The 57,671-nt window shown below is 61.3% G+C and carries 51 protein-coding genes and 1 pseudogene (1 of these 52 running past the window's edge); 28 read left to right on the forward strand and 24 right to left on the reverse strand.

Translation table 11 applies throughout. From position 1 onward, the window contains the following. From catE (MUO32_RS27835) to MUO32_RS27850, 4 genes are all read right to left on the reverse strand, one after another. Positions 1-1,617: catalase C (catE, locus tag MUO32_RS27835; protein ID WP_257951634.1), on the reverse strand; the 1,617-nt coding region annotated here is incomplete at its 3' end. 91 nt (positions 1,618-1,708) lie between these two features. Continuing rightward, the gene (locus MUO32_RS27840; RefSeq protein ID WP_257951635.1) at positions 1,709-2,215 is read right to left on the reverse strand and encodes a ferritin-like domain-containing protein; all 507 of its coding nucleotides are present in this window, start codon (positions 2,213-2,215) and stop codon (positions 1,709-1,711) included. Positions 2,216-2,320: 105 nt separating this feature from the next. Next, entirely contained in the window at positions 2,321-3,406 is a 1,086-nt protein-coding gene (locus MUO32_RS27845; protein WP_257951636.1) for a PHB depolymerase family esterase, read from the reverse strand. A 138-nt stretch (positions 3,407-3,544) separates the two neighbouring features. Further along, positions 3,545-4,447 carry a hypothetical protein gene (locus MUO32_RS27850; protein ID WP_257951637.1) on the reverse strand — a complete coding sequence of 301 codons (903 nt, stop codon included), beginning with the start codon at positions 4,445-4,447 and terminating at the stop codon, positions 3,545-3,547. 262 nt (positions 4,448-4,709) lie between these two features. On the opposite strand from MUO32_RS27850, the gene MUO32_RS27855 reads away from it, so the two are divergent. Further along, positions 4,710-5,027: a PepSY domain-containing protein gene (locus MUO32_RS27855; protein ID WP_257951638.1), complete on the forward strand. Its 318-nt coding sequence runs from the start codon at positions 4,710-4,712 to the stop codon at positions 5,025-5,027. A gap of 22 nt (positions 5,028-5,049) precedes the next feature. Next, positions 5,050-5,643: a general stress protein gene (locus MUO32_RS27860; RefSeq protein WP_257951639.1), complete on the forward strand. Its 594-nt coding sequence runs from the start codon at positions 5,050-5,052 to the stop codon at positions 5,641-5,643. Here MUO32_RS27860 and MUO32_RS27865 read toward each other — a convergent pair. After that, on the reverse strand, positions 5,631-5,870 hold the full coding sequence (locus MUO32_RS27865) for a hypothetical protein (RefSeq protein WP_257951640.1): 240 nt from the start codon (positions 5,868-5,870) through the stop codon (positions 5,631-5,633). The two genes, MUO32_RS27860 and MUO32_RS27865, sit on opposite strands and share 13 nt — an antisense overlap. Positions 5,871-5,938: 68 nt before the next feature. Beyond that, on the reverse strand, positions 5,939-6,280 hold the full coding sequence (locus MUO32_RS27870) for a hypothetical protein (protein WP_257951641.1): 342 nt from the start codon (positions 6,278-6,280) through the stop codon (positions 5,939-5,941). 410 nt (positions 6,281-6,690) lie between these two features. Here MUO32_RS27870 and MUO32_RS27875 point away from each other — a divergent pair, with 410 nt between their 5' ends. Together MUO32_RS27875 and MUO32_RS27880 are read left to right on the forward strand one after the other, a co-directional pair. Beyond that, positions 6,691-6,942 carry a DUF1488 domain-containing protein gene (locus MUO32_RS27875; protein WP_257951689.1) on the forward strand — a complete coding sequence of 84 codons (252 nt, stop codon included), beginning with the start codon at positions 6,691-6,693 and terminating at the stop codon, positions 6,940-6,942. A gap of 277 nt (positions 6,943-7,219) precedes the next feature. Further along, a complete protein-coding gene (locus tag MUO32_RS27880; RefSeq protein ID WP_257951642.1) occupies positions 7,220-15,619 on the forward strand; it encodes a GH36-type glycosyl hydrolase domain-containing protein in 8,400 nt (2,799 codons plus the stop codon). A 910-nt stretch (positions 15,620-16,529) separates the two neighbouring features. Here MUO32_RS27880 and MUO32_RS27885 read toward each other — a convergent pair. After that, the gene (locus MUO32_RS27885) at positions 16,530-17,249 is read right to left on the reverse strand and encodes a YafY family protein (RefSeq protein WP_257951643.1); all 720 of its coding nucleotides are present in this window, start codon (positions 17,247-17,249) and stop codon (positions 16,530-16,532) included. A 94-nt stretch (positions 17,250-17,343) separates the two neighbouring features. On the opposite strand from MUO32_RS27885, the gene MUO32_RS27890 reads away from it, so the two are divergent. Continuing rightward, positions 17,344-17,955 (forward strand): glutathione S-transferase family protein, encoded by a 612-nt coding sequence (locus MUO32_RS27890; RefSeq protein WP_257951644.1) that lies wholly within the window; start codon positions 17,344-17,346, stop codon positions 17,953-17,955. A gap of 320 nt (positions 17,956-18,275) precedes the next feature. Here MUO32_RS27890 and MUO32_RS27895 read toward each other — a convergent pair whose 3' ends face one another. Continuing rightward, positions 18,276-18,878 (reverse strand): amino acid synthesis family protein, encoded by a 603-nt coding sequence (locus MUO32_RS27895; protein ID WP_257951645.1) that lies wholly within the window; start codon positions 18,876-18,878, stop codon positions 18,276-18,278. A gap of 164 nt (positions 18,879-19,042) precedes the next feature. On the opposite strand from MUO32_RS27895, the gene MUO32_RS27900 reads away from it, so the two are divergent. The 9 genes from MUO32_RS27900 (at position 19,043) to MUO32_RS27940 (ending at position 28,563) form a co-directional block, all read left to right on the forward strand. Further along, on the forward strand, positions 19,043-20,848 hold the full coding sequence (locus MUO32_RS27900) for a helix-turn-helix domain-containing protein (RefSeq protein WP_257951646.1): 1,806 nt from the start codon (positions 19,043-19,045) through the stop codon (positions 20,846-20,848). 140 nt (positions 20,849-20,988) lie between these two features. Beyond that, positions 20,989-21,981 carry a flavin reductase gene (locus tag MUO32_RS27905; RefSeq protein ID WP_257951647.1) on the forward strand — a complete coding sequence of 331 codons (993 nt, stop codon included), beginning with the start codon at positions 20,989-20,991 and terminating at the stop codon, positions 21,979-21,981. A 1-nt stretch (position 21,982) separates the two neighbouring features. Further along, a complete protein-coding gene (locus MUO32_RS27910) occupies positions 21,983-23,497 on the forward strand; it encodes an aldehyde dehydrogenase (protein WP_257951648.1) in 1,515 nt (504 codons plus the stop codon). Positions 23,498-23,518: 21 nt separating this feature from the next. Continuing rightward, complete coding sequence (locus MUO32_RS27915; RefSeq protein WP_257951649.1) at positions 23,519-24,595, forward strand: LLM class flavin-dependent oxidoreductase; 1,077 nt, start codon at positions 23,519-23,521, stop codon at positions 24,593-24,595. Between the two features lie 2 nt (positions 24,596-24,597). Continuing rightward, positions 24,598-25,410 carry an alpha/beta fold hydrolase gene (locus MUO32_RS27920; protein WP_257951650.1) on the forward strand — a complete coding sequence of 271 codons (813 nt, stop codon included), beginning with the start codon at positions 24,598-24,600 and terminating at the stop codon, positions 25,408-25,410. Then, on the forward strand, positions 25,403-25,792 hold the full coding sequence (locus tag MUO32_RS27925; protein ID WP_257951651.1) for a carboxymuconolactone decarboxylase family protein: 390 nt from the start codon (positions 25,403-25,405) through the stop codon (positions 25,790-25,792). Before MUO32_RS27920 ends, MUO32_RS27925 begins: the two co-directional genes overlap by 8 nt. Positions 25,793-25,939: 147 nt before the next feature. Continuing rightward, positions 25,940-26,773: a transporter substrate-binding domain-containing protein gene (locus tag MUO32_RS27930; RefSeq protein ID WP_257951652.1), complete on the forward strand. Its 834-nt coding sequence runs from the start codon at positions 25,940-25,942 to the stop codon at positions 26,771-26,773. Positions 26,774-26,851: 78 nt separating this feature from the next. Next, a complete protein-coding gene (locus MUO32_RS27935) occupies positions 26,852-27,826 on the forward strand; it encodes an amino acid ABC transporter permease (protein WP_257951653.1) in 975 nt (324 codons plus the stop codon). Beyond that, a complete protein-coding gene (locus MUO32_RS27940) occupies positions 27,823-28,563 on the forward strand; it encodes an amino acid ABC transporter ATP-binding protein (protein WP_308311341.1) in 741 nt (246 codons plus the stop codon). The genes MUO32_RS27935 and MUO32_RS27940 overlap by 4 nt, the downstream gene beginning before the upstream one ends. A 257-nt stretch (positions 28,564-28,820) precedes the next feature. On the opposite strand, the gene MUO32_RS27945 is transcribed toward MUO32_RS27940, so the two are convergent. Further along, positions 28,821-28,940, reverse strand: a complete 120-nt coding sequence (locus MUO32_RS27945; RefSeq protein ID WP_257951654.1) for a spore coat protein U domain-containing protein — start codon at positions 28,938-28,940, stop codon at positions 28,821-28,823. 210 nt (positions 28,941-29,150) lie between these two features. Between MUO32_RS27945 and MUO32_RS27950 the strand changes: the two genes are divergently transcribed. After that, positions 29,151-29,354 (forward strand): hypothetical protein, encoded by a 204-nt coding sequence (locus MUO32_RS27950; protein ID WP_374708733.1) that lies wholly within the window; start codon positions 29,151-29,153, stop codon positions 29,352-29,354. Here MUO32_RS27950 and MUO32_RS27955 read toward each other — a convergent pair. From MUO32_RS27955 to MUO32_RS27985, 7 genes are all read right to left on the reverse strand, one after another. Beyond that, positions 29,338-30,264: a hypothetical protein gene (locus MUO32_RS27955; RefSeq protein WP_257951655.1), complete on the reverse strand. Its 927-nt coding sequence runs from the start codon at positions 30,262-30,264 to the stop codon at positions 29,338-29,340. The genes MUO32_RS27950 and MUO32_RS27955 overlap by 17 nt on opposite strands. Before the next feature lie 20 nt (positions 30,265-30,284). Continuing rightward, positions 30,285-31,091: an ABC transporter permease gene (locus MUO32_RS27960; protein ID WP_257951656.1), complete on the reverse strand. Its 807-nt coding sequence runs from the start codon at positions 31,089-31,091 to the stop codon at positions 30,285-30,287. After that, a complete protein-coding gene (locus MUO32_RS27965) occupies positions 31,084-31,797 on the reverse strand; it encodes an ABC transporter permease (RefSeq protein WP_257951657.1) in 714 nt (237 codons plus the stop codon). Before MUO32_RS27965 ends, MUO32_RS27960 begins: the two co-directional genes overlap by 8 nt. Before the next feature lie 120 nt (positions 31,798-31,917). Further along, positions 31,918-32,697, reverse strand: coding sequence for a transporter substrate-binding domain-containing protein (locus MUO32_RS27970; protein ID WP_374708732.1), 780 nt, complete (start codon positions 32,695-32,697; stop codon positions 31,918-31,920). Between the two features lie 28 nt (positions 32,698-32,725). Then, positions 32,726-33,493 (reverse strand): ABC transporter ATP-binding protein, encoded by a 768-nt coding sequence (locus MUO32_RS27975; protein WP_257951658.1) that lies wholly within the window; start codon positions 33,491-33,493, stop codon positions 32,726-32,728. A gap of 22 nt (positions 33,494-33,515) precedes the next feature. Further along, a complete protein-coding gene (locus tag MUO32_RS27980; protein ID WP_257951659.1) occupies positions 33,516-34,691 on the reverse strand; it encodes a M20 family metallopeptidase in 1,176 nt (391 codons plus the stop codon). Continuing rightward, positions 34,691-35,650, reverse strand: a complete 960-nt coding sequence (locus tag MUO32_RS27985) for a threonine/serine dehydratase (RefSeq protein WP_257951660.1) — start codon at positions 35,648-35,650, stop codon at positions 34,691-34,693. The genes MUO32_RS27980 and MUO32_RS27985 overlap by 1 nt, the downstream gene beginning before the upstream one ends. 164 nt (positions 35,651-35,814) lie before the next feature. Between MUO32_RS27985 and MUO32_RS27990 the strand changes: the two genes are divergently transcribed. From MUO32_RS27990 to MUO32_RS28030, 9 genes and pseudogenes are all read left to right on the forward strand, one after another. Then, positions 35,815-36,423, forward strand: a complete 609-nt coding sequence (locus MUO32_RS27990) for a transcriptional regulator (protein ID WP_257951661.1) — start codon at positions 35,815-35,817, stop codon at positions 36,421-36,423. After that, positions 36,420-37,403 carry an ornithine cyclodeaminase family protein gene (locus tag MUO32_RS27995; RefSeq protein WP_257951662.1) on the forward strand — a complete coding sequence of 328 codons (984 nt, stop codon included), beginning with the start codon at positions 36,420-36,422 and terminating at the stop codon, positions 37,401-37,403. Before MUO32_RS27990 ends, MUO32_RS27995 begins: the two co-directional genes overlap by 4 nt. Positions 37,404-38,008: 605 nt before the next feature. Then, positions 38,009-38,938, forward strand: coding sequence for an NAD(P)/FAD-dependent oxidoreductase (locus MUO32_RS28000; protein WP_257951663.1), 930 nt, complete (start codon positions 38,009-38,011; stop codon positions 38,936-38,938). 47 nt (positions 38,939-38,985) lie between these two features. Then, on the forward strand, positions 38,986-40,095 hold the full coding sequence (locus MUO32_RS28005) for a DUF72 domain-containing protein (RefSeq protein ID WP_308311342.1): 1,110 nt from the start codon (positions 38,986-38,988) through the stop codon (positions 40,093-40,095). Continuing rightward, positions 40,092-41,252, forward strand: a complete 1,161-nt coding sequence (locus MUO32_RS28010) for a glycosyltransferase (RefSeq protein WP_257951664.1) — start codon at positions 40,092-40,094, stop codon at positions 41,250-41,252. Before MUO32_RS28005 ends, MUO32_RS28010 begins: the two co-directional genes overlap by 4 nt. A gap of 189 nt (positions 41,253-41,441) precedes the next feature. Next, a pseudogene (locus MUO32_RS28015) lies at positions 41,442-42,527 on the forward strand (glycosyltransferase); the annotation flags it as partial. A 23-nt stretch (positions 42,528-42,550) separates the two neighbouring features. Then, a complete protein-coding gene (locus MUO32_RS28020) occupies positions 42,551-45,787 on the forward strand; it encodes a glycosyltransferase (RefSeq protein ID WP_257951665.1) in 3,237 nt (1,078 codons plus the stop codon). Continuing rightward, positions 45,784-48,033: a glycosyltransferase family 4 protein gene (locus tag MUO32_RS28025; protein WP_257951666.1), complete on the forward strand. Its 2,250-nt coding sequence runs from the start codon at positions 45,784-45,786 to the stop codon at positions 48,031-48,033. The genes MUO32_RS28020 and MUO32_RS28025 overlap by 4 nt, the downstream gene beginning before the upstream one ends. A 435-nt stretch (positions 48,034-48,468) precedes the next feature. Beyond that, entirely contained in the window at positions 48,469-48,933 is a 465-nt protein-coding gene (locus MUO32_RS28030; RefSeq protein WP_257951667.1) for an MgtC/SapB family protein, read from the forward strand. A gap of 720 nt (positions 48,934-49,653) precedes the next feature. Here MUO32_RS28030 and MUO32_RS28035 read toward each other — a convergent pair. From MUO32_RS28035 to MUO32_RS28060, 6 genes are all read right to left on the reverse strand, one after another. Beyond that, the gene (locus MUO32_RS28035) at positions 49,654-50,124 is read right to left on the reverse strand and encodes a hypothetical protein (protein ID WP_257951668.1); all 471 of its coding nucleotides are present in this window, start codon (positions 50,122-50,124) and stop codon (positions 49,654-49,656) included. 59 nt (positions 50,125-50,183) lie between these two features. Next, a complete protein-coding gene (locus MUO32_RS28040) occupies positions 50,184-51,086 on the reverse strand; it encodes a PhnA-like protein (protein WP_257951669.1) in 903 nt (300 codons plus the stop codon). Positions 51,087-51,163: 77 nt separating this feature from the next. Beyond that, complete coding sequence (gene catE / locus MUO32_RS28045) at positions 51,164-53,302, reverse strand: catalase C (RefSeq protein WP_257951670.1); 2,139 nt, start codon at positions 53,300-53,302, stop codon at positions 51,164-51,166. A gap of 96 nt (positions 53,303-53,398) precedes the next feature. After that, positions 53,399-53,908 (reverse strand): ferritin-like domain-containing protein, encoded by a 510-nt coding sequence (locus MUO32_RS28050; RefSeq protein WP_257951671.1) that lies wholly within the window; start codon positions 53,906-53,908, stop codon positions 53,399-53,401. Positions 53,909-54,111: 203 nt separating this feature from the next. Then, complete coding sequence (locus tag MUO32_RS28055; protein WP_257951672.1) at positions 54,112-54,543, reverse strand: hypothetical protein; 432 nt, start codon at positions 54,541-54,543, stop codon at positions 54,112-54,114. An 838-nt stretch (positions 54,544-55,381) separates the two neighbouring features. After that, positions 55,382-55,510, reverse strand: a complete 129-nt coding sequence (locus MUO32_RS28060) for a hypothetical protein (protein ID WP_257951673.1) — start codon at positions 55,508-55,510, stop codon at positions 55,382-55,384. Between the two features lie 175 nt (positions 55,511-55,685). On the opposite strand from MUO32_RS28060, the gene MUO32_RS28065 reads away from it, so the two are divergent. Beyond that, entirely contained in the window at positions 55,686-55,910 is a 225-nt protein-coding gene (locus MUO32_RS28065; RefSeq protein ID WP_257951674.1) for a hypothetical protein, read from the forward strand. A 30-nt stretch (positions 55,911-55,940) separates the two neighbouring features. After that, positions 55,941-56,147, forward strand: a complete 207-nt coding sequence (locus MUO32_RS28070) for a hypothetical protein (protein ID WP_257951675.1) — start codon at positions 55,941-55,943, stop codon at positions 56,145-56,147. A gap of 23 nt (positions 56,148-56,170) precedes the next feature. Here the strand turns inward: MUO32_RS28070 and MUO32_RS28075 are convergent, their stop codons facing one another. Next, positions 56,171-56,671: a hypothetical protein gene (locus tag MUO32_RS28075; RefSeq protein ID WP_257951676.1), complete on the reverse strand. Its 501-nt coding sequence runs from the start codon at positions 56,669-56,671 to the stop codon at positions 56,171-56,173. A 179-nt stretch (positions 56,672-56,850) separates the two neighbouring features. On the opposite strand from MUO32_RS28075, the gene MUO32_RS28080 reads away from it, so the two are divergent. Then, a complete protein-coding gene (locus tag MUO32_RS28080; RefSeq protein ID WP_257951677.1) occupies positions 56,851-57,180 on the forward strand; it encodes a hypothetical protein in 330 nt (109 codons plus the stop codon). 10 nt (positions 57,181-57,190) lie between these two features. Here the strand turns inward: MUO32_RS28080 and MUO32_RS28085 are convergent, their stop codons facing one another. Next, a complete protein-coding gene (locus MUO32_RS28085) occupies positions 57,191-57,394 on the reverse strand; it encodes a cold-shock protein (protein WP_257951678.1) in 204 nt (67 codons plus the stop codon). Positions 57,395-57,575: 181 nt separating this feature from the next. On the opposite strand from MUO32_RS28085, the gene MUO32_RS28090 reads away from it, so the two are divergent. Then, positions 57,576-57,671, forward strand: partial view of a hypothetical protein gene (locus MUO32_RS28090; protein WP_257951679.1) — the beginning only. Its footprint extends 273 nt past the window's final position; 96 of the gene's 369 nt are visible here — the first part of the coding sequence; it begins with the start codon at positions 57,576-57,578; its stop codon lies beyond the right edge, outside the window.

Genomic DNA, 57,671 nt, shown 5'->3' on the forward strand with positions numbered 1-57,671 from the left:
GGGAGAGGGCTCCAGATCCTGACGCGTCTCGACCGCTGCATCGGCCGGTTTCGGCATGGAGCGGATACCGAGAGCCGTGGCGACCTTATTGGCCAGCGTCTCGTCGATGTTGAGAAGGTGCGAGATCATGCGCTCGCGAATGACAAGCGTTTCGACTTTGCTCAATTCGAAGGTCAGCGCCATGCCGATGTGTCGCTGTTCGGGCGGCGTCTGGCTGATATAGAACTGGCGCGCCTGGCTGTAGTGATCGGCAAAGCTCTCCGGTCGCAGTCGGACCTTTTCACCGCTCTCCCGCGCGTTGAAATGCCGGTATCCGGCAAGGGGAGATTCGCGCGGTCCTTCTCCAAAGGAATTGGGCTGGTAGTTCACCCTACCGACGGGATTGCGCATCGCCATGTGTCCATCCTGTTGAAAATGCGCGAAGGGACACGTCGGCGCATTGATCGGCAGATGGGTGAAATTCGTGCTACCGAGGCGCTTCAGTTGGGTATCGAGATAGGAAAAGTTGCGGCCCTGCAGCAGCGGGTCGTTGCTGAAATCGATACCCGGCGGCACGTTCTGCGTCATGAAGGCGACCTGCTCGGTTTCCGCGAAGAAGTTGTCCGGCATGCGATCGAGCACCAGTCGGCCGACCGGCTTTGGTTTGAGGATTTCCTCGGGGATGAGCTTGGTCGGGTCGAGCACGTCGAAATCGAAACTGTCGGCGAAATCCTGATCGAAGAGCTGGACCTGCAATTCCCATTCCGGGAAATTACCCGACTGGATCGCCTGCCAGAGGTCACGGCGATGGAAATCGGGATCAGCGCCATTGATCTTAACCGCTTCGTTCCAGGCGACGGACTGAAGCCCGAGCTTCGGCTTCCAGTGAAATTTTACGAAGGTGGACTCGTCCTTGGCGTTGACGAGGCGGAACGTGTGCACACCGAAGCCTTCCATGAAGCGGAAGGAGCGGGGAATGGCCCGGTCCGACATGACCCACATGATCATGTGCATGCTTTCCGGCGTCAGGGTGATGAAGTCCCAGAAATTGTCGTGGGCGGACTGGGCTTGTGGAAAGCCGCGGTCGGGCTCGGGTTTTACGGCATGGATGATATCGGGAAATTTGATAGCATCCTGAATGAAGAACACCGGGATGTTGTTTCCGACGAGGTCCCAATTGCCTTCCTGCGTGTAGAGCTTTACCGCGAAACCGCGCACGTCGCGTGCAAGGTCTACGGACCCCTTGCTGCCCGCGACCGTGGAGAAGCGGACGAATGCCGGCGTTTTTTCGCCGGCACGCTGGAAGAGGTCAGCGCGTGTGTAGGCGGCGAGCGATTCATAGGTTTCGAAGTAGCCATGCGCGCCATAGCCGCGCGCATGCACAACCCGCTCGGGAATGCGCTCGTGGTCGAAGTGGAAGATCTTTTCGCGGAAATGGAAGTCGTCGACGACCAGCGGCCCGCGCGGGCCGACGCGCAGCGAGTTCTGGTCGTCCGCGACCGGCCCGCCCTGGGCGGTCGTCAGCACGGGGGTGTCGCTTTCGGCAATTTGGTGAAGCTCGCCGCCTGCGCCTCGCCGTAGCTTTACATCGTGGATGGCGGCGGAGTCGGTTGCGGCAGCGATTGTTTTCCTGGCCATGGGTATGGCTCCTATAAACTGGTTCGAGGGGCAACGAGACGGAAACAAAAAGGCCCCCCTGGACGACGGCCTGATCCTTGTTGGTGGCAGTCTAGCTGGCCTTTTTCATCGAGCCCTTGGCATTTGCCGAGGATTCGCCGAGCGCCGTAAGCTTCTGGTCCGTGGCGATCTCCTCCTGGAGATTGGCGTCGAGAAGCGCCATCGCGTCCTTCAGGCCGAGCTGTTTCGCCCAAGCCTTCAACGTGCCGTAGCGGGCGATCTCATAGTGCTCGACAGCCTGGGCCGAGGCGATGAGGCCGGCATCGAGGGCGGCGGCGCCCTTGTAGTCCTCCATGATCTCCTCGCCTTCAGCGATGATGCCCTGAATAGCTTCGCAGGTCTTGCCGCGGGCGGGCTTGCCGAGGAGCTCGAACACCTGTTCGAGGCGCTCGATCTGCCCCTGGGTTTCGTCGCGGTGCTGCAGGAAGCCGGCTTTGCCTTCTTCCGACTGGGCCGCACGCGCCATCTTCGGCAGGGCCTTCAGGATCTGTTTTTCAGCGAAGTAGATATCTTTGAGCGTATCAAGGAAGAGGTCGTTCAAAGTCTTTTCCGTAGCCATTGGAGAATCCGATCAAATTTTCGAGAGGAATGGACTCAAACAACCGTGGAACCGAGGCGACGTTCCGCTGCTCGGAAAATAAATCGGTACGAACCGAACCCACCCTCACTTCATCAAGCCCGCGGAACGCAGCGCTTTCTCGATGATGGACTGAATACTGTTGTCAGCACCGGCAGATGAGGGCGGCTGCTTGACCGTTCCTTCTGGGGAGGAAGACGCATGCGGCTGACCGCGGCGCTCGAAGGAGGCGGCAAGGCCCCAGCTTCTCGCGATTTGCACAGTCGAGGAAACACCGACGTCGAGCATGAACGGCGCTGCCCTGCCATATCCGCTGGACGCTTCGATCGGCGTGCCATGGCCCATACCTGAAATGGTGTAGAGTTCTATTGCCTCCAAGCCGCGATCGTCGTGCCATACAGATCGCAAATTTCGACCCATCGTTTCGACCTGGCTGGGTTGTCCCGGAACCGCATGCACGCCCCGCCATTGCGCGATAATCGCGGCCGCGTTGTCAGAAACAACTGTATTGTCATTCGTTCCCTGCCAGACGGAAATCGTCGGCCAGGTGCCTTCGTGGCGTGAGGCGGCACGCAGGCTTTCCTGCAGGCTGTCGGTGCCGGGAAGACCCTGCCCACGCATGCGGTCGAACGCCTCGGGAACAGTCAAGGCGGCGGCGTAGGGTAAGCCGGCGATGATAGCGCCACCGGCAAAGACTTCTGGATAACAGGCCAACATGGCATTCGCCATGGCGCCGCCGGCCGATAGACCGGTGATATAGATTCGGCGCTCATCGACGCCATGTTCGGCGACCACGCTGGCGATCATCTGCCGGATCGACATCACTTCGCCCCGGTCCCGCTGGGTGTCCGCGGCATTGAACCAGTTGAAACACAGGTTCGCGTTGTTCTGCCTGTTCTGTTCGGGGAAAAGGACAATGAAGCCGTAGTCCTCGGCGAGCGCGGACCAGCCTGAACCGACATCGTAGCTGGCGGCGGTTTGCGTGCAGCCGTGCAGCACGACCACCAGAGCCGGTGCCGCCGGCAATTGCTTCGGCACATGCTGCCACGCCGCCAAGGCGCCCGGGTTTCCGCCGAAATGATCGAGCTTCTTGAGAATGGAGCCGGGCGATGTCGCAGGCTTGACTGAGCGCAGTCGCGCGAGCCGTTCGAGTGTATCAGATAGCGATCTCATGAGGGGCTCCAGGTAGCGCGCCGGATTGGCCGCATACACTGTAACCCCTCCGCAGTATTAAAGTTGCTGCACTGCACAATAATTCTTCTGGCGAATGAACGGAAAGAAGCCGCCCCGAGAGGGCGGCTTCCAGATTGCTTATCGTGTAATAATCAAGGCTGCTTCTTCATCGTCACGCTGGCGTCCGCCGAGAGCTGCTGCAGCCGATGCGATAAAGGCGCCGACGAGAAGGGACAGGGCGCCAAGCATCGCCGCCGTCGCGGCGGATTTTCGGGCCTCGTCGGCGGCTTTGAGGGCGGCGTTCTTCGCATCCTCGATCTGAGTCAGCACCTGATCGACCCGGGCGCGCGCCTCTTCGGGTGGGATACCGGCGCGTGATGCAACGATTGATGAGATATAAGCCCGGTCGGCCTCCGGCACGCCGTCATTTACCGCACCTTGCATCAGGATGCGGGAAATTTCGGCCGTGGCCGATGCATTGTCCGCTTGAGCGCGGCTCGCGACATCCTGCGGGCGCAACAGCATATCGGTGAAGTAGCCAGTCGCAGCATCGGGTGCGGCCGCATCGCTGTTTGCCGCGGCCGCGGTGCCCGCAACCGTGGCGGTGGCTGCCGCCGTCGATACAGCCTGGGCGCCGGCGCCGGCGAGCGAGGTGAATGCAGAGCCTGCAATGCCAACGACAACCACCGTTGCCAGTGCCCAGCTTAGAAAGCCATGCGCGGTGTCGCGAAAGAACACCTCATCCGTATGGACGTTGGCCCACTTGGTGCGCAGGCGGCCGGTCAGATAGCCGCCTAGCGCGGAGGCCAACCACTGGACGACCACGAACCAGATCGCTGCCGTGACGCCGACGGTGGTGAAGGAAGCACTGTCGCCCGACCATGGCGAGACCATCGTCAGGCCGACGCCGGAGCCAAGCAGGAGTAGAATGATCGTGGCGGCCGCCGCGGCCACCGCGCCGCCGATGACCGGCCCCCATGCGAGGGCCGGTGTGCTGGATTCCACACCGACGTCGGAAACACCCGAACTGTAAAGGGACATGTCCGCCTCCTATCGCAGGAAAAGGACGAGCAGGACAACGATCGGCAGGGGAATACCCAGAAGCCAGAGAAGAATGCCGCGACCCATTTTGAAGACCTCCAGTAATGCGCGAGCGAGTACCCGCATCTGGCGCCCCAACTCTTTGAATCCCCTGAGGTTCCATGAAACGGCGCGGTATTTTCTATTTTTTGACTTATGGAACCATGCGACAGGCGGGGTGTTCCCAAGGGCCTGATCTCAGGCTCCAACGAGGAACAAGATCATGAAAAAACTTCTCCTAGTCGCCGCCTTGGTGGGCGCATCGACCTTTGGCGCCTTCGCTCAGACGTCAACTACCCCGACAACCGATGGCGACACGCCGGCTGTTGCGACGCCCGACACCAAGAATGCGACTGCTCCGGTCGAAGGCGCGAACAGCTTCACGGAGGACCAGGCGCGGGAACGCATTACCGCAGCCGGCTATGCCGATGTCACCGGCCTCATGCTGGATGACAAGGGTGTCTGGCAGGCCAAGGCGACCAAGGACGGCAAGGCCATGAGCGTCGCGCTCGACTATCAGGGCAACATCGTCGCCAACTAAACTCAGCTTTCAGGAGATCCCTATGAAAACCGTTACAGGACTTTTCGACGATTATTCCGATGCAAGCGCTGCCGTCAGCGCCCTGGAGGCACGCGGCGTGCCGTCCAGCGATATCAGCATCGTTTCCAACAATGCGGACGAACGTCATAACAAGGAAACCAATGCCGTCGAAGGCGCCGGGACAGGTGCAGGCATCGGCGCCGCCGTCGGCGGCGTCGGTGGCCTTCTCACCGGGCTCGGCATCATGGCCATTCCCGGTGTCGGTCCGGTGGTTGCTGCCGGTTGGCTTGCCGCTACCGCGGCGGGCGCAGTAGCAGGCGCGGTAGCCGGTGGCGCCGCAGGCGGGCTGATCGGCGCGCTGACCGAATCCGGCGTCTCCGAAGACGATGCGCATGTCTATGCGGAGGGGGTTCGCCGCGGGGGGACGCTCGTGACGGCGAAGGTTGACGAAAGCCTCCAGGCGGAGGCCGAAGCCACCCTTCGCAAGTCGAACTGGGTTGATCCCGGTCAGCGGCGCGCGGTCTATGCCAACGAGGGCTGGACCCGGTTCGATGACACCCTCGACCCCTACGGGCCGGCGGAAGTCGAACAGGAGCGGCTGCGCTACAGGCGTTGAACCATCTCGGGAAAAGGCCGGCAATCGCCGGCTTTTTTACGTCGGGTGGATGATTGATACTCGAAGGACGTAGCGCCCGCTTCGAACATTGGCGATTGCCATTCAATCTCGCGATCAGGAAATGTTGGTTCGACGAACGTCCATGCCGAAGTTGAAGTGAAAGTGGCAACAGATGGAGGTGTGGTCGGAATCTGCATGACAGGCACGGCTGTCTGCTTGAAATTCACGCATTACTCTCACCGAAAGCCGAAGGCGAAAACGCCTTCGGCTTCGTATCTTGTGAGTTCAGTGCTTGTCAGGACAATGTGCGCCCGCAATCGAAGGTGACCTTGCTGAGAAGATCCGCTGGCACCTGGATGTCGGCCATCGCGGCGGCGACGAGTTCGTCCCGCTTCGTACGGTTTTCGTACCCCTTGTAGGTTGCCAGATCGGTGCTGCTGGCGGTGGCGATGCGGCCTGCCGAAGCAGAACATATGCCCGCAAGGGTATCTACCTGTGCGGTCTTGACCGCCTCGGTGCGTGCGCTGGTTGTCGAAACCCATCCCGCATTGAAGGCGATGAGCGGCGCAGCCACGAGACCGAGAACGAAACCCACCATGTAGGGTTTTGCCTTTTCCATGTTCAGACTGAATGACATGACTTCACTCCCTATAATCGATGACTATCAGGATTGATAAGGGCCCGCGCTCGGACCTGGAGCCAATGGCAATCCTGACAGTTTCAGTGTGCGCCCTAACACGCCGAAGGCAAATGAAATTCAAGTTTTTTCTTTGAATTTCCGCGCGGTTTTCCGGTCAAAAACAAAAACACATGATTTTAATTTTTGTGATATGATGAATTCAATCGAAAAGCGCATGGATTCATGGGTTGTCGATGAATTTTTACAGTCATGAGTTACATATTTTATTTGAGTTTCCGGAATTTGATGCAGCCTGCATCAAGTTTTTTGATGAAATTCTTCTTTAGGCAGCGCCGGCGGGAGTATTTCCGGCGCTCATGGCGGCTTTTCGTATCGCAGAGTCAGCCGTTCACCGCGAGGAACGTTCCATGAGTCTCAGTTTTCCAAACCAAAGCCGAAGCTATGAAGAGGCCGGCAAGCGTATCCGCTTTATTGGTCATGACGGCATGTTCGCGATTCCGTTCTTCGCAGGGGCGGACCTGTTCCCGGGAGTGATATCCGAAGCCGGTTATCTCAGTGCTTTCGACGATGCCCGCGTCTCTGTCTACAAGGCGGCGCGGCGCGCCTATTCCGCTGGCCGAAAGCCGGTTTATGTCCTGACGCGTGCCGATTTCGGCTGAGAGCGTCGTCCCCGAGCAGGCTTCGGCACCCCACATCCCCAAACGATTGCCGGGTTTCGCCCGGCCGGCTGCCTGGCCGCATCTGGGCAAAGGAATGATTATGGCCAGAGGCCACGAGCATGGCGTGCAAGACATCGGCAACTCGGATGCCGCTGTTGTCGAAAGAACCGTTGCCGAACCTCTGCCGGAGCCGCAAGCAGTTGCGGACGGGAAAGGCGAGGGCGACGGTCCGTCGTCCGGCTCCCGCCGGGCATCGGGCATGCCTTGGAAAGATACCATGCCCGTGCGGGAAGAACTGTTCGGCATCGAAAGGCTTGAGCAACACGCCGCGACCCTTGCGCTCGCCCAACCGGTAACGAAGCGGCCGCCATCCGTTCAGTCCTTGCACAAGCGCCTGAAGAGCAACGCGGCGGTCCTGCTCGCCGCCTACCGCGCCAGTGCCCTGGAGGTGGAGAACGAGCGCGGCGTCGTGCCCGCGGCGGAATGGCTGCTGGACAACTACCATCTGGTCGAGGAGCAGATCCGCGAGATCCATGACGATCTTCCGCCCAATTATTACAGGCAACTGCCCAAGCTCGCCGAGGGACCCTTCGTCGGATATCCACGCGTCTTCGGCATTGCCTGGGCCTTCGTCGCGCACACCGACAGCCATTTCGATCCCGAGACGCTCGTCCGCTTCATTGCCGCCTATCAAAAAGTCCAGCCCCTTACGATCGGCGAATTGTGGGCCGTGGCGATCACCCTGCGCATCGTGCTCGTCGAGAACCTGCGCAGGCTTGCCGACCAGATCACGGCCGGGCGCCGCATGCGTGCCGAGGCGGATGCGCTGGCCGACCGGCTGCTGGCGAACGAGGGTCGCAGCAGTGCACTTGAAAAGGTGTCCGCCAACCCCTTGCCCGAGCTCTTCGCAGCCCAGCTTGCCAAACGGCTGCGCGATCAGGACCCCAGCACCACGCCGGCGCATGGCTGGCTTGAGGCGCGGTTGGCAAGGCAGGACAGTTCGGTTTCCGCCGTGGTGCGGCACGCCCAGCAGCGCCAGGGCGCGTCGAATGTCACGATCAGAAACATCATCACCAGCATGCGGCTGATCAGCGATGTCGACTGGGCCGACCTTTTTGAAAAGGTCAGCCTCGTCGATGCACGCCTGTCGGCCGATGGCAGCTTCGCCCGCATGGATTTTGCCACGCGCAACCTCTATCGCAGCGCTATCGAAGACCTCGCCCGCGGCTCGGACCTGTCGGAACTCGACATTGCCGGGCGGGCGGTGAAAGCGGCGCAGGCTGTACCGGTAGCCGGCGACACCGCTTCGCAGGCCGAGCGTGTCGGTGATCCGGGCTACCACTTGATCGCGGAAGGCCGGCCGGTCTTCGAGCGCACGATCGGGTTCCGCCCCCCCCGGCATCTGATTGCCGGGCGACTGGCGGAGCGCACGGGCCTTGCCGGCTATGTCGGGGCGATCGGCTTGATGACGGCGCTGCTTCTGGCGCTTGCGCTATGGCTGCTGTCCGTCGCCGGCCTCTCCGCGCCCGGCATGATCGTCTTCGCGGTGCTGGCGCTGTTGCCGGCAAGCGATATCGCGACGGCGCTCGTCAACCGCTTCGTGAGCTGGAGTCATGGCGCGACAGGCCTGCCGGGTTTGGAGCTTGCGCAGGGCGTCCCGCCGTCGTCCCGCACGCTGGTCGTCGTGCCGACGCTCCTGAGCAATCGCGCCGACCTGCTGGAGCAGATCGAGCGGCTGGAGGTCCATCATCTCTCGGGCGCGGGCGGCGACCTGAGTTTTGCCTTGCTGACCGACGGAAAGGATGCGTCCCAGGAGGCCGTCGAGGGCGATGGCCCGCTTCTGGCGCTCGCCGTCGAGACCATGGCCGACCTCAACCACCGGCACGGGCCAGGCCCTGCCGGCGATCGCTTCCTGCTGCTGCACCGCAAGCGCCGGTTCAATGCCGGCGAGAACGTCTGGATGGGTTGGGAGCGCAAGCGCGGCAAGCTGCACGAACTCAACCGCCTGCTGCGCGGTGCCACCGACACCAGCTTCATGGCGCTTGGCGGAAAGCCGCCGTCCGTCCCGCCGGACGTGCGCTATGTCATCACTCTCGACGCGGATACGAAACTGCCGCGCGACACGGTCCTGCGGCTGATCGGCAAGATGGCGCATCCCCTAAACCGGCCGCGTTTCGATACCGGCCAGCAGAGGGTGGTCGACGGCTATGCGATCATCCAGCCGCGCGTCACCCCGTCGCTTCCCATCGGTCGCGAAGGCTCGCTCTACCAGCGGGTCTTTTCCGCGCCCGGCGGCATGGATCCCTATGCGGCGGCCGTTTCCGACGTCTATCAGGACCTGTTCGGCGAAGGCTCCTATACCGGCAAGGGCATCTATGACGTCGATGCCTTCGAGGCGGCGCTGGCCGGCCGCATTCCGGAGAATACCCTTCTCAGCCACGATCTCTTCGAGGGTACGTTCGCGCGGGCGGGGCTCGCCTCCGATGTCGAGGTGGTCGACGATTTCCCGTCGCGCTACGACGTCGCCGCACGGCGCCAGCACCGCTGGACGCGCGGCGACTGGCAGTTGCTGCCATGGATTTTCGGACGGCGGACGCTTCCCGCCCTCGGCCGCTGGAAGATGCTAGATAACCTGCGCCGCACCCTCGTCGCGCCATCGACCTTCGCCGCGCTCGTGGCCTGTTGCGCGATGCCGCTTCAGGCGGGACTGACCGCCGCGCTGCTGATCGCGTCCTCAATGCTCCTTCCCGCGTTTCTGCCGGTTGCCTTCGCCATCCTGCCACGCCGCAGCGGCCTGCAACTGAGCAGTCATGCCGTCAGGCTTGCCGGCGATATCAAGCTCGCCGCGATGCAGGCCGGGCTTGGCCTCTCCTTCCTGCCTGATCAGGCATGGCGTAATTGCGATGCGGTGCTCACAACCGCCGGCCGGCTGCTGGTGACGCACAGGAAACTCTTGGAATGGACGACCGCCGCGACATCCGGCAACCGGACGCGGCTGACGCTTGCCGGCTTCTACCGCGACATGGCGGGTGGCATGGCCGTTGCGCTGGCCCTTCCGGCCGCAGCCGTCGCATTTTCGCCGGCCGCCTGGCCCCTCGCGCTGCTGCTGGCACTCTCCTGGTCGGCCGCGCCAGCCGTCGCGCTCTGGGTCAGCCGATCGCCGACGGCACGGCTGGGGAGAGCGCTTTCGGATACCGATGCGGTGGAACTCCGGCTAGTCGCGCGACGCACATGGCGGTTCTTCGAGACCTTCGTTACCCCGCTGGAAAACATGCTGCCGCCGGATAATTTCCAGGAAACCCCGCTGACCGTCATCGCCCACCGGACTTCGCCGACCAATATCGGTCTCTATCTTCTCTCGACGGTCGCCGCGCGCGACTTCGGCTGGGTGGGAACCCTTGAAGCGCTTGAACGGCTGGAAGAGGCTTTTTCGACGCTCAAGCGGCTCGACCGATTCAACGGGCATTTCTTCAACTGGTACGATACACGCGATCTCAGAACCCTCGCTCCCCCCTATGTCTCCTCAGTCGATAGCGGCAATCTCGCCGGCCACCTGATCGCGCTGGCGAATGCCTGCGAGGAGTGGGCCGAAGTGCCGCCGGCGGAAGACGGCCAGGGCTTCGGCGATACGCTGACGCTCGCCCGCATGGCCCTTGCCGAGAGGCCCTGCAGCCCCAGCGCGAGCCTGGCAGCCATTCTCGACGAGGCCGAAACCCTCGTGCGCGGCCCGCAATCCACAGAGGCAGCAACACCCGCATTGACGCGGCTTCTGGACAAGGCCCTGAAACTGGCGGGGCCGGCTGAGGACGGCGCGGCCACCGACTTCACTTTCTGGATCGCGGCACTCAGGCGATCTGTCATCCAGTCGGCGCGTGATCGGCAGGCGCTCCGGGACGATGCAGTCGCCGTGAAAGGCCGGCTCCGGGCGCTTGCTGACACGGCCCGCACCATGGCGCTCGACATGGATTTCACCTTCCTGTTCGATCCCGACCGGAAGCTCTTATCCATCGGTTATTCGCTCGCCGACAACGGGCTCGACCCGAACTGCTACGATCTTCTCGCTTCGGAAGCCCGGCTTGCGAGCTTCTTCGCCATCGCCAAGGGTGACATCAGCACGCGCCATTGGTTCCGCCTCGGCAGGGCGGCGACGCCACTCGGCAGCGGCTCGGCGCTAATCTCCTGGTCGGGCTCGATGTTCGAGTATCTCATGCCGTCGCTGGTGATGCGCGCGCCGGCGGGAAGCCTGCTCGATGACACGAACCGGCTGATCGTCGCGCGGCAGGAGGCCTATGGGCGGTCGCGGCATGTGCCGTGGGGTATATCGGAATCCGCCTTCAATGCACGCGACATCGAGTTCACCTATCAATATTCCAATTTCGGCGTGCCGGGGCTGGGTCTCAAGCGCGGGCTGTCGGGCAACATGGTCGTCGCGCCCTATGCCACGGGCCTTGCCGCTATGGTCGATCCCCACGCCGCGCTTGAAAACTACCGACATCTCGAATCCCTCGGCGCGCGCGGCGTTCACGGCTTCTACGAGGCGCTGGACTTCACCCGCGCCCGCCTGCCCGAAGACGCGCGCGTCGAGATCATCCGCAGCTACATGGCCCACCACCAAGGCATGACCATCGTCGCCATCGCCGTCCTCTTGCAGGATGGGCGTATGCGGGCGCGGTTTCACCGCGAGCCGATGATCATGGCCAGTGAACTACTGCTTTCGGAGCGCATGCCGCGCGACGTGGCGATCGCCCGCCCGCGCGCCGAGGAGGTCAAGGCATCCGCCGGTATTTCGCTGAACCCGGCGCCGTCGGTGCGTCGGTTGTCGCTGCCCGTTGCCGGCGCGCCGGTCACGCATCTCTTGTCCAATGGGCGCTATGCGGTGATGCTGACGACCTCGGGCGGCGGCTACAGCCGCTGGCGCGACATCGCCGTCACGCGCTGGCGCGAGGATGCGACCTGCGACGATTGCGGCGCCTTCATCTTCCTCCGCGACATGCAGAGCGGCTCGATCTTCTCCCCCACGCTCCCGGTAATCGGCGACAGAGCTGAGGCCTCGGTGGTCTTCGGCGAGGATCACGCGCAATATATTCGCCATGACGAGACGCTGACGACGGAGATGGATGTCATCGTCTCCGGCGAGGACGACGGCGAGGTGCGCCGCATCTGCCTCACCAACAGCGGGCGACGGGCGCGCGAGATCGAGCTGACCTCCTATGCCGAACTGGTGCTCGCCACGCCGGCGACCGATAATGCACATCCCGCCTTCGCAAAGATGTTCATCGAGACCGAGCATCTGGCCGAATACGGCGCGCTCATCGCCACTCGGCGGCGACGGGCGCCTTCGGAGGCCGGGATCTGGGCGGCCCACTTTACCGTGGTCGAGGGCGATACGATTGCCGATCCGGAATACGAATCCGATCGGGCCCGTTTCCTTGGGCGCGGCCGTTCCATCGCCACCGCCGCGGCCATCCACGAGGGGCAGGCCCTTTCCAACACCGCGGGAACCGTGCTCGACCCGATCTTCGCGCTAAGGCGCAGCGTGCGGGTCCTTCCCGGCAAAGTGGTGCGCGTCGCCTTCTGGACGGTCGTCGCCAGCTCGCGGGAAGAACTTCTCGAACGCATCGACAAGCACCATGACAGGAGCGCCTTCGAGCGGGCGAAGACGCTGGCCTGGACCCAGGCGCAGGTGCAGCTTCACCATCTCGACATGGATCTGGAGGAGGCGGCGGACTTCCAGCGTCTTGCCGCGCCCATCCTCTATGCGGACGCGCGCTTTCGTCCCGCCTCCGATGCCATTCTCGCCGGTGCCGGTCCACCGTCGGGCCTGTGGCCCTACGGCATTTCCGGAGACCTGCCGATCGTGCTCCTGCGCATCGACGACGCCGAGGACCTTCCCCAGTTGCGCCAGATGCTGCGCGCGCACGAATACTGGCGCATCAAGCGGCTCGCCGTCGATCTGGTGATTATCAATGAGCGCGCCGCCTCCTATGTGCAGGATCTGCAGAACGCCGTCGAGGCTGCGGTGCGCTCCAGCCAGTCCCGCCCGCGTTTCGACGACATGCCGGCGCATGGCGCGGTGCATGTGCTGCGCGCCGACTTCCTGAACCAACAGACGAAAAACCTCCTGAACGCCACCGCGCGTGTCGTGCTGTTGGCCCATCGTGGCCTGATCGTCGATCAGCTGGCGCGTCTTTCCGCCGGCAGCGAGCGCCTCGCTCCTCTGCCGCCGCCCTTTCCGTCGAAGCCCTCGGCCGAGATGGTCGTGCCACCGGAAGACCTGGAGTTCTTCAATGGGCTGGGAGGCTTCGATAGGAAGGGCACGGAATATGTGACCGTGCTGGAAAACGGCGCGACGACCCCGATGCCATGGATCAACGTTATCGCCAATCCAGCCTTCGGCTTTCAGGTGTCGAGCGACGGCAGCGCCTATAGCTGGGCGGAAAACAGCCGCGAGAACCAGATCACGCAATGGTCGAACGATCCGGTCGCAGACCCCTCCGGCGAGGCGCTGTATATCCGCGACGAGGAGACGTTCGACCTCTGGAGCCCTACGGCCCAGCCGATCCGGGACAACGGGCGGTATGTGGCGCGCCACGGCTTCGGCTACAGCCGTTTCGCGCATCGGGCGAACGGGATCGAAAGCGACCTGCTCTCCTATGTACCGCTCGCCGATCCCATCCGCATTTCGCTGTTGACGCTGACCAACCATTCCTCCAGGTCGCGCCGCCTGTCGGTCACGAGCTATGCCGAATGGGTGCTCGGTACCCTGCGCGGTGCAAGTGCACCGTCCATCGCAACATCCCTTGACGCCGAGACGAGGGCGATCTTCGCCCGCAATCGATCGGCCATGGGTTTCCCCGGCCGCGTCGCCTTTGCCGATCTCGGCGGCCGTCAGACCGCATGGACCTGCGACCGCACGGAATTCCTCGGGCACAACGGCAGCTCCGCGCGACCGGCGGCGCTCGCAAGGCGAGTGCCGTTCAGCGCCAAGGTGGGGGCCGGTCTTGATCCCTGCGCTGCGCTGCAATGCACGATCGAGCTCGACCCGGGCGAAAGCATCGAACTCGTCTCCTTCCTCGGCGAGGCCGCTTCGGCCGAGGAAGCCGGCGCGCTGATCACCCGCTACCGCGCTGCCGATCTCGATGCGGTTCTTGCCGATGTGACGGGGCATTGGCAGACGCTCCTGCAGACCGTGCAGGTCAGGACGCCGGACCGGGCGATGGATATCATGCTGAACGGCTGGCTGCTATACCAGACGCTCGCCTGCCGTATCTGGGCGCGCTCGGCCTTCTATCAGGCAAGCGGTGCCTATGGCTTCCGCGATCAGTTACAGGACGGCATGGCGCTGGTCTTCGCCCGGCCGGAGGAGACGCGGGTGCACATCCTGCGCGCCGCCGGTCGGCAGTTTGCCGAAGGTGACATGCAGCATTGGTGGCTTCCCCATTCGGACGCGGGTGTTCGCACGCGGATTTCCGACGACCGCGTGTGGCTCGCCTTCGCCGTCGCGACCTATGTCGAGACAGCCGGCGACGCGGCGATCCTCGATGAGGTCATCCCGTTCTTGGATGGGCCGATCCTTGCGGAGGGGGAACACGACGCCTTCTTCCAGCCAACGCCCTCCGACGAGACGGCATCTCTCTTCGAGCATTGCGCCCGCGGCCTTGACCAGGCCGTCGCGCTCACCGGGAGGCATGGCCTGTCCTTGATAGGCACCGGCGACTGGAACGACGGCATGAACCGGGTGGGCGAGGGCGGCGAAGGTGAAAGCGTCTGGCTCGGCTGGCTGCTGATCCGCACGATAGACCTGTTCGTGCCGCTTGCCGAAGGCCGCGACCCCGAACGCTCTGCGCGCTGGAAGGCGCATGCGGAGACGCTCAAGGCCTCCATTGAACATGAAGCCTGGGACGGGGCCTGGTACCGGCGCGCCACCTTCGATGACGGCTCATGGCTGGGATCGAAGGACAATGACGAATGCCGGATCGACAGCATCGCCCAATCCTGGGCGGTCCTATCCGGTGCTGCCGATCCCGCCCGTGCCGCCGCCGCCATGGCGTCGCTCGAGCACCATCTCATCCGCAAGGAGGAGGGGCTTGCCCTTCTCTTCACGCCACCTTTCGACGCAACTCCGCGTGATCCGGGTTACATCAAGGGCTACCCGCCGGGCCTGCGTGAGAACGGCGGCCAGTACAGCCATGCCGCCATGTGGGCGATCCTCGCTTTCGCCCGGCTGGGGGAGGGCGACAAGGCGCACGATCTCTTCGCGCTCCTCAACCCGATCAATCACGCAGACACTCCGGAGGCGGCGCTGCGCTACAAGGTCGAGCCCTATGTCGTCGCCGCCGACGTCTATTCGGTCGCGCCGCATATCGGGCGCGGCGGCTGGACATGGTACACGGGCTCTGCCGCCTGGATGTACCGCGCCGGAATCGAGGGCATCCTCGGTCTGCGCCGGGAAGGAGGGGTGCTTGTGATGGATCCTTGCCTGCCGGATTCATGGCCGCAGGTCGAGGTGGCGGTCAGAATGGGAGACACTTGCTACGATATCCACGTCAGAATGGCGTCCGATCGACCAAACAGCACGCCCTCGGCGACGTTGGACGGCTCGTCGTTTCCCTACGCCAGCGGCCCGATACGCTTGCCCTTGGATGGTGGCAGACATATTCTGGTGTTCGTTGTATGAAGTAAAAATCAAGCTCGAAAGTTGCGCCACCTTGGAATTTATCACGATACAAACGGTAAGTTTGGTGCTCGAGGCCGGTTTGCTGGGTTAGCGGATTTTAGGGTGCATCTCCGGAAACCAGCCCCATGTTGCGCCGATCCATTACGTCTATCAGAAACGGGTTTTCTACAGTTTTTCGCTGCCGGGAAAGAAGATGGACAGCCTTCGCTTCAATCTACGCGTCCGCGTGGAGGTCGAGTAGTTGGTGACTTCGGGGGATGGAAAAGCGTCTTTCTGGAGGGCCTCTACCCGGAATTGCCTGACGACGAAAAGGACCGGGGCGAAGATATGTGAACCTGGCAGCTTCTGCAGGAGCGTGCGACTGGTGGGAGCCAGATTCTCACAGCCCTTGAGGGCATGCGCACTCGGACGTATAAGCACCTCCTATCTTCCATCGCGTGGAAATCCACACATTTTCGGGCGGCGGGCGGCGGTGGCCTGAACTCAGGCAAGGCATTCGCTCAACACGCCATAGGGCGCGGCGCTCGCCTAGACGTGTCGATTTCACAACCGGGGTACTTGCCCCAAATTGGCTTGCATGGGGAGTAGAGGTGTAACCGCAATGCGGAGTCACGCTCGGCGAACAAGTGCGTTCATCAAACTGCACCTCGGCCGCAAGATGCGTAGCCACACAAGCAGCAAGACGATCGGTTGGTAAGAGAAATCAAATGCGGGTGAGGATTCACCAACAGGGTCGCCAGTTCGCACCTCATCAAGGCGAAGACGTGAGCAAGGCAATTTTGCCTGAGTTCATGCCGCCCACTTGCGGTGACGGCATTGTGCCCCAGCGCGGCCGTTAGGACATGTCCCACATCTGCGAAAAGCAGTCCGAACGCCGTCCGTGTCAACACCGGCCGAATCGTCGTTTTGGCTATTGGCCGCTCAAGATCATTTTCGATGTTTCGGGTGCGCAGGCGTTCAGAATGGCAACGAAGTCCCTCAGCATCGGAACGCGGCGGGGGCGAAAACTCACTTCCGTCACCAGGATATCCGTGATGCGGTCGACGCGGAACTTTCGGAAATCCTGGCGCAGGCAACACCATGCAAGCAGCACCAACACACGCTCAAGATAGACGATCGCCAGCGGCAGCACTTGCCGATCGGACCGTCGCTGCTCCGCGTCCACATAGCCTATCACCACAGCGTGCTCTTGCCAGCAGGCCTCACGCAGAAGGCCGACATCGGTAATTGGCGGATCGCGGCGTTCGAAGCGATAGACCTGGGAGGCTGTATGCAGCGCCTGGCGTTGTAGTCGGTCGGGCAGCGTTGCCGTGACCTTCGAAAGCACGGCACCTGCGGCCGCCGCGAGGGCGGGTTCACCCATATGCTGCACCTCGGCGAGGCCGAGCACCAGGGCTTCGATTTCAAGCCGTGTGAATGTCTGTGGCGGCAAGGCGATGTCCTCCGTTAGCCGGTAGCCGAAGCCGCGCTCGCCATCGATGACGGCGCCTGCGGCGCGCAGGCTGTCGATGTCCCTATAGAGCGACCGCAACGACACGCCGGTCTCCTCGGCAAGGCGCGCGGCCGTTAGCGGGGAGGGGAGAGTGCGAAGCGCCTGAAGCAGGCGGAACAGACGATCACTACGAGCCATGACTTTGGAGGATAGATGAAGCCTACTGACGGAAACTGGCAGTTGGCCGACTGTACAAGATCCGCATTGCCAAACGCAACCGAGGATCCAGACTATGCTGACGCTCTTTCACGCCCCCCGCTCGCGCTCGTCGCGTATCGTCACGCTGCTTCGCGAGCTCGACGTCCTCGACAAGGTAGCGATCGAGATCGTCGACATCACCCGCGGCGATCGCACCGGCCGTAAAGATCCCAAGAACCCGCATCCGGAAGGCAAGGTGCCGCTGCTCGTCCATGACGGCGGCGTGATCTGGGAGAGCATCGCGATCATTCAGTACCTGACAGATCTCTTCCCGGAAAAGAAGATGGCGCCGGTTGCGGGCGACACGCAGCGCGGTCGGTATCTGAGCTGGCTCGCCTGGTATGCCGGCGTGGTTGAGCCTGTGCTCATCGCACAGGCCGCCGGGATCTCGCATCCTTTTGTGGATGCTACCTTCCGCGGCCCGGCGGAACTGGCGGCACGCCTTGAGGCCGCGCTTAGGGATAGCCCATATCTGATGGGAGAGCGGTACACAGCTGTCGATCTGCTGCTGCATTCGCCCTTTGCCTGGTACCCTGCAGCGACGCCGGATAGCGACGTGGTCAAGGCCTGGATTGAGCGTTGCGGCGAGCGGCCACCGCTGCAATGGACCGCCGACTATGACGACCGCACCGTAGGTGCGGCTTGATCGCTGGCACTGGCCGCACCGACCGGGCGGCCATTTTCGCCTGAGATTGACCGCGCCGTCACCCCCTAATGCTAAGGGGGTAGCATAGCGAGCACCATGATTCTGGCCGTTGTATCGAGCGCCTAGTCTGTCTGGACAATGCGTCGTTGGTTCAGCTCCTGTCGAAAGCAAATGGGGCTGTTGACCGTCCTGGACTCCGTCCGTGGCGGATTGGCTCGTGAAAACGGGATGATCACGCGGGGTCTTACCCATTGCGAATCTAGCGTCTGGCCGCATTTGAATACGGTCTTCGTGCGATGATGAATCACGGGGGTTGTGGTTCAATTTCGACAAACAATAAGCGCGGCTTCGGCGTCCATTTCCGCAATATCTTGGAACCGATCGGCGATACGGGCGTGCGGGCGGCCGCCGTCGGCGGCGGCGATGGCGATGACGATCTCGTCGGGATGAGGCGCGTCGGCAATCTGGAAATTGGCGGTGAGGAAGTGCGAACGCTTGCCGTTCTCGCTCTTGTGCATCATGGGCAGGGAAAGCAGGGCGCCGGGCGCGTTGCGTGTGTTGGCGAATTCCAGGTAGTTGGTGCCGCCGATCGCATCGCGGAACGGATTGCCGAAGCGAAGCGTGTGGATCATCGCCGAGGCATGTTCGATTTCGCCGTTGACGCCGACGGCGGCGGCTTTTCCGCAGGCTTCGATGGTCTCCGCCGGCATCTGCGCCTTCAGGCGGCGGGTCATTTCCGTGCTGAGCGGCCCGACGATGCGGATGATCTCCGGCCGGAGGTCTTCGACGAAGCCCTTGCAAGCCCAGGGATTGCGGATGATGGCGGCGACGACAACGACATTGAACGGCCGCGGCGCGGCTTTGCCGCCTTCGATATGGGTCTCCTCGAGGAAGGTGCAGATCTTTCGGATGTCGAGGGCCATGTCGTTTCCACCGTCTGTTGAACTAACCGCAACCTAGCGTGTGGCCGTGCCCGGTCTTCCTCACATCCGGAGGAGCGAAGCAACATACCGTCCTCTGGAAACAAGTAGATTTCGGCGCCGCCGCGCCGCATTATCACTGTCTTGCAATGAGGATGCGCGGCGCGTTGGACCAGAAATCACGGATACTGTCGCTTCGCGATGTTGCGAGCCAGATCAACAGCGGCGGCGATCTGTCGACTGTGCTGCAGGATCTCATCGCGGCCGCCTGCCGGCACGCCAACTGGGCGCTCGGCTCCATCATGGGTATCGATGCGGCGCACGGGTATGCCCATGTCATCGTACGGCATGACCCGACACTCCTTCAGCGCGACCTGCCGGACCGCTGGGAGCTGGCGACCAGCCCATCGCTGATCGCGCTCCAGCGCAACGAACCCGTCTACATCCGCGATGCGCGGGAAAGCACGGAATTTCCCGGCTATCGTAAGGAGGCATTCGAGCGCGATTACCGGACAGTGCTCGTCATGCCGATGGACTGCGCCGACGCGGAAGGCCGACCGATGGTGCTGAGCGTGATCGCCCGCACGGTGACCGAGGTCACGGAGGACGACCTCGCCTTCCTCGGAACCATCATCCATCTCGGCGCGATCGCCGTCGAAAAGCAGCACCGCCTGGCGGCGGAAAAGCGCGGGTCGGAGCGGCTCGTCCGGGCACTTGCTGCACATACCTCGCTTTTGGAGCATGTACTCAGCGATGGTTCCGTCTCTTCGCTCGCCGCGATGGTGGGAAGGTTGCTGCCCAATCCGCTCGTCGTCGTGGATTTTACCGTCAACCAGGTGATCGCCGGGCGCTCACCGCTGGCGACGGATTTTGACGATCCCGCCTGGCAGGCGGCGGCGCCCACAGTTTTCGCCCGCGTGCTCATTCGTGCGGCGCGGGAGGCGGTGGAACGCGGCAGTACCGAAACCACACCGATTTTCCTTGAAGAGAGCGCGCGGCGGCTGCGCGTCTCCGCCCGCGTCGAACCGCTTATGGTGGACCGCCAGTTGGTCGGGGCGCTGGTGATTTTCCCCTTCGCGGCTGCCGAAGGCGAGCTGGACCAGTTGATGCTCGACAGTGCGAAATTTGCACTCAGCGTGCAGATGATGCGCAGCTTCCTGCGTTTCCGCTTCGAGACGCGCACGCAAAGCGAGCTTTTCTTCGAGATCGTTGAGAGGCGCTGGCGGGATGCGGCCGATATTGGCCAGCGTGCCGCGCGGCTCGGGCTTGATCTATCGCTGCCGCAGCAGATGATCGTGGTCGATTTCCCGGTGCGGGCCAAGGCATTCGGCGGCGGCTCCATAGACGTGGAGCACACGCTGTCGCGCATCATGCAACAGGCCTCGGTCGAGGCCGGACTTGTGGCGATCGATGGCGGCGTCGTCTGCCTCATGAAACATGAGGCTGGGCACCGGCAGGAACGCACCACGAAACTCATGCGCCGTATCGCCGACGAGCTTGGCCGTTATCTCGGAGAACCGCCGATCGTGGTTGCCGGAAGCCGTTGCAGCGGCCTCGATGATTATGCCACGGCCTGGGAACGATGCAGCCGCATGATCCGCATCGGCCGTTCCTTCGGGTTAACGGGCGCGCTCTCCACACAGGATTTCGGGCCGCTGCCCATGCTTGTTTCCGCTGCCGATGTCGGCGACGTGCGCAGTTTTGTGCGCGATAGCGTCGGGGCGATCGCCGAGCACGACCGGGAAAATGGCACGCCCTATCTGGAAACACTTTCCGCCTATCTGGAGGAAGGCTGCCGCAGCCAGGCTTGCGCGGACCGTCTCGGCCTACACGTCACGACGCTGCGCTACCGGCTGGCGCGCATTCAGGAACTCTTCGGCATCGACGTGGAAACGCCGGAACGACGCTTTTCCGTGGAGCTTGCGCTTCGTCTCCACAGTGTCATCGACAATCACGCCGTCGGCGAGCGCTGAACGTAAAGACCTTTGCTGCCCCCTGCCTCTCCTCCGAACCGGAGCAGAACAACACCATCGTCCCCTCCGTTCAGCGGGAAGCACCCGCCGTCCGCGCCGGGTAGCGTTCTCCCAACGAAATGAGGAGAGAGATTGCGGGCATGGCGGACGAGGCGACAGCACAGGACGCACCGATCGACCCCGTCGCGCTTCGCCGCGCGTTCGGTACCTTCGTCACCGGCGTCACGATTCTCACCACCTGCGAGGCCGACGGCACGCCACGTGGCATGACGGCCAATTCCTTCACCTCCGTCTCGCTAGATCCGCCGCTCCTGCTCGTCTGTGTCGCCAAGTCGGCGTCCAGCTATGCCACCTTCACCGCGGCGAACTGTTTCGCAGTTAACATCCTGCATGAAGGTCAGGTCGATGTCTCGGCGATCTTCGCCTCAAAGTCGCCGGACAAATTCAAATCGGTCAACCACGACCGGGTGCACACCGGGGCGCCTGTGCTGACGGACAGCCTGACCTGGTTCGATTGCAGCCTCACCAGTTCCGTCGATGCCGGCGATCATGCGATCCTGATCGGCCAGGTGCGCGCCTTTGGCACGAGCCCAACCGCACCGCTTGGCTTCTGCCGCGGGCGCTATGCCAGCGTGAAGGACCCACTGCCGGCCGGCTGGCTTGCTTCGCACGGCATGATCATCGGCTATCTCATCGAGGCTGGCGACGGGTTGTTGCTGTGCTCGGACGGTAAAGGGGGGTGGGTGTTGCCCTCTGCGCGCCGCCGCAAGGCCGACCGCGAACTGATGCTGGACGGCGGGGATGCGCTGCGCCTCGTGCCGGAGGAAACCTTCCTCTTTTCCGTCTTCGACGTTGCCGACAGCGATCCCGGATATCTCGTCTACCGGGCGCGACTGGCAGGGGAGGGTGCGCAGATCAGCCTGCCTGACACCCTGCGTTTCTTTCCCGTCGAGGACCTGCCTTACGATGCGATCGCCACCCACGAACTGCGCTCCATGCTGCGGCGCTACGTGCAGGAGCGCCAGGCGGGCCGTTTCGGCATCTACATGGATTCCGACGATGGCGGCCGCGTCGCGATGATCGACGGGCAGGCTCGCGCCTGGCTCCAGGCCTCCCAAGACCAAGGACAATGACATGAAGACGACAGTCAGCACCATCGAAGGTTCGCGCCAGCAGCTGTTCATCGGTGGTGAATTCGTGGCGCCAAAGGGCGGCAATTATATCCGGAGCTATAATCCGACGACTGGCGAGCCCTGGTACGAATTTGCCGAAGCCGATGCGGATGATGTGGCGATCGCTGTCGCCGCCGCAAGCGCTGCCTTCCGCAATCCCAACTGGCGACGCATGACGCAGACCGACCGCGGGGCTCTGCTTCGGCGCCTCGCCGAACTCGTCCGCGCAAATGCCGATGCGCTCGCCGAAATCGAGACGCGCGACAATGGCAAGCTCCTGAAAGAGACGCGGGCGCAGATGCGCGCCATGCCGGACAGCTACCATTATTTCGCCGGCATGGCCGACAAGCTGCAGGGCGATACGATCCCGATCAACCGGCTCGACACGCTGAACATCAACCTGCGCGAACCACTCGGCGTCGTCGGCATGATCACGCCGTGGAATTCTCCGTTGATGCTGTTGACCGGCACGCTGGCGCCATGCCTTGCTATCGGCAACACTGTCGTCATCAAGCCGTCCGAACATGCCACGGCCTCGACACTGGCGCTTGCCGAACTGATCCAAGAAGCGGGCTTTCCGGCGGGCGTGGTCAATGTGGTGACGGGCACTGGCCAGAGCGCAGGCGAAGCGCTCACGCGTCATGCGGGCGTTGCGAAATACGTCTTTACCGGCAGCACGGCGACCGGCCGGCGCATCGCCGGCAATGCAGCACAGAACCTCGTTCCCTGCTCCATGGAGCTTGGCGGCAAGTCGCCCCACGTCGTCTTCGGCGATGTCGATATCGAGCATGCGGTGAACGGCGTCGTCTCCGGCGTCTTTGCCGCGGCGGGCCAGACCTGCGTTGCCGGCTCGCGCTGCTTCGTCGAGGCGAGCGTCTACGACAGGTTCATCGATGCACTAATATCTCGCACGCAGCGTATCCGGGTGGGTCTGCCAACTGCCGAGGATACCGATGTCGGGCCGCTGGCGCTTGCCGACCAACTGTCGAAGGTCGCGGCCTATGTCGCCTCGGGCGTGAAGGAGGGTGCGAAAGTGGCCGTTGGCGGTGGGCGACCACAGAAGGCCGATCTTGCGCCGGGCGGCTGGTATTTCGAGCCGACGGTCATGGTCGATGCGCAAAACGACATGGCCTTCATGCTCGACGAACTCTTTGGTCCTGTTGTGGGCGTCATGGCCTTCCGCGACGAGGCGGAGATGATCGAACTGGCCAACGACACGCGCTACGGCCTCGCTTCCGGCATCTGGACGAAGGACATCGACCGGGCGCTGCGCTTTGCCAATCGCATCGAGGCGGGCACGGTCTGGGTCAATACCTACCGCTCAGCCTCCTTCATGTCGGCCAATGGCGGCTTCAAGGAGAGCGGTTACGGCCGGCGCGGTGGCTTCGAGGTCATGCACGAGTTCTCGCGTTTGAAGAACGTCATCATCGATTATTCCGGCGCCATGCAGGACCCCTTCGTCATCCGCCTCAAATAATCAGCATCGAAAGGCAGAACCATGAAGTTCGCAGTCTCGCTCACGATGGAACGCTTTTCGCCGAATGTGCCCATGGCCACGGTGAAGAACAACCTCCTGACGCTGGCCCGCATGGCAGACGAGGGCGGTTTCGAGATGCTCTGGACGGCGGAGCACCACACGCTCGAATGCACGATCTCGCCGAACCCGTTCCAGACGCTCGTCTGGCTGGCGCAGCACACGGACAATATCCGGCTCGGCACTTCGACGCTGGTCGCGCCCTATTGGAACCCGATCCGGCTCGCCGGCGAATCCGCGCTTTGCGACCACCTGACGAATGGCCGCCTGGAATTCGGCATAGCGCGCGGTTCCTACCAGTACGAATTCGATCGGATGGCTGGTGGCATGCCGCAGCAGGAAGGCGTCGCCTATCTGAAGGAGCTGGTGCCGGCGGTGAAGAAGCTGTGGGCCGGCGACTATGCCCATGACGGGCACTACTGGAAGTTCCCGCTGACCGCCGCCGTGCCGAAGCCATTGCAGCAGCCACATCCGCGCGTCTGGGTCGCGGCGCGCGATCCCGGTACCTTCGACTGGGCAATCGCCAATGGCGCCAGCATCCTCTCGACGCCGCTTTCCGCCCCGGCTGCGGAAATCCAGATTCTTTCCGACAAATTCCATCGCGCGGTGGCAGATCATCCGGAGGTGCCGCGTCCTCGTTTCATGATGCAGCGGCGCACCTGCGTCTACGACCGGCTGGACGGCTGGGAAAGGGCCGTGCAGCACAGCATGGATTACGGCCGAGCCTTCGAGAACCTGATGCAGAATGTCGGTACCGTGCAGGACGGTTTTCCGGAGGCTGTGCCTTATGAATCGGTGCGCGGCAAGGAAAACTACAATCCGGAAAACATCCGCAAGAACCTGATGTTCGGCACGCCGGACGAGGTGATCGAGAAGCTGATGGTCTTCGAGGCGGCCGGTGTCGATCAATATTGCCTCGGCCTCACCTTCAACCTGCCTTTCGAACTGCAAAAGCGCACGATCGAGCTATTCGTGAAGGAAATCATGCCCGTCTTTGCTGCGCGCGAGAACGACCGCAAACGAGCCGCTGCGGGGCGTTGACGATGGGGAAAACGCTGGAGCACAGGTTCGGTGAGGTTACGCTCAACTATCGCCTCGATGGCGACGGCGGCGAACCGCTCGTCTGCATCCACGGGGTCGGTTCCTATCTGGAGGCCTGGTCGGGCGTGGTGGAGCGGTTGAAGGACCGCTTCACGATCCTCACCTTCGATCTCAGGGGCCACGGCCAGTCGAGCCATATCAAGGGTCGCTACGAGATCGATGATTTTGTCGCCGAAACGCTGGCGCTTGCAGACAAAGTGGGTTTCTCGACCTTCAACCTCGCCGGCTTTTCACTCGGCGGCTTGATCGCCCAGCGCCTCGCGCTGACTTATCTTCCGCGGCTGCGGCGGCTCGTGCTGCTCTCCACGGTCGCCGGCCGGACGCCGGAAGAGCGCGCGCGTGTTCTGGCGCGGCTCGCGGCCCTGCAGGCCGGTACACCATCTGACCACCACAACGCTTCGCTGTCCCGCTGGCTGACGGAAAGCTTCCAGGACGCGCACGCCGATACCATCGCCTGGCTTCGGGCCCGCGATGCGGAAAATGATCCGGATTGTTACGCTTCCGCCTACCGCGTGCTTGCCGAAACGGATTTCGGCGGTTTTCTCGACCAGATCCGCTGCCCGACGTTGATTGCAACCGGCGAGGACGATGTGGGCTCCAATCCACGCATGGCCCGCTACATGCACGAGCGCATTCCCGGTTCGACGCTCGCCATATTCCCCGGCCTGCGGCACTCCATCCTGATCGAAGCCCCTGACGTCGTGGCTGATGCCATGGCCGCGTTCCTGATAAAGTCGGAGGCAGCCCATGGATGAAGCGCTCCGCAAGCAGGGCGAGGCCGTGCGGCGACGCGTACTCGGCGACGACTATGTCGACCGCGCAATGAAAGGCGCGGATGCCTTCGCCGCGCCCCTGCAGGATCTCTTGAATGAATATTGCTGGGGCATGGTCTGGGCGGATGATGGCCTTGATCTCAAGCAGCGCAGCCTCCTCAACCTCGGCATGCTGGCGGCAAGCAACCGCATGAACGAATTCGGCCTTCATTTCCGCGGCGCGATCCGCAATGGCCTGACGGACAGGGAACTCCAGGCGGCGCTGGTGCAGATCGCGGTCTATTGCGGCGTGCCAGCCGGCGTCGAGGCCTTTCGCGTGGCGCGCGCCATGCGGGCCGAGATGGCCGGAGAGGGGGCGGCTTGATTTCCGTCATTCCGGCGGAGCCCGGCGGCAGGCGCTGCTTGGGAACGCCGGAAGACGGGATGCGCCACAGGCCGCAAGATTATTCACAACGGCGGGAAGAGGAAGCCGCGCCGTCCACGAAACAACAATAGACAGAGGGAACAACACATGATGAAGATTTCGACAGTTGCGGCGCTCGCCGCCTCTATTGCTCTTTCGCTTGCCGCCGTGCCCGCCAAGGCCGGCGAAGTGCTGGACCGCGTGCTCGCCGCCAAGACGCTGAAGGTCGCGACGGACGCCAACTGGGCACCACAATCCTTCGTCAACGACAAGAACGAGATGGACGGCTTCGACGTCGATGTCGCCAAGGAGATCGGCAAGCATCTCGGTGTTTCCGTCGAATTCGTGACGCCGGGCTGGGACATCATCACCGCCGGCAAGTGGCAGGGCCGTTGGGACATGCATATCGGATCGATGACGCCCACCAAGGCGCGTGCCGAGCTCTTCGATTTCCCGGCCGTCTATTATTACACACCAGCAGCTGTCGCCGTGCACAAGGACAGCAAGGCCGGAAAGCTCGAGGATCTCGAGGGCAAAAGTGTGGGCGTGACGGCGACCTCGACCTTCGAGGCCTATGCCAACCAGGACCTGACACTGGATGCCGCTGGCGCGCCAGCTTTTACCTACGCGTTCAAGCCGGGTGAGGTAAAATCCTACGCCAACTCGACGACCGCCTTTGATGACCTGCGTCTTGGCGATGGCACACGTCTCTACGCCGTCGTTTCGTCGCTGCCGAGCATTATTGACGCTGAAAAGGCTGGATATCCGATCAAGCAGCTCGGCAAGCCGGTGTTCTTCGAGCCGCTGGCGGTCGCCGTGGAACACGGCGACACGGAGCTGAGCACAAAGATCGCCGAGGCCGTCAAGACCATGCAGGCGGATGGCACGCTGAGCAAGCTGTCCGTCAAGTGGTACGGCGTCGACTACACGGTCACCCAGTAACATCCGACGGTCACCCAGTAACATCCACCGGCGCGCGGTCCGGCTTGCCGGATCGCGCCCAATCCTGAAGGAGCGGAGATGCTGTATCCGGATACCGTCGAATCCGACGTTCTTGTCCACAAGCCCTGGTTCATCACCGGTTTGTTCGCGGTGGTTTTCGCCGTCTTTCTTGCGTTCGACCTGACGGGAACATCGCTTGGCGACCTGATGCGACCGGTGATCGGCGATCCGGCTGAAAGTGGCGTGTACGGCCGCTTTGCCATCACCTTCGTCATCGCGGTGACCTTGTGCCTCAACATCGTGCTGATCGGCTTTGCGCCGCTGAAGGTGCAGGTCGCGGTCGTCTGGTCCGAGCTGCTGCTGCTCTTTCTCGCCTTTTTCACGACCTTCAATCTCAGCCTGCCGTTCATGGCCGAAAAGCTGCCTTTCCTCATCACACAGGGGCTTTTCACGACGATCTACGTCTCCGCGATCTCGATCGTCATCGCGTCAGCCATCGCCATCCTTGGCGCGGTCGCAAAATTGTCGACCAACGGCTTTGCCTATGCGATTGCCAGCTTCTACACGTCGTTCTTCCGTGGCCTGCCGCTCCTGATGCAGGTCTATCTCATCTATCTTGGCCTGCCGCAGATTGGCTTCGTCATCGACGCCGTGCCCGCCGGTATCCTGGCGCTATCGCTCTGCTACGGTGCCTATATGACGGAAATCTTCCGTTCCGGCATCCAGAGCATCGACCGCGGCCAATGGGAGGCCTCGCGCTCCATCGGCTTCGGCTTCGGCGTAACCATGCGCAAGATCATCCTGCCGCAGGCGCTGCCCGTCATCATTCCGCCAACCGGCAACCAATTCATCTCCATGCTGAAGGACAGTTCGCTCGTCTCGGTCATCGGGGTCTGGGAACTGATGTTCCTGGCGCGCACCCTCGGCCAGAAGAGCTTCCAGCACATGGAAATGCTGATTTCCGCCGCCATGCTCTACTGGATCGTGTCGATTGGACTCGAACTCATCCAGTCGCGCATCGAGCGTCACTACGCGAGGAGCAAAGTGCGATGAGCGACACGATTATAGATGTGCGCAACGTTTCCAAATGGTACGGCGCCTTCCGCGTGCTGACCGATGTGAATCTTACCGTGCAAAAGGGCGAGCGCATCGTCATTTGCGGCCCATCGGGTTCGGGAAAATCGACACTCATTCGCTGCTTCAACCGATTGGAGGCGCACCAGCAGGGCGACATCGTCGTCAACGGGATCATCCTGCACGACAAGATGCGTGAGGTCGGCGCGGTGCGAAAGAACGTCGGCATGGTGTTCCAGCACTTCAACCTCTTCCCGCACATGACGGTGTTGATGAACTGCATGGTCGGGCCGATGTGGATCAAGGGCGTTTCCCAGGCGGAGGCCCGCAAGACGGCGCTGCAATTCCTGGAGCGCGTGCGCATTCCCGAGCAGGCGAACAAATATCCGGTGCAGCTTTCCGGCGGCCAGCAGCAACGCGTGGCAATCGCTCGTTCGCTTTGTATGCAGCCGGCGGTCATGCTCTTCGACGAGCCGACGTCGGCGCTCGATCCCGAAATGGTCTCCGAGGTGCTCGAGACCATGACGAGCCTTGCCCGGGAGGGCATGACCATGGTCTGCGTCACCCATGAAATGGCCTTCGCCCGCGCGGTCGCCGACCGGGTGATTTTCATGAATGCCGGCCAGATCGTCGAGCAGGGCAAGCCGGAAGAATTCTTCAAGAACCCGCAGCACGAGCGCACGAAGCTCTTTCTCAGCCAGATACTAAAACATTGAATGAACGGCATTCATTGCCAGTAGGGGCAGGATGATGATTGTTGCCTGAATTTGACCCGGTTTGTTAGTTCACCGTGACCCACGCGTAGCCAGAAGAACGCTTTTTCCCCAAGCCCTTGTGTCGCTTCAGCCGGGACAGCGCCAAATGAAAAACTGGGTCAAATCCCAGCGATATTCAACACACATGGCGCTCATCGACTTCAGCCGAGGAGGCATGGCTGTTAATCGGCGCGAAGCATTCTAAGGCGAGGCTCGTTTCAGTACGTCACTGTAACCACTACGGTGTCTGTGTAAGTTCCCGCTAAGGGCGTATTTTGCGCGGGGACACGGCCGTAGATCGTGATGTCCTGCTGGGATCCAGATCCTGTTCCCGACATTGTTTGACCGGCGGCGCTGGCTCTGACTCACATTTGCTGCTGTCGTGAATGAGGTTACCGGATGATCAGCAATGGGCTATCGATTGTCGCATGTGAGTCTCGCGCCGTTTGGCTTTGCAGTGGAAGCAGTGAAGGGGAATAGTTCAAGTTCGGCTTCGATCGCGCAATCCATCAGCAGCTTGTCCAGCTTGCGGGCGAGCAAGCCGGCGAATTCAAAGCCTATATGAGCAGCGACCTGCTGACTTACCTCTCAGTGGCCGGCGGGTTGAGCTGAAGGTCGTGAAGCGTCGGTGCTGGTGCGATGCCGTACTGTGCGGCCGGCGTATCTTCTGCGAACAATCGGTGACAACGTGCTGGCTCGCTATGGTCGACGCACCCAGAGGCTGGAGACGATTGTTTACCATCTCGGCCTAGCGCTTGGCGGTAGACCTGCCGCAGCAGCGGTTCGAACGATTGTCTTCATCCGGAGGCCGTCCTCAGTCTGTGCGATCGTGACGTTGGCGGCCGCAATCGAGGAGAGGTTTGCGACATGGGTTCCTGCGCAGAATATTTCCGCCGGGCGACCGTCAAGCAGGCACCGCCAGACGCGCCGCGTGTCGAGGAGCGATTCGGCAGGTTCAAGCGTCACATCCGCGGGCTGGGCGAGCCATGTTGCGAGCGTCGCATTGACCGCATCGGTGATTGCCGGAAGACCGCCCGCCGCCGCTTCGTGGTCGAATCCCTTCTTTCGCAGGCTCTTGCCGAGGCGGTAAGTGTCCGTCGCGCCTTCAGGGGAAAGCTGCGAGCTGACGATCGCCTCCTTGTCGAAATCCGGGGCGCCCAGACTATCGATGGTTGCGCCTTCCTTCGTCCAGAAGGGCGCCAGCGCGCGGTTGAGGCCGAATGCGGCAAGGTGAGCGGCGGTATGTGCTGCGTTCAGTTTCCCACGGTGATCGGCATCGATGGCGATATCGACCTCTGTGCCTGGTGCAGGAACGTTCGCGGCCCCGCCATCCAGCACATGAACGACGATGCTCACCCATTCCGGGCCTACCCGGCCAAGCGCCTTCGCGTCCTCTGCGATGTGGAGTTCGCCGGTTTCGCTGTTGGCAAGGCCGGTCAGCGCCTCGCTTATCTTCTGTGATGCGCCCGCCCAGGAAAGAGTGCCCATATCCGAGGGTTGGTCCGGCCAGCGGAAGCTGACAGGGTGAGCCGGCGTGGCATCGGTGACGACCAGGAGCCGGCCGGGCTCCCGTGCGGCAAAAAGCACCCGGCCGCGCCCCTCCGTTTCACCCCTTGCGAAGCCAATGCGTGTGCTTTCGCGAATGTCCGTCTGGTATGCCATTTGATCGTCTCCCAAATTCTCTAGCGCCTGATCGCTCTCGCTTCGAAAATGCGCAACAGGCGCGTGAGCGTGATGGTCAGGATGATGTAAAGCGATGCCAGAAGAATCAGCGGTTCGTAGGTGAGATACGTATCCTGCCGGACCTTGGAGATCACTGCAAAGACATCGATAACCGTCACCGTGGCGACCAGTGGCGTCGACTTGAGTTGCAGGATGGTCTCACCGGTAAGCGTCGGCAACGCGCGCTGCACGGCGCGGGGAAGCCAGATTCTGAAGAAAGCGGTCCTGCGGTTCATGCCGAACGTATAGGCCGCTTCCAGTTCACCCTTCGGCACGCCGGCGAACGCCCCGCGCATGATCTCTCCCGCATAGCCGGCAAAGGACAGGACGAGCGCCACCAGCCCGTAGGGCCACGCGGTGCGCAGAACCGGCCAGAAGATGGACGCGCGGATTTCGGGGAACTGCGCGAAGACGGCGCCAAGGCCGTAATAGAGCATCCAGAGCTGCAGAAGCAGCGGCGTTCCGCGAATGACCGTGCAGAAGGCCCGCGCCGGCCAGGCCAGCAGACGAGGGCCGGTCGCCTGGACGACACCAAGCGGCAGTGCTAACGCGAAACCGAGGACGCAGCTCGAAACCAAGAGAAGGAGCGTGACGCCGATGCCATTTGCCAGTCGCATCCAATAATCGCCGATCCAGTCCCAGCGGCCGAAATAAACAGCCAGGCAGACGATAGCGATAACGAGGGCGTAGCGGATCGGTGCAAAGGGTTTTACCGATCTGACGGTCGGGCCTGACGAGACCGCCGGCAGGGTATTGGTGCTAAGCATGCATCACCGCCAATCCGCGGGTCGCGCGACGGTCGATCAGCTTGATAACGAGATTGGACAGGAGCGTGAGGCACAGATACATCGCCGCCGCTGCCGTATAGAACAGGAGGTAGTCCTTCGTCGTTCCCGCGGCCTGCTTGGTGGCGAGCGTGAGCTCGCCGAAGCCAACGACGGCGAGAAGCGCGGTGTCCTTGGTCGCAATCAGCCAGAGATTGGAAAGGCCGGGCAGGGCGAAGGGCAGCATGGCCGGCAGGGTGACGCGGCGCAGTGTCAGCAGGGGTGACATACCGTAGGCTTTCGCGGTCTCGACCTGGCCATGCGGTATCGCAAGGATCGCTCCACGAAGTACTTCTGTGGAATAGGCGCCCTGTACCACGCCGATTACAAGGATGCCCGCGGCAAGGCCGCTGATATCGACGGAGGCAAAGCCCAGTACCGTAAGCAGCTGATTGAGCGCATCGGTGCCGGCATAGTAGAGGACGAGGATCAGGACCAGTTCCGGCACGGCGCGCACGGCGGTCGTGTAGATGTCGCACAGTTCCCGCAGAAACGCATTGTCGCTCAGCTTCCCGAGCGCGCCGCCGATGCCGATGACAAGGCCGATGAGATAGCCGCCGGCAGCGAGCGTCACGGAATTGAGAAATCCGCACAGCAGCGTAGCGCCCCAGCCGGGCGGGCTTAACGACAGAAGGGTGAGATCGAACACCTATTGGCACTTTCCAGGTTCAGCCTAAGTTCGCCGGCCAGGACGGTCGTCCCGGCCAGCGATTTTGCATCGAGTGAGATGGAGCGTTTCATAGAAACGAAGAACGCTCCGGCGCGAAACTCACTCGCCGTAGATGTCGAAGTCGAAGTACTTCTTCGTGATGGTGGCATAGGTTCCGTCGGCGCGGATCGCCTTGATCGCGGCGTTGAGCTGCTCCTTCAGCGCCGTGTCGCCCTTGCGAAGCCCGATGCCGATGCCGTGGCCGAGAATGGCTTCGTCCTTCTCGACATAACCCTTGAGGTCGCAGCATTCGCCGGTGGTCGACTTCAGGAAGCTGTTGAGCGCGAAGGAATCGCCCTGGATCGCATCGATGCGGCCTGCGGCAAGGTCCTGCTGGGCCTCGTCGAGCGTCTGGTATTCCTTGATTTCCGAGACGCTGGCGCCGAAGTGCTTTTCGGCATAACGCTGGTGGATTGACGAGGTCTGCACGCCGAGCACCTTGCCACTCAGCCCTTCCGGCGTCGCGTCGAAAGCGGTGCCCTTTGGACCTGCGATGGCCGCGCGTGCATCATAATACTTGTCGGAAAAGTCGATCGTCTTGAGGCGCTCGTCGGTGACCGTCATCGAGGAGATGATCATGTCGATCTTCTTGCTGGTCAGCGCCGGAATGATGCCGTCCCAGGCGACCGGCGTGATTTCGCAATCGAGCTTCGCCTCCTTGCAGACCGCGGCCGCGAACTCGACTTCCCAGCCGCTCCAGCTGCCGGAGGAATCTGGGGAGGCGAAGGGTGGATAGGGCTCGGCGGCCCAGCTGACCTTGACCGTTTCGGCAAGTGCCACGCCGGCGGACATAAGCCCGGCGACACAGGAGACGAGGGCGATTTTCGTGATGTTTTTCATGGGTTCCCCTTTCACGATTGTCTGGACGTCAGTTGATGGAGCTGATGAATTTGCGCAGTGGTTCGCACTGCGGCGATCCGAATATCTCCGCAGGCGTGCCCTGTTCGGCGATCAGGCCGTTGTGCAAAAAGACGACGTGGCTCGAGACTTCGCGCGCAAACTTCATCTCGTGGGTGACGAGGATCATGGTGCGCTTTTCCTGTGCGAGATCGCGGATGACCGATAGGACTTCACCGACGAGTTCGGGGTCCAGCGCTGAGGTCGGCTCGTCAAACAGCATCACGAGCGGCTTGATCGCAAGTGCTCTGGCGATTGCTGCGCGCTGCTGCTGGCCACCGGACATGAAGGCCGGGTAGACGTCGCGTTTTTCGTAGAGGCCGACGCGGCGCAGCAGCGTTTCGGCATCATGGATGGCCTCGTCGCGCCGCACGCCCAACACCCGGGTCGGGGCCTCGATGACGTTTTCCAGCACCGTCATGTGTTGCCAGAGATTGAAGCTCTGGAACACCATACCGAGGCGCGCGCGGATGCGCTGCAACTGCCGGCGATCGGCGGGTAGCATGGCGCCGTCCTTGCCACGTCGCACGGCGATCGCCTCGCCATGAACGGTGATCGAGCCCTCGCTCGGCGTTTCGAGGAAGTTGATGCAGCGCAGGAAGGTGGACTTGCCCGACCCGCTTCCGCCGATGATCGACACGACGTCGCCTTGCCTTGCGGTCAGCGATACGCCCTTGAGCACGTCCAGCGGGCCGAAGCGCTTATGCAGGTTGGAAATTTCGATGGCGTTCGTTTCCATGGATGCCTCCTGGAGTCCCGGCTTACGCAGTATTGATCTGAAGACTTGCCTCGGCGGTCCTGGCGAGCAGTTCGGCTGCGGTCGCGAGGATGCCGTCGTTGAAATCGTATTCCGGCTGGTGCAGGCCGGCGCTGTCGGCGCCGTTGCCTATCCAGGCGTAGGCGCCGGGGCGTTTGGTGAGGAAGATGGCGAAGTCGTCGCCGGCCATGGAGGGTGGGCAGGAGGTGAGTTGCTGCGAACCCAGTGCCGTTGCGACCTCGCGCATAATCTGTGCCTCGCGGGGGCTGTTGACGACTGGGGGGAAGTCGGGGCCGTCGAGGGTGAATTCGGCGGCCACACCGCTCATCGCGGCAGTGGCGTGCACGGCGTTTTCCAATCGTGTGCGGATATGGGCGAGCATGTCGAGCGAGAAGCCGCGATAGGTGCCGCGCAGTCGCGCTTCCTGGGGAATGACGTTTTGCGCCATGCCGGCATGGAACGAGCCGACGGTGACCACGGCGGATTGCAGCGGATTGACGGTACGCGAGACGATCTGTTGCAGGCCGGTGAGAAAATAGCCGCCGGCGAGAATGGGGTCGGCGCTGAGATGCGGCATTGCGCCGTGTGCTCCATCGGCCCGGAAGACCACCTCGAATTCGTTCGAGCCGGCCATGACCGGGCCGTCCGCGACCGACACCGCGCCTTCGGCCAGTCCCGGCCAGTTGTGAAACGAGAAGATGCTTTCGAAGGGAAAGCGCGCGATCAGGCCGTCGTCCAGCATCGGCTGTGCGCCGCCGTAGCGTTCCTCAGCGGGCTGGAAGATCAGCAGCACGCGGCCGGCAAAATTTCGCGTCGCGGCGAGATAGGCCGCGGCACCCAGCAGAGCGGCGGTATGTCCGTCGTGCCCGCAGGCATGCATGCAGCCCGGATGGCGCGATGCGTAGCCGAGCCCTGTGGCCTCCTGGATCGGCAGCGCATCCATATCCGCCCGAAGTGCGACCGTCGGCCCCTCCGCCCTGCCGGCGATCTCGGCGACCACGCCGTAGCCTCCGATATTCTCGTGGGGGACGAGCCCCAGCGCGCGCAGTTCCGCAGCGACGATTTTGGAGGTCTCGATCTCCTGGCGGGACAGCTCCGGCATGGCGTGGAGTTTCTGGCGCAGCGCCGTAAGGCGCGGCAGCTCGGTGGTGAGGAAACCAGCGACGGTTGCGGCGGGCATCAGAGAATGCCCTTCAACACCGGAATGCTAACATTGGCTCCGCAAACGACGATCGCGACCGGGCCTTCGATGAGGCCTCGCTCCGCCTTGATGGCGGCCGCGATGGCGACGCCCGCGGCGCCCTCGCAGAGCATGTGATGATGCTCGACGAACAGCTTCATCGCCTGCGCGATCTGCTCCTCGGAAACGTCGATCCAATGGTCGACCAGGTTGCGGCAGGGCGCAAACGTGATGGTGTCCGGTTCCACGCCGCCCGCGGTGCCGTCTGAAAGCGTATCGTCGGAATGGAGGTCGAGCACGCGCCCGGCCGCGACCGAGGCGGCCATGACGCGGGAGGCCTGTGGCGAGCAGCCGACAATCTTTACATGGGGGGCTGCGGCCTTGAGATAGGTCGCGATGCCGGCGATCAGACCGCCGCCGCCGACGGAGGCGATGACGGTGCGCACGTCCGGCAACTGCCGCAGGATTTCCACCCCAAGCGTGCCCTGGCCGGCCATCACGTCGATATCGTTATAAGGCGGCACATAGACGCCGCCTTCGGCCTCGGCGAACGCCCGCGCATGGGCTTCCGTCACCGCGGAATCGGTCCCGTGGAAGCGGATCTCCGCGCCGAGCCGGCGGATGGCGGCGACCTTGGCCTCGGAGGCATTTTCCGGAACGAAGACGATACCTTCGCCGCCGACCTGCCTTAGCGCGAAGGCCACGGCCGCGCCGTGGTTTCCGGACGAGGCGGTGACGACACGAGTGGTCGCGGCGGCGTTGCCCAGCGACAAGATCTTGTTCAGCGCACCCCGGAGCTTGAACGAGCCCGTATGCTGGAGATTTTCCAGCTTGAGATGCACGTTGAGGCCGATCATCTTCGACAGATAGGGGGAGGCTTCGAGGTAGGTTTCCCGCACGAACGGCCGGATCCGCGTCTCGGCGTCCCTGATGGCATCGATTGCAGTGGTGGTTTCCATGGGTGTTGCCCTAAAATTGGTGTGGACTAAATGTCCATGTAACACAATCCGTCCACGATAGGAGCGACGTTTTAGGGGAAAGTCAAGAGACGTGGATGAAATTTCTATTCTGGACAAATATGTCCACGAATGTCACTGTCGCTATGAAATGTGAGGCCACAGACTTGAACCAGGAACTTGAGACTTACGCCCGGATATGCGACGCCGTCGCCCTGCTCTTCCAGCCGTTTGCCGAGGTCGTGCTGCATGATCTCGCGACCGAGAAGGTCGTCTATCTCGCGGGCAATTTTTCCAAGCGGGAAATCGGCGAACCGTCCCTGCTGCACGAGATCGATTTCCAGCCGGACGAACGCCTGATCGGCCCCTACGAGAAGGTGAACTGGGACGGCCGGTCGATCAAGGCGATCAGCGTCGTGCTCTCAGACCATCTCGGGAAACCTGCCGCGGTGCTTTGCATCAATGTCGATCTGTCGGACTTCCATTCGGTGATGCGCACCCTTTCGACGCTGATCCGGCTGCCGGAGGACAAAGCGAAGCCCGCGAGCCTGTTCAAGGAAGACTGGCACGAGCGGATCAACGAATATATCCAGCAATGGACCCACGCCCGCGGCATCCGCATCACCGACATGACCCGCCAGCAGAAGCGCGAACTCGTCGTGGCGCTCTCCTCCGATGGCGCGTTTTCCGCGCGCAATTCCGCCCCCTACATATCCCGTGTGCTGGGGCTCGGCCGCGCGACCGTCTACAAATACCTCAATGAAGGCAATGCATGATGATCAACCTCTCGCTGGACGACCTCAAGTGCCTGCCGATTGCTGACTTCGCCGTCGATGCCATCCGGGACGCCTATGTCGCGATAGTCGACGGTCGGGCGAACATTCCCCCGGTCGGCTACCTGCGCCTCGAAGCGCAGAATGCCGACTGCCACATCAAGTACGGCTATATCGCGGGTGACGACGTCTTCGTGGTGAAGATCGCCTCCGGCTTCTACAACAACCCGCGCCTCGGGCTGCCGTCGAGCAACGGCATGATGATCGCCATCTCCTCGGACACCGGCCAGGTGGTGGCCACGCTCTATGACGAGGGCTGGCTGACCGACCTCAGGACCGGCTTCGGCGGCGCCATCGCGACGCTCGCGCTTTGCCGGCGAGACAGCCTGTCCATCGCCGTCGTCGGATCGGGCACGCAAGCCCGCCAGCAGATCAGGGCCCTGTCCGCCATCTCGGAACATCGGCTCACCTTCCGCAACTGGGCACGCGACGGCGCCAGGGCGGCCACCTTCGCTAGCGACATGGCGTCGGAAGGGTTCTCCGTCGCTGCAGAGCCCGATCTTGTGGCACTGTGCGCGACAGCGGATGCGATCATCACCACGACGCCGTCGACCGAGCCGCTCGTCATGGCCGACTGGATCCGGCCCGGCACCCATATCACCGCTCTCGGCGCCGATGCCCCTGGCAAGCAGGAGCTGCAACTTGACCTCCTCGCGCGCGCTGCAGTAATCGCAGTCGACTCCCGATCGCAGTGCGCGGACCACGGAGAAATCGCGAAGGCAGTCATAAGCGGGATTCTGGACCCATCCGAATGCCCGGAACTCGGGGCTATCCTCAGTGGTTTGGAACCCGGGCGGACCTCCGATGATCAAATTACCATAGCTGATCTTACCGGTGTCGCAACGCAGGATATCGCCATAGTGCGCGCGGCTCTGGCCGCGTTGAAGCACAAGGGTTCCAACCGTAGGGATCTTTCCGTATGAACCTCAGAAGTTAACAGAAGCGGCGACACCAGCGTCTGGGTGAAGGCTTGCCGGGTTTCGGTGCGGCCACATCCTTTGCCGCCGCTCTGATATGTTCCATGACCATTGCCTGAAACATTGCTGCAGGTGGCTTGGGTGAAATTTCGCCCTGCGTTCTGGCATGAAACAGTCCGATGTTCCACTATGGGATGACATCGCCTTCGCGATTGGGCACGATCCTGAGATAGGGTGTTGATTGTTGCCTGAATTTGACCCGGATTGTTAGTTCACCGTGACCCACGCGTAGCCAGAAGAACGCTTTTTCCCCAAGCCTTTGTGTCGCTTTAGCCGGGACAGCGCCAAATGAAAAACTGGGTCAAATCCAAGCGATATTCAACAGCAGGAGGAACTCTATAACGCGAGGTATCCCTTTCCGGCGGACTGAGGCGATGAAATCGATCCCGAGCGGTTTCTGCTGACGCTAGAGTAGGTGGCGGGGAACTCTGCGGTTTCGATGTAGTTGTTACACACAATCCAACACTGGAATATCCTCCGAATGGAGGGAAGGGGAGTATCAATTTGCTGTAGCCGGAGCATTCCGGCGCAAACTTGTCAGGACCTTGATCATGAATTCCCCAGGGGTGGCAAAGGTCGATTGCATTGTCGTCGGCGGTGGACCCGCCGGCCTAACGGCAGCGATCTATCTTGCTCGTTATCACCTATCCGTTGTCGTGTTCGACGATGAGAGCAGCCGAGCCGCGACCATTCCTATATCTCATAATCATGCGGGGTTTCCCGACGGTGTCAGCGGTGTTGATCTCTTGATGAGGATGAGGTCGCAGGCGGAAAATTATGGTGCGAAAATCGAGCGTAAGAAGGTCACGGGGCTTCGGATTTGCGACGGAGTTTTTAATGTGGTCTTCAATAGTGGAAGCCTGCGCGCAAGGTCCGTCCTTCTTGCGACCGGTGTCGCAAATCACAGGCCTGCAATGCCGGACGCCTCCCACGATGAAGCTGTTGCCCACGGACTGCTGCGGTATTGCCCGGTTTGCGACGGGTTCGAGATCACTGACAAAAGAGTGGGGGTTATCGGTGCGGGCACGAATGCTTTTCGCGAAGCTGTCTTTCTCCGGAGCTACACTAGCGATCTGACATTAGTCTCTGTCGCGGGGAAGCATGGTCTCTCGGATGAAGAGGCGGCACGGTTGAATGAGCATGGGATTGCGGTCGAACCCGGGCCGATCACCTCGATCGAAGTTGGAGCGGAGCAGATAACAATCACGACGCCGTTACGTTCTTTGCACTTCTCAGCTGTCTATCCGGCACTCGGATCCGATGTTCGTTCCGGACTCGTTTCTGCCATTGGCGCTGCGTTGACACCGGAGGGATGCGTCGTTGTCGACACCCACCAGAGAACGACGATACCGGGCCTTTACGCTGCAGGCGACGTGGTGATTGGTCTGGATCAGATCAGCCACGCCATGGGGCAAGCGGGCGTTGCAGCGACAACAATCCGAAACGACCTCTGCGAGATTACGACCCTAGTCCGTCCATAGTATGGAACATTCCTGGACGACCTTGGTTTCTCTTGCGAGGTCGTGACGTGTCAATCGGACATGACGGAGATGGCGAACGCAGCGATTTTTCCGATTTCTCGTTGCGGGCAACGAAGCGCCAGGCGAGCGCCCAACCCGTCCGTCACGGCCTTGATTTCATCATGCCGTCGAAGAACTTATCCCGGTCCAATGGCGGGCACCGCTATCGGTGTGCATTGGGAGTTTGCCCGCATATTTGCAGAGGACTTGACGTGGTGGAGCGCACTGCGCAGGAGATGGAAAGCAGACGAGCACAACGCGCCGAACGTCGGCAAAAACAGCGTGATGCCAATGTTGCTCGCGCTCTCGCGATGCACGAGGTCCGCATGTCCACCAAGAAGCGCGCCACGATCGCGGCGACGTCTGATGAAGTAATTGGCGGAGTTCATGTGGGCTGCTCCGGTTGGTATTACTGGCACTGGAAAGGCGCGTTCTATCCCGCAGATGTTCCCTCGAGCCAAATGTTCGCGATCTATCAGGGTCATTTCGAGACAGTCGAACTCAATGCCCCGTTCTACTCGTGGCCGACGATCGCCGCCGTCAGAACATGGATTCGGCAGGCGGAACCAGGTTTTGTTTATACGATCAAGGTCTGCGAGCTGGTGACTCATATCCGGCGGTTTGAGGAGACAAAGTCCCTCATCGAGGATTTTTACTACATTGCCGACCTTCTCGGCCCGCAGATGGGTTGCTTCTTGTTTCAACTGCCGCCAAGCGCGCACTACAGCCCCGAAATGTTGCATTCGATCCTGTCGCAACTCGACGCCCGCCGCAGAAACGTTGTCGAATTTCGGCACAAGAGTTGGTGGAATGAGGAGGTGTTCCTCGCATTCAAAGCCGCCGGGGTGATTTTCTGCTCATGCAGTGCGCCGCGCTTGCCTGATGAACTCGTAAAGACGTCGGAAGACATTTACATCCGCTTCCATGGTACCGAAAAATGGTACCGCCAAAACTATAGCGACGCAGAATTGCGTGTATGGGCGGAGCGCATCCGGTGTTGCGGCGCCCAAACCGTATGGGCGTATTTCAACAATGATCGGGACGGTTATGCGATCGAAAATGCTCGGCGATTGACGGAACTGCTGAAGTCTCCTTCGCAGCAATCGGCAATCTCATGAGAAACAACGCCTCCCCCCGGCGGATCGTTGTCATTAGCGATTTTCAGGATGGCGAACGCGGTGAACAGGGAAATCCGGGGGTGGACGCCTTCCGGGCGAGATGGTCTTCCCTCACACCAGATGCTTTCGCTCCGACAACTGACCAGCGCAATGACCTATGCGTCAACGGAGGCTACCTGGAGCGTCTTCCTCTTGCCTGCATAAAGGCGGGCATTGTCGATCGCGGTGAAATCTGGACACATTGGCGTGGCGATTGTCCGCCCGCTGCAGATATGAAAAATGCTCCGTTTCTGATCAGACGAGCATTCGTGATGAATGGTCCTGAGGCTCCGTTTGGTTCCAACGATATGTTGGCGCATATCCTGACCTTTGGGCCACCTGACATTCTGTGCGTATGGGGGCTTGGGGTAGCGGAAGACATCCTCCTCGCCTGCAAGTCCAGCTACAAAATTTACAATTCCATCGATGCACCGTCCCTGCGTGTGCCGCCCGAGGTCAGCCGTCATTTCGATCTCGTGCTGACCGGCGCCGAGTGGCAGTCGCAGGAGGTTTGCGGCCGACATCCCCGTATGGAAACCGCCGTTCTCCCCATCGGGCCGGAGTTCGCCTCGGAAAGCACGTTCCATCCGATCGATGGCTCCAAAGACTATGACGTCATCTATGTCGCGGCGGCTCAGGGCTACAAGCGGCACGATATTCTTTTCGACGCGATGTCAAAGCTCCCGCGATCGATCCGCGCCTTGTGTGTTTTCGGCTATGGGGAAATGAGCGAGACGTTGCGGGAGCAGGCTGTCGACCTAAATATCAATGTCGACTTCGTCGGGCCGCCCGGCGTTCCTTTTGCCGATGTCAACCGATTGATGAACCGTGCAAAGATCGGCGTCGTCTGCGGCGTTGAGGATGGCGCGCCGGCAATCCTCACCGAATATATGATGGCCGGTTTGCCGGTGCTTGCGAATAGCGCGCTTCGCTGCGGACTTCAGTATATCACGCCGCAGACTGGCCGTGAGGTGCCCGCGGAACATTTTCATCAAGGCATCCTTGAGATGCTTGATACGACCTCCAGTTTCTCCCCACGGCAGACGGTTCTCGACAACTGGACGTGGCCGCACTCCATCCGGAAATTACAGATGTATATCAATTGTTTCGAATATTAGAACGGTTTCACTTTTTGCGGAACATTGCCACCACAAGGAGGTTTGCATGCGACTCTCAAGCGCGGATCTACGATGAATTTTCCCACTTCAATTATCCCGGCCCCACACGCAGCGATAAACCGCGATGCGCCGTTGATTTGCTTTTCCCATCTCAGATGGGATTTCGTTCTCCAGCGGCCGCAGCACCTGATGGCACGCTTCGCGAAAGAGTGGCCCGTTTTCTACTTCGAAGAATTCATCCCGACGGATCACCATCTTGCTTACCTGGAAATCCATCCGTTCGAGGGGACGACCGTCAAGTCGGTACGTCCCCGCATTCCGCAAGGATGGAGTGCAGAGCGGCGCGAGCAGGCACTCGGAAAACTGCTCGATGAGCTTCTCGGGCTTTGCGGCGCACAGCGCCCGATCCTGTGGTTCTACACACCGATGATGTATGGCTTCGCGCGCCATGTCGCCGCCGCCGCCGTTGTTTATGACTGCATGGACGAACTGGCCAACTTCAAGTTCGCCCCACCCGAGATCAAGAAGATGGAAGCGGCGCTCATTGCGCGGGCCGATGTGGCTTTTACGGGCGGATACAGCCTCTACGAAGCCAAGCGCCACCAGCATGGCAACATGCATCCGTTTCCCTCGAGCGTTGATGCAAACCATTTCCGATCGGCGCGACTGTCGACGGCCGAGCCCTCCGATCAACGCCCGATCCCAAGCCCCAGGCTCGGCTATTACGGCGTCATCGACGAGCGCCTCGATCTTGCGCTGATCGGTGCCGTGGCCCAGGCGAGGCCTGACCTGTCCTTCGTCTTCATCGGTCCGCTGGCCAAGATCACGGCTGACGACCTTCCGCGGGCGGCGAACATTCACTATCTCGGTCAGAAGCCATACAGAGAGCTTCCGCTCTATCTCGCGGGATGGGAGGTGGCATTGATGCCGTTCGCCCTGAACGAGGCAACGAAGTTCATCAGTCCCACCAAGACGCCGGAATATCTGGCGTCCGGCCGTCCCGTCGTAAGCACGCCGATCAAGGATGTCGTCCGCCACTACGGCACAGTCCCCGGTGTTTTCCTTGCCGGAGATGCTCAAAGTTTTGCAAAGGCCTGCGACGACGCACTTGCTCTCAAGCGGCGTGGCACGGGCTGGCTGGCACCGATCGATGCCATCCTCGCACGTTCTTCCTGGGATGAAACGTTTCTCGCCATGCGATCGCTGCTGGAAAAGGCAATCGTCCGGGCGGAAGCGCCGGAGCAGCCGCGTACGAGCAGTCGCCAGCATCTGGCGGATGCCGTGGCTATCGCCGCGCAATGAACAAAAACCGTTTGCGCGTTGTGCTTGCTACAGACAGCCTAAATCCATCAGGCATGGGCGAGCACATGCTGACCCTCGCTCAAGCGTTCCAAGGCGAGTTCGATGTTGTGCTCGCCGCGCTGGACGCATCCGGACTGATTGCGCGTGCCGCGCGACGGGGCCTGGCTGTCAAGGCCATGGACGATATGCCATCCTTCGAGCGCTGGCTCCGGTCGTCCGATGTGTCATTGCTTCATGTTCATGCGGGAATCGGCTGGGAAGGACACACGATTGCACACGCGGGTGTTGCCTGCGCAATCCCCGTCATTCGTACCGAACACCTACCCTATTTGTTGACCGATAGAGATCAGAAGGACCAGTTTCAGCGGTACTGCGCCAACCTGGCGCATCACATCGTGGTCTCGCAGGCGTCCCGGACGAGCTTTGAGGCCAATAACGTGGCTCCCGACAAGCTGACGGTCGTGACCAACGGCATTACTGCGCTGGATCTAGAGCCAGACAGCGAACGTGTTCGGTCTGAACTCGAGCTGGGAAGTGAAACGATCCTACTTACCGTAGCGCGTTTCACGGCGCAGAAAGACCATGCCTCCCTGATCAGAGCGATGCCGGCAATTCTTGCCGCTGATCCTTCGGTTGTCCTGCTCCTGGCGGGTGAGGGCGAGGAAAGTGAGAATGTCGAGGCGCTGGTCGGAGAGATGGCGCTTAGCGGTCATGTCCGGCTGCTTGGACAGCGCTCGGATATCGCAAGCCTGATGTCGGTGGCAGCACTTTTCGTCCTCCCATCACGCTTCGAAGGTTTGCCGCTCGCAGTGCTCGAAGCCATGTCTGTGGGGCGCGCAGTGGTCGCGACCAACATCGGCGGCACGGTGGAAGCGCTCGGAACGGATCATCCATTCCTCGCGGAACCGGCAGATCCAGCATCTATTGCGCAGGTCGTCATCGACGCGCTCGGCGACCCTGTACGCGTGGCCGCGGTCGGCGCAGCCGGAAGGCTGCGTTTTCAGCACGGCTTTTCAGCGCAGCGCATGGCTGCGGAGACGCAGGCTGTTTATCGGCGTTTTCTGTCCGAACGGACGGTCGCCCGACGAGGAGAGACCATGAACAGGACCCGCATCGGCTTTTTCGGCGTCGGGGGTATTGCCCACCGTCACCTCGATATTCTGGCCGGCTTCGAAGACGTCTCGCTCGTTGCATTCGCGGATCCGGATTTCGAGCGCGCCTTGCAAGCCGCGGCACGCTTTGGCGCGACAGCTTTTCAAAGCCATGAGGCGATGCTGGAGGCGGAGATGTTGGATGCGGTGTATATCTGCATCCCGCCCTTTGCGCATGGCGCGGCCGAACGCGCTTTAATCGAACAACGTATCCCGTTCTTCGTCGAGAAGCCCATTACGCTCGATATCGGCCTTGCGGAAGAGCTGAGTGCCGCAATCGAGGCGGCGAAGCTGATCACCGCGGTCGGCTATCACTGGCGCTATCTCGATACGGTGGAGGAGGCGCGCGGGCTTCTCGCCGACAACCCGGCTCAACTTCTATCCGGCTATTGGCTCGATCAGACGCCTCCTCCACCATGGTGGTGGAAGAACGAAGGATCCGGCGGGCAGATGGTCGAGCAGACCACCCATATCATCGATCTTGCCCGCTATCTCGTTGGCGAAGTGACGGACGTCTACGGCCGCGTTGGATTTAAGGAGCGTCCCGATTTTCCGGGTCTCGACGTGCCCGCCGTCACGACGGCGAGCCTCACATTCCAGTCCGGCGTCATCGCCAATATCGCATCGACCTGCCTGCTTGGCTGGAACCACAAGGTCGGATTGAATATCTTTGCCGACCGGTTGGCAATCGAACTCACCGACCATGACATCATGGTCGATGTCGGCGCCGGACGGCCGATCCGCCGGGCCGAAGGCGACCCGGTCTGGCGGGAAGACCGCGATTTCGTCGATGCCGTGCGGGGCGGGGAAAATCATATCCGTTGCGACTACGGCGATGCACTGGCCACCCACCGCCTTGCGCTGGGGATTGTCTCGTCGGCGCGCAGCGGTGAGCCGCTCAGTTTCCTTCAGCCCGTCCTGAGCCGCAATGCCGAAGCCCCGCTCGCGAACCAGCCACGCGCCGAGATGCCGGACGGGCTTCCGCCGGGTCATCGCGCCATCCGTTCCCTCGGCATCGAAAGCCCCGGCAAGGCATTCTTCCTCCGCTACGAGGAAGGTCCTCCGTCTGATGGCCAGGTACGACTGGAAACGCTCTATACCGGCTTTTCTGCCGGAACCGAGTTGACGTTCATGAAGAACACCAACCCATACTTCCACTCCCGCTTCGATGGTGGGCGCGGCGTGTTCGTCGAAAATGAGCCGGACCTTCGGTATCCGGTGCCGTTTCTTGGTTATATGGAGGTTGCGCGGGTTTCGGACTCGCGCGCTGGCGGTTTTTCGAACGGCGACATCCTCGCTACGACCTATGCCCATAAGACTGGACATACAGCCGATCCATTCCACGACCTTCTTGTCCCGTTGCCTGCCGACGTCGATCCGATGCTGGGCGTCTTCGTTGCGCAGATGGGCCCGATCGCCGCAAACGGTATCCTGCATGCTGATGCGGACGCGCTCGGCTTCGCCGTCCCGTTTCTGGGCGCCGGCATCATCGGCCGCCAGGTCATCGTGCTCGGTGCGGGAACGGTCGGGCTGATGACCGCGCTCTTTGCTCAGAAGCTCGGGGCGTCGGACGTCATCGTTGCCGATCCCTCGGTCTTTCGACGTAATAGGGCGCAGGCCATGGGCCTTGCGGCAATGGGGGAGGATGACGCATGGCAGCACGCGAAAGCGCTTTGGCATAACGGGGTAAGCGATCGGGGGGCCGACATCGTGTTCCAAACTCGCGCCTATGCGCAAAGCCTACATGTGGCGTTGAGGGCGCTTCGTCCTCAGGGCACGGTGATTGATCTCGCCTTCTACCAACGCGGCGCGGATGCGCTGCGCCTGGGCGAGGAATTCCACCACAACGGCCTCAACATCCGTTGCGCGCAGATCAACCGCGTACCGCGCGGGCTGGCGCCGTCCTGGAACAGGCGCCGACTGGCCGAGGAGACGATCCAGCTTCTCAGAAGCCGAGGGACCAGCATTCGCGAGCATATGATCACGCATGTCGTGGCATTCGATGAAGGGCCGGCGTTCCTGGCCGACCTGGTTGAAAACCGTCCGGACTTCCTGCAGATCGTCTTCAAGGTCGAACAATGAGCTTGGTCCAACAGCCCATCCGTATCCTGTTCGTTTTCGGCTGGCTGGTCGTCGGCGGTGAAGAGACGGAGGTTCGACTGCTGGCTCGCAACCTAGACCGTCGTCGCTATCGAATCGATGTGGTAGCCTGTTTCCGCAAGCCCAACATGCCCGACCAGACCCATGAGCAGCTGACAAAACTCGGCGTTGATGTCGACACGACCCCCTACCAGCTCTCGTTCGAGGACACGGTTTCCTACTTGGCAATCAAGATCGCTGGATATGACGTGGTGGTCTCGTGCCAGAATGTCGCCGATATCTATCCGGCCCTGGAGCGCATGCATCTTCGTCCACCTCTTATCGAGCATGGCGGGCTTGTCTCGGAAGCGCTGGCGGGCCCGAAGCACTTCACCAGCCGCTACGTCGGTGTCTGCCGGTCCATCCGCGACGCCGCTGCATCCATCATGTCGGGACGCGAAACTTATGCGGTCGAAATCCCCTCGATGGTCGATCTTTCGGAGTTCGATCAGAGCCAGCGCACTCCGATGCGCGCGTCATTGGGCGTGGGGGATGACGGTGTGCTCATCGGTTGGGTCGGAAGGCTCGATCCGAAGAAGAATGTCGAGGACTTCATCGACGCGGCGGCACTGGTCTATGCGAAGAACAAATCGGCGCGCTTTGTCATCGTCGGCGGACCGGATGCATTCATGCCGGACTATGCGGTCCACTTGCAGCTTCTTGCCGCAACACACGGCCTGGCCGGCGTGCTGACCTTTCTTGGCGATCGTACGGACGTTCCCGCGCTCCTGTCTGCCTTCGATATTTTCATCTGGCTCTCGCGGGGAGAGGGCATGCCGCATGTGATCGCGGAGGCGGGTGCGGCCGGGCTTCCCGTTATCGCGACGCCCGACAACGGAGCGCTCCAACAGATCGACGATGGTGTGTCCGGCCTCTTCGTACCGTATAACGACCCGGTTGCCGTCGCCGCCGCGATGACGCAACTCATCGCGTCGACGGAACTGCGTCAAAGTCTCGGCCAGGCCCTGCGCCAGAAGGTAGACGCATATTACAGCGAATCCGCCGTCGTGCCTCAGTGGGAGGGCCTCATTCAGGAGGTCGTTGACTCACGGCCGAAAGCCGGGCCGACGGGTTTGTTCCAATCTTTCCTGCAAGGCGGCTTCGAATGCTCCACGCATCGTCTGCGCCCAGGCGAAGGTCAAACGGTTGGCAAACGCCTCGATGTCATCGCTGCGACCGGGCATGATGCCTTTGCCGCTATCGACTATGCTCAGCTCGCCCGTCACGCGATCCGCACTGTGCGCGACGGGCTACGCTGGCATTTGATCGAAATAACACCTGGAAGCTATGACTGGTCGAGCTTTCTGCCGATGCTCCGTGCCGCAAGGGCGACCGGAACGGAAGTAATTTGGGATTTGCTGCACTACGGTTGGCCTGATGACATCGACATCTGGAAACCGGATTTTATCTCGCGTTTCGCACGGTTTGCCTCTGCTGCGGCAAAAGTGGTGCGTGCGGAAAGCGGCACCGTTCCGTTCTACTCGCCCGTCAACGAAATCTCGTTTTTCGCATGGGGCGGTGGAGACGCCGCGTATCTCAATCCGTTCGCAAATGGACGAGGTTTCGAACTGAAAATACAGTTGGCGCGGGCGTCGATCGCGGCGATGGAGGCCATCCGTTCCGTCGAGCCAAGGGCGCGGTTCGTTCACTGCGATCCGGTGATTAACGTCGTCAACGATCCGTCCCGTCCATGGGAACGTGGTGTTGCAGAAGGCCACCGGCTGTCGCAGTTCCAAGGCTGGGATCTGTTGGCCGGACGAATGTGGCCCCAAATCGGCGGTGCCGAAACGTACCTCGATATTGTCGGCGTCAATTACTATCACAACAACCAATGGATCCACGGCGGCCCACCCATCGATACCGATCATCCGCTTTATAAGCCGCTTCACACGATCCTCGCCGAAACCTATGCACGATATGGAAAGCCCATCTTCATTGCGGAGACAGGGATTGAGGGGGACCGGCGCGAAAGCTGGATCAAGTACGTTTACTCGGAGGTGCTGGCGGCTATGGACGCAGGTGTTCCCGTGGAAGCGATATGTCTCTATCCGATCGTGGATCATCTTGGTTGGGATAATGATCGTGCATGCGAGAACGGCCTACTTTCGCGAGTGCCTTCCATTGACGGGCGCATGGTTCACTCGGCTTTCGCGAGCACACTTAACGATATAGGGCTAGATCGCATTTAAAGGCCGGCGGCGCTGTAGCCGATATCGGTGGCGAGCCATCACTCATTTCCTCACAAGGGGGACTGTAATCGATGGCAAAGTGCTTGCGACGCCTGGTCGGTACTTGGTGGAAGTACGCCGCGTCGACGATATCATTTCCGATCCGGCGCATCAGCACTTTGGATTTACCCATCCAGCACTCGACGGGACCGAACTGCCGGCGTGAGCAGGAAGCGCTGAAACCCGGCGTTCGTTAGTCAACATTGAACTAACTCGAAATGACCCGGCGGAGAGGGCTCGCCGGCTTCATGCGAATAGGGACATATGCGAGCGCAATTCTAACAAGCGCGACCACCGCAATACAAAACGAGAACCTGCATCAAGTGAATTGCCTGGCCTTGTCCCACGGGCGCCGAAGCCTATCTGACCAGCAGGGTTATAGAGTGGGGAGAACGCTTGACACAGTGGTTGCAAACGATCGGGTCGAACTTCGACTTTCTGCCACATCTTGGCTCGCTTCTCTTCGCCTATGTGCTTGCTTTACCGATCGGTTGGGACCGAGAAAAGCATGAGAGAAGTGCTGGCCTCAGGACCTTCCCTCTGGTGGCCATCGCAAGTTGTGGCTTCATTCAGGCCGCCGAACCCCTTACCATCGGCAATGCTGAAGCCACGGCCAGGATCGTCGAAGGGTTGATTACTGGAATGGGCTTTATTGGAGGTGGGGCTATACTCGTCGTAAAGGCAAGCGTCCGCGGTACCGCGACTGCGGCGAGCCTGTGGGCGACAGGCGCAATCGGGACTGCCGTCGGTTTGGGATCTTTCGACACGGCAATCGTGCTCTCTCTCGTCACATTTCTGACGCTTCGCGCAATGTCAAACTTTAAAGTAGAGGATGTTGGCGACGGCGAGGACAGAAAGTAATTATATTCTGACAATTTCCAGGTAAAATGCCAATATTTATATGTATGAGTTGTATTCGTCGGTTTCATTCCGTCAGTAATTTCCGCGAGTTGTTCCTCGGAATGCCTCTAAGACATTTAAACTCGGGGCAAACCGCTCAAGTTTCAGACAGGATATGCGCAGACACTAACTGGCTCCTTTAATTTGAGCGCCTAGTATAATGAGGGGCGAGTGAAGTATGCAAGTTGGACGCACCGCTGCCGAACGAGAGCCGTGGAGTTGAGCATGTAGATGACCGCCGTGTCAGCAGGCGGATGCGGTGCCCAACCCTGTGCCTTTGGTCGTCAAAATGATGACATGGAGGAATTGTACGGCGATCCGCTTCAGGTTTGGCGGCCTTGGCTCTCTCGGGTCGAGGGACATGGTGTCGAGAGCGGTCATCATGTTGCCGAGGAAGCACCAGCCGAATTGGCCAACTCTTTGGTACACTTTAAGAGAATGTTTTCGGCTTGCCGTTCGTGAAGGTGACCTGCTCGGAGCGATAGCCGATCCAGATCGTCATGGGACTTCCGATCGCCTTTGGCAATCGTCATCGTGATCCCAGTTGATCCAGAAGGGCTCGCCGAGGGGCTTCGGCCGTGATCGCGCCACAAAAACAACCCCCTAGTTCAATCCGCGACATCACGCCGCCTGCGAGAAATAGAACAGACGCGGCCGAAGTGCGAAGCCGCACCGGAGCTATCATTCGCTTTTCGCATCCGGGTGATCGGTGCGTCTGCCGGGGATAGAGCTGACCGTCGCCGACACAGTGTCACTGGCTGGAAAAGTCGATTTCAGACCTTCATCGAGTTGCTCCTCGAGCGCGCCGGTATCATGGGCCGTACGCGCGCTCAGGAGCGAAATCACCGCCGGCGAAACCGGCTCGCCGTGCGTGCCATCAAGAGTGCCCTGTTGTGAGACTTGCGCGTGTTCAATGTCTGGCTCCTCGGTACTGCGGGACGTTTCACTGATATGTGCTTCATCAGATGCGTCAGTGTCGAACGTTGCGATCTGGACCATGATCGCCTTTGCCTTCTCCTCGGCATTGAGAGGGGTAAGCATGCCGTCCTCGTCCTTTTTCAACTGAACCCACACAACGTCGCCCCCTTCGCCGAAGAATTCGACGGTAACAAAGGCTTTTTCCTCGCGAACATGCTTGCTGATGACTTCCATGATACTTGCTCCCGGATTGGTGAAAAGCCGCCGGGTGCGTCCCGGCGGCTTCGTCCATTTTAGATTGCACGACGGTCGGAAACGCCGACAAGGAGGGCGCGCTTGGTACCGTAGACACCACCGAACCATGCGGCGACCGCGCCGAGAACCAGGGCTAGGAAGCCGAGGATGGCACCCGCGGAGACCGCCGCCGTCGCAGCCTGTGCAGCATCGATTGTCTTCTGCTTGGCAGCTGCCATGTTGTCACGATAGGTCTTTTCGTACTGATCAACCTGGCTTCGGGCCTGGTCTAGCGGAATGCCCTGCGCTTTCGAGATAGCGTCGGCAGCTCGATTACGGGCGTCATCGGCGCTGGCTTCGCCGCCCATCACCACGGCCTGCATCGCAGATACAGCGGCATTTTGCAGGGCCTGCGGATCGTTGCCGGTTGTCGAGCGGATCTGCGCTTCGATACCGCCCATCGGATTGGTCGAATTTGCAAGTGCCGGCGCCGCTGCGGTCACGGCGGTTGAAGCGGTTGCGCCAACCCCACTGACGATGCTGGAAAGACCGCTGAATGCGCCCCCGACCAGCGCACCCACCGATGTGGTCAGAAGATAGAGGACGACCAGTGTCGTTACTGCCCACGACGTCACGCCGTGATAGCCGCCAGTTGAATTACTCGGGCGACCGGAGAGACGGCTTGCCACATAGCCCCCGACGAAGGACGCGATGATGCCGGCAACAACGAACCAGATACCGCCCGCGATCGAAAAGGTGCTTGCTTCCGGATTGTCATAGGTTGCCGGATCAAGAACTGCGGCGCCGATGCCGACGCCAAGAAGGTTGAGTAAAAACTGCGTGCTGAGGGCGATCGCGACGCCGGCGAAAACGGCTCCCCACGAAACCTTGTTGAGAGCAACTGAGGGTGCGATGCCATAGAGGGTCTCGCCTGGGAGGTTGGTTGAAATCGGTGTGGTCATTGGGTGGATCCTTCAAAGTTCAGAAGTTCGTGATTGCAGACATGCAAGCGCAGCGGCGCTGCCTCGTATCTTCAACCTCACGTTACCGGCGGCGAGGCTTTGCCGAGCTTTACGGACGGCTCTCGCCCCCAGACACGCAGCTTGCCGAGCTCTGACAAGAATCCCGAAAGCCCGCTTTCACCGGGAAGGGCGAGTACGCCTTCATCCAGTGCGTCATCGATCCCGGCCTTTTCAAGCAATGGCATTGCCGACGCGTCGTAGCCGATAAACTTGCAGTGCTGAAATGCATCGGCGACGAAGTCGCGGGCCGTCGCTTCCTTCACGAGGTCCTCGACACCCTCGGCGGAGGTCAGGAGTGCTACGGCGTCGAACAGGACCGAGGGACCCCCGTCGATCATGTGATGCGCCTCGACCCACGATCCGTCGGATGCCGTAACGCCGCCAACCTTGGGCGCAATCAACTCGCAGACCGCCTTTTGCGTGGTAACGGCGGCCAAAAGTCCGTTCAGCAGCTCGGCATCGACACCATCGGTGACAAGAATACCGAGCTTGCGACCCTCGAAACGCTTAGGCCCGTTCTCGACGATGCTGAGGGCCGGAGATGGCTCGAGATCCTGACGCGTCTCGACCGCTGCCTCAGCAGGTTTCGGCATGGACTGGAGGCCGAGTTTCTGCGCGACGGTCGCTGCCAGCGTCTCGTCGATATTGAGGAGATGCGACACCATGCGTTCGCGGATAGCAGGCGTTTCCACCTTGCTCAGCTCGAAGGTGAGGGCGGCCGCGATGTGGCGCTGTTCGGGTGGCGTCTGACTGATGTAGAATTGTCGGGCCTGGCTATAGTGATCGGCAAAGCTTTCCGGGCGTAACCGGGCCTTGGTGCCCTGCTCTTCGGCGGGGAAGTGACGGTAGCCGCGCATCGGTGACTCGCGTGGACCTTCATCGAAGGAATTGGGCTGGTAGTTCACCCGGCCGACGGGATTGCGCATCGCCATATGGCCATCCTGCTGGAAATGCGCGAAAGGACACTTCGGCGCGTTGATCGGAAGGTGCGTAAAGTTGGGGCTGCCAAGGCGTTTCAGCTGGGTGTCGAGATAGGAAAAGTTGCGTCCCTGCAGCAGCGGGTCGTTGCTGAAGTCGATCCCTGGCGGGACATTCTGGGTCATGAAGGCAACCTGCTCGGTCTCGGCGAAGAAGTTGTCGGGCATGCGATCGAGTACCAGTCGGCCGACCGGCTGGGGCTTGAGTATTTCCTCGGGGATGAGCTTGGTTGGGTCGAGCACGTCGAAATCGAAACTGTCGGCGAAATCCTGGTCGAAGAGCTGCACCTGCAATTCCCATTCCGGGAAATTGCCCGACTGGATCGACTGCCAGAGATCGCGGCGGTGGTAGTCGGGGTCAGCACCGTTGATCTTCACGGCCTCGTTCCAGGCGACCGATTGGAGGCCGAGCTTTGGCTTCCAGTGGAACTTCACGAAGGTCGACTCATCCTTGGCATTGACGAGGCGGAACGTATGCACTCCGAACCCCTCCATGAAGCGGAAGGAGCGCGGGATGGCGCGGTCCGACATCACCCACATGATCATGTGCATGCTCTCCGGCGTCAGGCTGATGAAGTCCCAGAACGTGTCATGGGCGGACTGGGCCTGCGGAAAGGCGCGGTCAGGCTCGGGCTTCACGGCATGAATAATGTCGGGGAACTTGATGGCGTCCTGGATGAAGAAGACGGGAATGTTGTTGCCGACGAGATCCCAATTGCCTTCGTTAGTATAGATCTTCACGGCAAAGCCGCGCACGTCGCGGGCAAGGTCGAATGACCCCTTGCTGCCGGCGACGGTCGAGAAACGCACGAAGGCGGGTGTCTTCTCGCCGGCGCGCTGGAAGAGGTCGGCCTTGGTGTAGGCCGCAAGGGACTCGTAGGTCTCGAAATAGCCGTGTGCGCCATAGCCGCGGGCATGGACGACCCGTTCGGGGATCCGCTCATGGTCGAAGTGGAAAATCTTTTCGCGGAAATGGAAGTCGTCGACGACGAGCGGCCCGCGCGGGCCGACGCGCAGCGTGTTCTGGTCGTCCGCGACCGGCCCGCCCTGGGCGGTCGTCAGTACCGGTGCTTCGCCTTCGGCGATCTGGTGAAGCTCGCCACCGGGGCCCCGCTTTAGTTTCACATCGTGGATCGTCGCGGTGTCGGTCGCGTCACGCGTTGTGGTTTTCTTGGCCATGATACGGCTCCTGGATGTTGTAGGGTCGAAGGGCGGCGATCGCCGCGAAACAAAAAGGCCGCCCTGGAAGGCGGCCTGATCGGTGCTGCTGGCAGTCTAGCTGGCCTTTTTCATTGAACCCTTGGCATTCGCCGACGATTCGCCAAGCGCGGTGAGCTTCTGGTCGGTCGCAATCTCCTCTTGGAGATTGGCGTCGAGAAGCGGGATCGCATCCTTCAGACCGAGCTGCGCCGCCCAGGCCTTTAGCGTCCCGTAGCGTGCGATCTCGTAGTGCTCGACGGCTTGTGCCGAGGAGATGAGGCCGGCATCGAGGACAGCGGTGCCCTTGTAGTCTTCCATGATCTCCTCGCCTTCGGCGATGATGCCCTGAATGGCTTCGCAGGTCTTGCCGCGGGCCGGCTTGCCGAGCATTTCGAACACCTGTTCGAGGCGCTCGATCTGCCCCTGAGTTTCGTCGCGGTGCTGCAGGAAGCCGGCCTTGCCTTCTTCCGACTGCGCCGCTCGCGCCATTTTCGGCAGAGCTTTCAGGATCTGCTTTTCGGCGAAATAGATGTCCTTGAGCGTGTCAAGGAAGAGGTCGTTCAACGTCTTTTCTGTCGCTGGCATTGTACAATCCGATCACGTTTTAGAGAGGATGCGACTCACCAAACCATCGGAAGAGGACGACGTTCCTTGCGCTGAAAAATAAATTCGTGTGAGGCGTGGTTTCGGAGCGGTTTCTCATTTTATCAATCCGGCTGAACGCAGCGCATTCTCGATGACCGATTGGATGCCGCTTCCTGGCGCCGCCCGCTGCGTTGTCTGCTTGCTCATGGATATAGGTGCGCGCGCTCGCGACGCTCGAAGGAGGCAGCAAGTCCCCCCGTTCGTGCGATCTGCACCGTCGAGGAAACACCGATATCGAGCATGAAGGGTGCGGCGCGGCCATATCCCACGGACGTATCGAGAGGCGTGCCGTGGCCCATCCCGGATATCGTGTAAAGTTCGATGGTATCAAACCCGCGGTCGTCACGCCAGACCGATCGGGAATGACGCTCGAATGTCTTGACCGCGGGGGGCAGGTCCGAAACGGCATGCACGCCGCGCCACTGCTCAACGATTGCTGCCGCGTTCTTTGCAACGACCGTGTTGTCGCTCGTTCCCTGCCAGACGAAAACCGTCGGCCATGCGCCGTCATGTCCAGAGGCGGCGCGCAGGTTGGCCTGTAAGGCGCGCGTATCGGGAAGACCTTGTCCACGCATGCGATCGAAAGCTTCCAGGCCCTTGTCCGCGGCGAATTTGAACGGGGAGAGGCTTCGCGTATCACCGGCCTGCCAGATCGATCGGCACGGCGCGTTCTGAAGGCCCTGACCGATGAGGGCCTTCTCGCGTCAATTACCGATAAGGGGGCCGTGTCGCTGCGGTTCCCGGTACAGGCGCTCGATACTCTTTTCCCTCGTCTCTATCCCGAGGGCGTATGACTACTTCGTGCATTAGAAGACTCTCACTGCCGTGCGAGAATGTTGATCACGAACGGTGAGCCTGCGTCTGAGAGGTAACTCATCATAACGAATATTATCGTGTATTTTGAATACGATGGCCCTGGTCTGTAACTACCATCGCCGGTTTGAACCGGTTCAAGAGCAATCCATTGAGATGGGGCCTGACACCCCTTCATTGGGAAAGACCGTACCAGGCGCCGCGGCCGGCACCGGCATGACTGGTCGTGCTGGTCATAATCTGGAGGAGTTTTTTATGAGAGATGCAAAACGATCTTTCGACCTGTCGAGTAAGGTCGCGGTACCGGCCGCGCCGCGGCGACGGCACTTGCTGCTGCCGGCGCGGATATCGTCGGCATCGGCATTGACGGGCCTGTGAGCGCTAAGCTGGACTATGCGCCAGCGAGCGATGAAGTCGGCAGCGATGGAACTCGGCGAGTATGCCATCACCGTCAACGCGCTCATCCCCAGTCTGATAGACACGGCGTTGACCCGCCCTCCTACGAAGCGAGCATGGCGTCTGGCGGTACCTATTCGATAGCCGCAGGGGACAGCGCCAAAATGCCGAGCTGACGAGCGCGCAGGTGTAGTTTTTGGAACTCTAGAACGGCGAGGCCGACAGCAGCACCGCGACCGGCACGCTGATCACCGATGCGGTTAGCGCTATCATCGATACCGCCTTAATCAATTGCGCCCGCCGCGCACGGCCCGCATCCCATTCATACGCCATACTCGTGTCCTCCGGGCAGGTAATGAAGCATTCGCGCCGTCAAGAGTCCAGCCCGCTCTTGCGGCTCCGTAGGAGAGGAAAATCCCCACAATCAGGACCAGCGTTGCCGACGACGAAACCTCCCGGCAGGAGCGGCGTTGTCCGGTCTATGGCAACTCATTCCAAGGGGACGATGGTGAACCAAGGCACGACAACGACGGACGGTGAGCTGCACAGCATCGTCGATGAGAAGTTGACCGCTTTCATGCGCGAAATGCAGGACGCTGGTTGGGGTGCTGAGGACGTCGCCGTCGCGCTTGACGTCATCTTGAGGGAAAGGTGGATCGACCGGGCCCTGGCGCATCGAGCCGCCCGCGCAGAGCTCCCGAAGGACTTTGTCTCCGATGGAAACGAAGGCTGACCCATCTCGGCGCATTCGAAAGGAATGATCATGGCAACAAGGTTTCAGGTTATCTCGCTGAGCTCGGTGGACCCCTTCGGAGAGGACAGGCGTGACGAGCCGAAACTACTCTATCCGGACGCAGTGAAAACCGCGCAAGCGTTGAAGGCTCAGGGAAAGGCGTTTCGCGTCTTTACAGATGGGGTTTCAACCGACGACCAGTGGCGCGCATTCCGCGAACTCGGCGGGGTGGAATAGCCGATGCTCGATCACTTGCGATATCAGGCATGCCCGTACCAGGTATAGGTTCCATCGTCCTGAAACGGTGTGCGTGTATGCCTGCGCTGGAACCGGCCCTCCGCGATCGAGGAAGCCTTGCCCAGGAGATCGCGCAGCCGACGAGTATCTTCGTCGACCTGGCGAAGAACCTCCTCGAGTAGGTTCGCTGCCGTTGTGTGTGTTGGATCCACGTTCGCCACACAGGCCGGTGCCACGGAGATGCGCGTTCCGACGCGGTCCTGAAACTGGGCGAGCACATGACCGGCAGACGATAGCGCCTCTCGCACGTCGCCGCGGGGCTCCGTGGCGATCACCAGCCTGAAAGCGTTGATGAGCGAAGGTTTGCTTGCCGGCAGGCAACGCGCGTCGAGAATGTCGTTTCTCGGCCGCTCCAGCCGCACGAAGGTCAGAAAGGTTTCGACGAGGTCGTGCGCCTTGGCGAGGATTTCGGTGTCCGACCATTCAGTCTTGGGATCGGATGGGTTTCCAAATGCTCTGGCCACGCACTGTTCTCCGGTTTCGAACAGGTAATGTCGCTCGACAGCAAAAAGTTTCGAGCAGCATCTCGATGCAGATCTGGTCGACCGGGATCGGGCATCCGACTTGTTTTGCTCAAAATGAGCGTTAGCCTCTCGGAGACACAAACGCGGCGCCAGCGGGTGCAGCGCATTTGAGATGACAGGTGAAAAGCATCGCGGATTTCATCGTCGAGCTAGCCTCGGCGGCACAGGACCTAGCTACCCTTTCCGAGGGCGAGAAGCTCCGCCTGCTCGGCCGCGCCTATGTCACGATACGGGATGGCTGGCGGGTGCTGGGAGAACCTGCGAGTCTTGAGGGATCCGCCGAGGCCATGGACCTCACTCAGGCGGGCGGAATGCCGGTGCACCTCTACGACGACGAGATGAAGGCGATCCCTCTCGAAGCGGCCAAGGTTATTTGGGAGATCGAAACCGCGATCACAGCAAAAGGCGGCATAGAGCCGCCAACCGCGTCAGCGACGAAGGATCGGTGATGCTCGGCTATTAGATCGTCCGGACGTCTTCCGCCTTCGACTTACCTGTTTTACGATCCTGGCCAATTTCGTAACTGACTTTTGCGCCATCGCGCAGCGGGCCGCCCGACAGTACGGCCGAAACGTGGACGAAGACATCCTGCCCGCCATTGTCCGGCGTAATGAAGCCAAAACCCTTGTCCTGATTGAAAAACTTGACCTTGCCGATTGCCATGCAATCCTCGAAAATTGAACGGCGGGAGCGCCGCGCCGACCATATTCGTCGCCGATCGTGATGGTAACCAAGCTGCTGATGCGCGCGCGGAACAACGATCGCGCAGGTGTGTTTCCATGTCGGCGCCGGCAAAACCATTCTCGGGTTGCCGCAAGCATTGACGTCGCGGGAGACAAACGCAATGACCGATATACGAACGAAGGGCTTCGACAGCCCGGCCCAGCTGCGCGAGCATCTCGCCGAGCTCGAAGAAGAAAGCCCTGCCGAGGATCCGATC

This window comes from Shinella sp. CPCC 101442, assembly GCF_024704725.1.
Taxonomy (GTDB): Bacteria; Pseudomonadota; Alphaproteobacteria; order Rhizobiales; family Rhizobiaceae; genus Shinella.

Bases quoted from the DNA above. Each gene is read 5' to 3' on its own strand.
- MUO32_RS27840 (WP_257951635.1), bottom strand. From the start codon at position 2,215: ATGGCTACGGAAAAGACTTTGAACGACCTCTTCCTTGATACGCTCAAA.
- MUO32_RS27845 (WP_257951636.1), bottom strand. From the start codon at position 3,406: ATGAGATCGCTATCTGATACACTCGAACGGCTCGCGCGACTGCGCTCA.
- MUO32_RS27850 (WP_257951637.1), bottom strand. From the start codon at position 4,447: ATGTCCCTTTACAGTTCGGGTGTTTCCGACGTCGGTGTGGAATCCAGC.
- MUO32_RS27855 (WP_257951638.1), top strand. From the start codon at position 4,710: ATGAAAAAACTTCTCCTAGTCGCCGCCTTGGTGGGCGCATCGACCTTT.
- MUO32_RS27860 (WP_257951639.1), top strand. From the start codon at position 5,050: ATGAAAACCGTTACAGGACTTTTCGACGATTATTCCGATGCAAGCGCT.
- MUO32_RS27870 (WP_257951641.1), bottom strand. From the start codon at position 6,280: ATGTCATTCAGTCTGAACATGGAAAAGGCAAAACCCTACATGGTGGGT.
- MUO32_RS27875 (WP_257951689.1), top strand. From the start codon at position 6,691: ATGAGTCTCAGTTTTCCAAACCAAAGCCGAAGCTATGAAGAGGCCGGC.
- MUO32_RS27880 (WP_257951642.1), top strand. From the start codon at position 7,220: ATGCCCGTGCGGGAAGAACTGTTCGGCATCGAAAGGCTTGAGCAACAC.
- MUO32_RS27885 (WP_257951643.1), bottom strand. From the start codon at position 17,249: ATGGCTCGTAGTGATCGTCTGTTCCGCCTGCTTCAGGCGCTTCGCACT.
- MUO32_RS27890 (WP_257951644.1), top strand. From the start codon at position 17,344: ATGCTGACGCTCTTTCACGCCCCCCGCTCGCGCTCGTCGCGTATCGTC.
- MUO32_RS27895 (WP_257951645.1), bottom strand. From the start codon at position 18,878: ATGGCCCTCGACATCCGAAAGATCTGCACCTTCCTCGAGGAGACCCAT.
- MUO32_RS27905 (WP_257951647.1), top strand. From the start codon at position 20,989: ATGGCGGACGAGGCGACAGCACAGGACGCACCGATCGACCCCGTCGCG.
- MUO32_RS27910 (WP_257951648.1), top strand. From the start codon at position 21,983: ATGAAGACGACAGTCAGCACCATCGAAGGTTCGCGCCAGCAGCTGTTC.
- MUO32_RS27915 (WP_257951649.1), top strand. From the start codon at position 23,519: ATGAAGTTCGCAGTCTCGCTCACGATGGAACGCTTTTCGCCGAATGTG.
- MUO32_RS27920 (WP_257951650.1), top strand. From the start codon at position 24,598: ATGGGGAAAACGCTGGAGCACAGGTTCGGTGAGGTTACGCTCAACTAT.
- MUO32_RS27925 (WP_257951651.1), top strand. From the start codon at position 25,403: ATGGATGAAGCGCTCCGCAAGCAGGGCGAGGCCGTGCGGCGACGCGTA.
- MUO32_RS27930 (WP_257951652.1), top strand. From the start codon at position 25,940: ATGATGAAGATTTCGACAGTTGCGGCGCTCGCCGCCTCTATTGCTCTT.
- MUO32_RS27935 (WP_257951653.1), top strand. From the start codon at position 26,852: ATGCTGTATCCGGATACCGTCGAATCCGACGTTCTTGTCCACAAGCCC.
- MUO32_RS27940 (WP_308311341.1), top strand. From the start codon at position 27,823: ATGAGCGACACGATTATAGATGTGCGCAACGTTTCCAAATGGTACGGC.
- MUO32_RS27945 (WP_257951654.1), bottom strand. From the start codon at position 28,940: ATGTCGGGAACAGGATCTGGATCCCAGCAGGACATCACGATCTACGGC.
- MUO32_RS27955 (WP_257951655.1), bottom strand. From the start codon at position 30,264: ATGGCATACCAGACGGACATTCGCGAAAGCACACGCATTGGCTTCGCA.
- MUO32_RS27960 (WP_257951656.1), bottom strand. From the start codon at position 31,091: ATGCTTAGCACCAATACCCTGCCGGCGGTCTCGTCAGGCCCGACCGTC.
- MUO32_RS27970 (WP_374708732.1), bottom strand. From the start codon at position 32,697: ATGAAAAACATCACGAAAATCGCCCTCGTCTCCTGTGTCGCCGGGCTT.
- MUO32_RS27975 (WP_257951658.1), bottom strand. From the start codon at position 33,493: ATGGAAACGAACGCCATCGAAATTTCCAACCTGCATAAGCGCTTCGGC.
- MUO32_RS27980 (WP_257951659.1), bottom strand. From the start codon at position 34,691: ATGCCCGCCGCAACCGTCGCTGGTTTCCTCACCACCGAGCTGCCGCGC.
- MUO32_RS27985 (WP_257951660.1), bottom strand. From the start codon at position 35,650: ATGGAAACCACCACTGCAATCGATGCCATCAGGGACGCCGAGACGCGG.
- MUO32_RS27995 (WP_257951662.1), top strand. From the start codon at position 36,420: ATGATGATCAACCTCTCGCTGGACGACCTCAAGTGCCTGCCGATTGCT.
- MUO32_RS28000 (WP_257951663.1), top strand. From the start codon at position 38,009: ATGAATTCCCCAGGGGTGGCAAAGGTCGATTGCATTGTCGTCGGCGGT.
- MUO32_RS28010 (WP_257951664.1), top strand. From the start codon at position 40,092: ATGAGAAACAACGCCTCCCCCCGGCGGATCGTTGTCATTAGCGATTTT.
- MUO32_RS28020 (WP_257951665.1), top strand. From the start codon at position 42,551: ATGAACAAAAACCGTTTGCGCGTTGTGCTTGCTACAGACAGCCTAAAT.
- MUO32_RS28025 (WP_257951666.1), top strand. From the start codon at position 45,784: ATGAGCTTGGTCCAACAGCCCATCCGTATCCTGTTCGTTTTCGGCTGG.
- MUO32_RS28035 (WP_257951668.1), bottom strand. From the start codon at position 50,124: ATGGAAGTCATCAGCAAGCATGTTCGCGAGGAAAAAGCCTTTGTTACC.
- MUO32_RS28040 (WP_257951669.1), bottom strand. From the start codon at position 51,086: ATGACCACACCGATTTCAACCAACCTCCCAGGCGAGACCCTCTATGGC.
- catE (WP_257951670.1), bottom strand. From the start codon at position 53,302: ATGGCCAAGAAAACCACAACGCGTGACGCGACCGACACCGCGACGATC.
- MUO32_RS28050 (WP_257951671.1), bottom strand. From the start codon at position 53,908: ATGCCAGCGACAGAAAAGACGTTGAACGACCTCTTCCTTGACACGCTC.
- MUO32_RS28055 (WP_257951672.1), bottom strand. From the start codon at position 54,543: ATGCGTGGACAAGGTCTTCCCGATACGCGCGCCTTACAGGCCAACCTG.
- MUO32_RS28060 (WP_257951673.1), bottom strand. From the start codon at position 55,510: ATGGCGTATGAATGGGATGCGGGCCGTGCGCGGCGGGCGCAATTGATT.
- MUO32_RS28070 (WP_257951675.1), top strand. From the start codon at position 55,941: ATGGCAACAAGGTTTCAGGTTATCTCGCTGAGCTCGGTGGACCCCTTC.
- MUO32_RS28085 (WP_257951678.1), bottom strand. From the start codon at position 57,394: ATGGCAATCGGCAAGGTCAAGTTTTTCAATCAGGACAAGGGTTTTGGC.